Origin of the sequence: Neisseria sp. 27098_8_112, from assembly GCF_041433235.1 — a bacterium.
Classification (GTDB): Bacteria; Pseudomonadota; Gammaproteobacteria; order Burkholderiales; family Neisseriaceae; genus Neisseria.
On record NZ_JAPWBB010000012.1, the window covers coordinates 1 to 57,671 of the forward strand.

General features: G+C 47.7%; 52 protein-coding genes (1 of these 52 running past the window's edge). 23 read left to right on the top strand and 29 right to left on the bottom strand.

Features of this window, described 5'->3' with window-relative positions; all coding sequences use genetic code 11:
* Positions 1–56: 56 nt before the first annotated feature.
* The 8 genes from O3682_RS08520 to O3682_RS08555 form a co-directional block, all read right to left on the bottom strand.
* Positions 57–602 carry a hypothetical protein gene (locus O3682_RS08520; RefSeq protein ID WP_371509585.1) on the bottom strand — a complete coding sequence of 182 codons (546 nt, stop codon included), beginning with the start codon at positions 600–602 and terminating at the stop codon, positions 57–59.
* Positions 603–696: 94 nt separating this feature from the next.
* On the bottom strand, positions 697–1,746 hold the full coding sequence (locus O3682_RS08525; protein WP_371509586.1) for an AcaB family transcriptional regulator: 1,050 nt from the start codon (positions 1,744–1,746) through the stop codon (positions 697–699).
* Positions 1,747–1,883: 137 nt separating this feature from the next.
* Entirely contained in the window at positions 1,884–3,407 is a 1,524-nt protein-coding gene (locus O3682_RS08530; protein ID WP_371509588.1) for a hypothetical protein, read from the bottom strand.
* On the bottom strand, positions 3,407–4,150 hold the full coding sequence (locus tag O3682_RS08535) for a hypothetical protein (RefSeq protein WP_371509590.1): 744 nt from the start codon (positions 4,148–4,150) through the stop codon (positions 3,407–3,409). The genes O3682_RS08530 and O3682_RS08535 overlap by 1 nt, the downstream gene beginning before the upstream one ends.
* Positions 4,151–4,158: 8 nt before the next feature.
* Positions 4,159–4,761: a hypothetical protein gene (locus O3682_RS08540; RefSeq protein WP_371509591.1), complete on the bottom strand. Its 603-nt coding sequence runs from the start codon at positions 4,759–4,761 to the stop codon at positions 4,159–4,161.
* A complete protein-coding gene (locus O3682_RS08545) occupies positions 4,761–6,311 on the bottom strand; it encodes a ParB family protein (protein ID WP_371509593.1) in 1,551 nt (516 codons plus the stop codon). Before O3682_RS08545 ends, O3682_RS08540 begins: the two co-directional genes overlap by 1 nt.
* Positions 6,308–7,195, bottom strand: coding sequence for a ParA family protein (locus tag O3682_RS08550; protein WP_049323310.1), 888 nt, complete (start codon positions 7,193–7,195; stop codon positions 6,308–6,310). Before O3682_RS08550 ends, O3682_RS08545 begins: the two co-directional genes overlap by 4 nt.
* 151 nt (positions 7,196–7,346) lie before the next feature.
* On the bottom strand, positions 7,347–7,721 hold the full coding sequence (locus tag O3682_RS08555; protein WP_063067879.1) for an Mth938-like domain-containing protein: 375 nt from the start codon (positions 7,719–7,721) through the stop codon (positions 7,347–7,349).
* Between the two features lie 206 nt (positions 7,722–7,927).
* Between O3682_RS08555 and O3682_RS08560 the strand changes: the two genes are divergently transcribed.
* The 3 genes from O3682_RS08560 to O3682_RS08570 all read left to right on the top strand — a co-directional run bounded on the left by O3682_RS08560 (position 7,928) and on the right by O3682_RS08570 (position 10,301).
* On the top strand, positions 7,928–9,235 hold the full coding sequence (locus O3682_RS08560; protein WP_371509595.1) for a homoserine dehydrogenase: 1,308 nt from the start codon (positions 7,928–7,930) through the stop codon (positions 9,233–9,235).
* Positions 9,228–9,662, top strand: a complete 435-nt coding sequence (locus tag O3682_RS08565) for a hypothetical protein (protein WP_371509596.1) — start codon at positions 9,228–9,230, stop codon at positions 9,660–9,662. The genes O3682_RS08560 and O3682_RS08565 overlap by 8 nt, the downstream gene beginning before the upstream one ends.
* Before the next feature lie 144 nt (positions 9,663–9,806).
* Positions 9,807–10,301 carry a hypothetical protein gene (locus O3682_RS08570; protein WP_049328665.1) on the top strand — a complete coding sequence of 165 codons (495 nt, stop codon included), beginning with the start codon at positions 9,807–9,809 and terminating at the stop codon, positions 10,299–10,301.
* 46 nt (positions 10,302–10,347) lie between these two features.
* Here the strand turns inward: O3682_RS08570 and O3682_RS08575 are convergent, their stop codons facing one another.
* Together O3682_RS08575 and O3682_RS08580 are read right to left on the bottom strand one after the other, a co-directional pair.
* Positions 10,348–11,064 carry an S-methyl-5'-thioinosine phosphorylase gene (locus tag O3682_RS08575; protein WP_371509597.1) on the bottom strand — a complete coding sequence of 239 codons (717 nt, stop codon included), beginning with the start codon at positions 11,062–11,064 and terminating at the stop codon, positions 10,348–10,350.
* A gap of 66 nt (positions 11,065–11,130) precedes the next feature.
* On the bottom strand, positions 11,131–12,201 hold the full coding sequence (locus O3682_RS08580; RefSeq protein WP_070625529.1) for an AI-2E family transporter: 1,071 nt from the start codon (positions 12,199–12,201) through the stop codon (positions 11,131–11,133).
* 203 nt (positions 12,202–12,404) lie between these two features.
* Here O3682_RS08580 and purM point away from each other — a divergent pair, with 203 nt between their 5' ends.
* Entirely contained in the window at positions 12,405–13,439 is a 1,035-nt protein-coding gene (gene purM / locus O3682_RS08585; protein ID WP_308881224.1) for a phosphoribosylformylglycinamidine cyclo-ligase, read from the top strand.
* A 67-nt stretch (positions 13,440–13,506) separates the two neighbouring features.
* Here purM and O3682_RS08590 read toward each other — a convergent pair whose 3' ends face one another.
* The 10 genes from O3682_RS08590 to recO form a co-directional block, all read right to left on the bottom strand.
* Positions 13,507–14,718: an acetate kinase gene (locus O3682_RS08590; protein WP_371509600.1), complete on the bottom strand. Its 1,212-nt coding sequence runs from the start codon at positions 14,716–14,718 to the stop codon at positions 13,507–13,509.
* A 213-nt stretch (positions 14,719–14,931) separates the two neighbouring features.
* Positions 14,932–16,101 (bottom strand): 2-methylaconitate cis-trans isomerase PrpF, encoded by a 1,170-nt coding sequence (gene prpF, locus O3682_RS08595; RefSeq protein ID WP_371509601.1) that lies wholly within the window; start codon positions 16,099–16,101, stop codon positions 14,932–14,934.
* Between the two features lie 117 nt (positions 16,102–16,218).
* A complete protein-coding gene (acnD, locus tag O3682_RS08600; protein ID WP_371509603.1) occupies positions 16,219–18,825 on the bottom strand; it encodes a Fe/S-dependent 2-methylisocitrate dehydratase AcnD in 2,607 nt (868 codons plus the stop codon).
* Between the two features lie 400 nt (positions 18,826–19,225).
* Positions 19,226–20,380: a bifunctional 2-methylcitrate synthase/citrate synthase gene (gene prpC, locus O3682_RS08605; RefSeq protein ID WP_371509605.1), complete on the bottom strand. Its 1,155-nt coding sequence runs from the start codon at positions 20,378–20,380 to the stop codon at positions 19,226–19,228.
* An 84-nt stretch (positions 20,381–20,464) separates the two neighbouring features.
* Positions 20,465–21,340 carry a methylisocitrate lyase gene (gene prpB / locus O3682_RS08610; protein WP_002233567.1) on the bottom strand — a complete coding sequence of 292 codons (876 nt, stop codon included), beginning with the start codon at positions 21,338–21,340 and terminating at the stop codon, positions 20,465–20,467.
* 764 nt (positions 21,341–22,104) lie between these two features.
* On the bottom strand, positions 22,105–22,527 hold the full coding sequence (locus O3682_RS08615; protein WP_371509607.1) for a hypothetical protein: 423 nt from the start codon (positions 22,525–22,527) through the stop codon (positions 22,105–22,107).
* Positions 22,520–23,329: an NUDIX domain-containing protein gene (locus O3682_RS08620; RefSeq protein ID WP_371509669.1), complete on the bottom strand. Its 810-nt coding sequence runs from the start codon at positions 23,327–23,329 to the stop codon at positions 22,520–22,522. Before O3682_RS08620 ends, O3682_RS08615 begins: the two co-directional genes overlap by 8 nt.
* 153 nt (positions 23,330–23,482) lie before the next feature.
* Positions 23,483–23,860, bottom strand: a complete 378-nt coding sequence (gene acpS / locus O3682_RS08625) for a holo-ACP synthase (protein ID WP_070711955.1) — start codon at positions 23,858–23,860, stop codon at positions 23,483–23,485.
* Positions 23,861–23,948: 88 nt separating this feature from the next.
* Positions 23,949–24,677 (bottom strand): pyridoxine 5'-phosphate synthase, encoded by a 729-nt coding sequence (gene pdxJ, locus O3682_RS08630; protein WP_371509609.1) that lies wholly within the window; start codon positions 24,675–24,677, stop codon positions 23,949–23,951.
* Positions 24,678–24,745: 68 nt separating this feature from the next.
* Positions 24,746–25,489: a DNA repair protein RecO gene (gene recO / locus O3682_RS08635; RefSeq protein WP_371509610.1), complete on the bottom strand. Its 744-nt coding sequence runs from the start codon at positions 25,487–25,489 to the stop codon at positions 24,746–24,748.
* 140 nt (positions 25,490–25,629) lie between these two features.
* Between recO and O3682_RS08640 the strand changes: the two genes are divergently transcribed.
* Both O3682_RS08640 and O3682_RS08645 read left to right on the top strand, forming a co-directional pair.
* The gene (locus O3682_RS08640; protein ID WP_371509613.1) at positions 25,630–27,069 is read left to right on the top strand and encodes a patatin-like phospholipase family protein; all 1,440 of its coding nucleotides are present in this window, start codon (positions 25,630–25,632) and stop codon (positions 27,067–27,069) included.
* A 114-nt stretch (positions 27,070–27,183) separates the two neighbouring features.
* Positions 27,184–27,918: an epoxyqueuosine reductase QueH gene (locus tag O3682_RS08645; RefSeq protein ID WP_101756277.1), complete on the top strand. Its 735-nt coding sequence runs from the start codon at positions 27,184–27,186 to the stop codon at positions 27,916–27,918.
* Positions 27,919–27,969: 51 nt separating this feature from the next.
* Here O3682_RS08645 and O3682_RS08650 read toward each other — a convergent pair whose 3' ends face one another.
* The gene (locus O3682_RS08650; protein ID WP_371509614.1) at positions 27,970–28,302 is read right to left on the bottom strand and encodes a stress response protein; all 333 of its coding nucleotides are present in this window, start codon (positions 28,300–28,302) and stop codon (positions 27,970–27,972) included.
* A gap of 392 nt (positions 28,303–28,694) precedes the next feature.
* Between O3682_RS08650 and nrdA the strand changes: the two genes are divergently transcribed.
* From nrdA to yfaE, 4 genes are all read left to right on the top strand, one after another.
* The gene (nrdA, locus tag O3682_RS08655) at positions 28,695–30,974 is read left to right on the top strand and encodes a class 1a ribonucleoside-diphosphate reductase subunit alpha (RefSeq protein WP_371509616.1); all 2,280 of its coding nucleotides are present in this window, start codon (positions 28,695–28,697) and stop codon (positions 30,972–30,974) included.
* Positions 30,975–31,055: 81 nt separating this feature from the next.
* On the top strand, positions 31,056–31,901 hold the full coding sequence (locus tag O3682_RS08660) for a TIR domain-containing protein (protein ID WP_371509618.1): 846 nt from the start codon (positions 31,056–31,058) through the stop codon (positions 31,899–31,901).
* Between the two features lie 125 nt (positions 31,902–32,026).
* On the top strand, positions 32,027–33,160 hold the full coding sequence (nrdB, locus tag O3682_RS08665) for a class Ia ribonucleoside-diphosphate reductase subunit beta (protein WP_039863698.1): 1,134 nt from the start codon (positions 32,027–32,029) through the stop codon (positions 33,158–33,160).
* Positions 33,161–33,265: 105 nt separating this feature from the next.
* Complete coding sequence (yfaE, locus tag O3682_RS08670) at positions 33,266–33,565, top strand: class I ribonucleotide reductase maintenance protein YfaE (RefSeq protein ID WP_003686421.1); 300 nt, start codon at positions 33,266–33,268, stop codon at positions 33,563–33,565.
* Between the two features lie 77 nt (positions 33,566–33,642).
* On the opposite strand, the gene O3682_RS08675 is transcribed toward yfaE, so the two are convergent.
* The 7 genes from O3682_RS08675 to gshA all read right to left on the bottom strand — a co-directional run bounded on the left by O3682_RS08675 (position 33,643) and on the right by gshA (position 43,056).
* Entirely contained in the window at positions 33,643–34,212 is a 570-nt protein-coding gene (locus O3682_RS08675; protein ID WP_004520357.1) for an acetate uptake transporter, read from the bottom strand.
* A gap of 134 nt (positions 34,213–34,346) precedes the next feature.
* Complete coding sequence (aroD, locus tag O3682_RS08680) at positions 34,347–35,096, bottom strand: type I 3-dehydroquinate dehydratase (protein ID WP_371509620.1); 750 nt, start codon at positions 35,094–35,096, stop codon at positions 34,347–34,349.
* 26 nt (positions 35,097–35,122) lie between these two features.
* Positions 35,123–36,964 (bottom strand): excinuclease ABC subunit UvrC, encoded by a 1,842-nt coding sequence (gene uvrC, locus O3682_RS08685; RefSeq protein WP_314597600.1) that lies wholly within the window; start codon positions 36,962–36,964, stop codon positions 35,123–35,125.
* 64 nt (positions 36,965–37,028) lie between these two features.
* Complete coding sequence (gyrA, locus tag O3682_RS08690; RefSeq protein ID WP_049335215.1) at positions 37,029–39,800, bottom strand: DNA gyrase subunit A; 2,772 nt, start codon at positions 39,798–39,800, stop codon at positions 37,029–37,031.
* A 127-nt stretch (positions 39,801–39,927) separates the two neighbouring features.
* Entirely contained in the window at positions 39,928–40,410 is a 483-nt protein-coding gene (locus O3682_RS08695) for an acyl-CoA thioesterase (RefSeq protein WP_049351048.1), read from the bottom strand.
* 114 nt (positions 40,411–40,524) lie between these two features.
* Positions 40,525–41,595 carry a magnesium/cobalt transporter CorA gene (corA, locus tag O3682_RS08700; RefSeq protein WP_371509622.1) on the bottom strand — a complete coding sequence of 357 codons (1,071 nt, stop codon included), beginning with the start codon at positions 41,593–41,595 and terminating at the stop codon, positions 40,525–40,527.
* 102 nt (positions 41,596–41,697) lie between these two features.
* Positions 41,698–43,056, bottom strand: coding sequence for a glutamate--cysteine ligase (gene gshA / locus O3682_RS08705; protein ID WP_371509623.1), 1,359 nt, complete (start codon positions 43,054–43,056; stop codon positions 41,698–41,700).
* A 264-nt stretch (positions 43,057–43,320) separates the two neighbouring features.
* Here gshA and leuC point away from each other — a divergent pair, with 264 nt between their 5' ends.
* The 8 genes from leuC to leuB all read left to right on the top strand — a co-directional run bounded on the left by leuC (position 43,321) and on the right by leuB (position 49,606).
* Entirely contained in the window at positions 43,321–44,730 is a 1,410-nt protein-coding gene (leuC, locus tag O3682_RS08710) for a 3-isopropylmalate dehydratase large subunit (protein ID WP_049343582.1), read from the top strand.
* 124 nt (positions 44,731–44,854) lie between these two features.
* On the top strand, positions 44,855–45,109 hold the full coding sequence (locus tag O3682_RS08715) for a hypothetical protein (protein WP_049331004.1): 255 nt from the start codon (positions 44,855–44,857) through the stop codon (positions 45,107–45,109).
* Positions 45,110–45,212: 103 nt separating this feature from the next.
* Positions 45,213–45,578 carry a VOC family protein gene (locus tag O3682_RS08720; RefSeq protein ID WP_049331002.1) on the top strand — a complete coding sequence of 122 codons (366 nt, stop codon included), beginning with the start codon at positions 45,213–45,215 and terminating at the stop codon, positions 45,576–45,578.
* Positions 45,579–45,623: 45 nt separating this feature from the next.
* Entirely contained in the window at positions 45,624–46,265 is a 642-nt protein-coding gene (gene leuD, locus O3682_RS08725; protein WP_371509625.1) for a 3-isopropylmalate dehydratase small subunit, read from the top strand.
* A 68-nt stretch (positions 46,266–46,333) separates the two neighbouring features.
* Positions 46,334–47,002: a DUF2625 domain-containing protein gene (locus O3682_RS08730; RefSeq protein ID WP_107723308.1), complete on the top strand. Its 669-nt coding sequence runs from the start codon at positions 46,334–46,336 to the stop codon at positions 47,000–47,002.
* Between the two features lie 103 nt (positions 47,003–47,105).
* Positions 47,106–47,567: a NanQ anomerase/TabA/YiaL family protein gene (locus O3682_RS08735; RefSeq protein WP_371509627.1), complete on the top strand. Its 462-nt coding sequence runs from the start codon at positions 47,106–47,108 to the stop codon at positions 47,565–47,567.
* A 38-nt stretch (positions 47,568–47,605) separates the two neighbouring features.
* The gene (locus tag O3682_RS08740) at positions 47,606–48,469 is read left to right on the top strand and encodes a DUF1444 family protein (protein WP_371509629.1); all 864 of its coding nucleotides are present in this window, start codon (positions 47,606–47,608) and stop codon (positions 48,467–48,469) included.
* Positions 48,470–48,535: 66 nt separating this feature from the next.
* Positions 48,536–49,606, top strand: a complete 1,071-nt coding sequence (leuB, locus tag O3682_RS08745; RefSeq protein WP_004520344.1) for a 3-isopropylmalate dehydrogenase — start codon at positions 48,536–48,538, stop codon at positions 49,604–49,606.
* A 130-nt stretch (positions 49,607–49,736) separates the two neighbouring features.
* On the opposite strand, the gene O3682_RS08750 is transcribed toward leuB, so the two are convergent.
* On the bottom strand, positions 49,737–51,146 hold the full coding sequence (locus O3682_RS08750) for a DEAD/DEAH box helicase (RefSeq protein WP_254322008.1): 1,410 nt from the start codon (positions 51,144–51,146) through the stop codon (positions 49,737–49,739).
* Positions 51,147–51,482: 336 nt separating this feature from the next.
* On the opposite strand from O3682_RS08750, the gene O3682_RS08755 reads away from it, so the two are divergent.
* The 5 genes from O3682_RS08755 to rep all read left to right on the top strand — a co-directional run.
* On the top strand, positions 51,483–52,427 hold the full coding sequence (locus tag O3682_RS08755; protein ID WP_371509632.1) for a class I SAM-dependent methyltransferase: 945 nt from the start codon (positions 51,483–51,485) through the stop codon (positions 52,425–52,427).
* 112 nt (positions 52,428–52,539) lie between these two features.
* On the top strand, positions 52,540–53,721 hold the full coding sequence (locus tag O3682_RS08760; protein WP_371509634.1) for an acetylornithine/succinyldiaminopimelate transaminase: 1,182 nt from the start codon (positions 52,540–52,542) through the stop codon (positions 53,719–53,721).
* A gap of 272 nt (positions 53,722–53,993) precedes the next feature.
* Positions 53,994–54,665: a hypothetical protein gene (locus O3682_RS08765; RefSeq protein ID WP_371509636.1), complete on the top strand. Its 672-nt coding sequence runs from the start codon at positions 53,994–53,996 to the stop codon at positions 54,663–54,665.
* 253 nt (positions 54,666–54,918) lie between these two features.
* On the top strand, positions 54,919–55,854 hold the full coding sequence (locus O3682_RS08770) for a dihydroorotate oxidase (RefSeq protein ID WP_371509638.1): 936 nt from the start codon (positions 54,919–54,921) through the stop codon (positions 55,852–55,854).
* A 90-nt stretch (positions 55,855–55,944) separates the two neighbouring features.
* Positions 55,945–57,671, top strand: partial view of a DNA helicase Rep gene (gene rep / locus O3682_RS08775; protein ID WP_371509640.1) — the 5' portion only. Its footprint extends 274 nt past the window's final position; only the first 1,727 of its 2,001 coding nucleotides appear in the window; the start codon lies at positions 55,945–55,947; its stop codon lies beyond the right edge, outside the window.

Consider the following 57,671-nt stretch of genomic DNA (forward strand, 5'->3'; position numbering starts at 1 on the left):
CCAAAAAAAGCCATCACAAAAGTGATGGCAACCGATTCAAAAAGGTACTCAAATTCTTACTTAACCATGATGTTACTAGGAAGATTTTTTCGTTCCAAATTCTCAACTTTCAAAATTTCTTCAAAAACTTCTTTCATCGAAAACAATTCTGCCAAATCTCCGGCAATCTGCCTACCTCGAGAGTAATACTGTCTGCAATCAAAATATATCTTCATATGAAGCAATCGTTCATCAAGGCTGGCATTTGTATTATCCAAAGCCGTACTAATATCTGCCCATTTAAAAAACTTTTTACGCGATTGACGCCCACTGGAAGAAACCACATTTTTAAAAAAGAGCATGTTGGGAATATAGTATTTTTTCAGATCTAAGCAAACCAGGCATTTATTACTCAATTTCAAATGTTCTCTCACGATTGGATATACAAGATAAAGTTCCTGACATGCTTCGTGGAAAGACTGTGCCTCATCGATCAACTTTTCAAGATCAACTAATTTTAATTCAATTTCTGTTTCTATATCTTCAATTCCCCTTACCCTTAAAAGCCTTTTATATTCCCAAAATTTTAAGTATTTATCCTTACCTGATTTTTGAGTATTCATATTATTCATATCAGCCATACTTCTAAAAACAAATCCAAACAAAAAAGGGGCCAACCGTAACTCTCCTAACACTCGATTGTAACCCCCGCTCCAACTAGCCTGACAACCCATTGTCACGAACAATATCAACCAACTTATTGAGATCCTCCTGATTCATTTTTTTCTGGATATAAACCAAAGAGGGTTGTGACTCATATACCCAAACAGATAGTGGTATTCTAGGAAGAATTTCTTGGTCAACTGCAGACTTCAACTTCGCTAACTGTTCTGGATCAAGCAGACTGTCACGTCGAATGTTCTTGATGGCTCTAGTCTCCATAACCGCTATATACAAATCATTCAGTAACTTCCTCATCATCCGACCGCCATTATACAATGTGTCATTACATTGTTTATTAGCCATCATGCCTTTGATATTGAGAGTCTTAACGGCACATACAAAACTATCGTAATCCCGCAACAATTTAACCAGTTTGAAACCATAAGCCCGTAAAGCATTCAATCTGATATGAACAGGGTTATTGTTCTGAATCAAGGTAATCTTCATGCCGGCAGCGGCCAAACTATCAATCTGAGCATGAACCTGTTTTTTTACAGTCTCAAAAAATTCCTCAATTTCGGACATCTGTTTTTCAATCTGCAATAAACGACTTTGGGCATAAGGATTATCGGACATAGCCATACCGAACAACTCGTTACTGAGTGTCAGACCATATCTGATACCTGGCCAACGTGGGCCGTTTTTCTTGTTGTTATTGCCTTCCCACATACGAATACCTTGCTTGGTATGCATAAAAAAACCATCATCACCGGAAGAGGTCAAGCTGCCAATATTTTTAAACCGGTCGTTCTCAGAAGAAAGAATTTCATACTCCCCCCAAACCAAGTGATGTTTTCGACCTGTCTCCTTTTGAAGATGTTGCTTGAGCAGCAATTCATGGGCTTTAAACTCTTCCCATTGTTGGAACTGTTCGTCATCCTCAGTCAACTTTTGATTGACCTTACCCCCCAAAGCCAAAGCAGCACGAGCCATATCGAAACCGTCGCTGAAAGGTGACTGTTTTGTCGTGACTTTGAGATCAAATTGTTGAGCGACGTGAATCGCACCAGGTTTGACAATATATCTCTGTTTCGCAAATTCCATTTTCAAATCCTATCAAGTTATCAGAAAGTTCTTGTAACGCCCCGTTACAGCTATTTAAAGAAACATCATAAAATTGTCGTAAAACAAAAATAGATGAAATTTTATTTTATTAATTTATATATTATTAAACTTAAATATTACTTTTTAGCGAGAAACTTTTTCAAATTAGCGCGAGCAGCCTCAATATCAAAAGAATCCTGTTTTTGGATAATCTCTGAATTTTTTTGGTTTTCAAGAAATACCCGTAATTTCTGAGCTTGCTCACGATTGAATTTAACCTGCGGTGCAACAATGGCAGTAAAGTTACCTTGCGAAGCAAGTTGGCAGAGTTTAGCTAAAAGGCCGAGTGGGCTAGTAACTTCCTTTTTCTGCCCCTCTATCTCATCCAAGATTTCCTGCTTCAAAGCCCAGGAACTTTTTGAAAGATGTTTTGCAAAAATCAAATCTGCCTGTTGACGCATTTGCACGTTGAAGAGCCTTGGATAAATCAAATCAACATCAGCATCAACCACTACCACATGATCTTGTTTGGGAGAACATAACTTGTTGGGTTCGACAGTCATGTAGTTGTAGTTATAAACCCCTTTGTAATTTATATAATAAATAATCTGCAGATTCGACACTTCTGAACTTTCCCAATCGACGCTTGTGAATTTCCCACTATGACCTTTCTTAAAATTCCTTTTCGACACTTCCGAATATCCCCTTTCGACACTTCTGAATGTCATATCAGAAAATAGTGGATCATCACGTTCAAAATTGCCCTGAAACCCTTTATCCAATCCATTTGGCCCTTTCCGCCAATCACATTTGGCCCTTTCCGCCAAACTGAGAATTTCACGTTTTTTGGTGTTATATGGATTGAAGCCGTCGTTCTGTTTGCCAGCAAGAAGTTTTTTGATGGCTCTAACAATATCGTGACCATTTACCAGTGTAAAAATACGGCGACTGGCCAAGAAATTTTTCTCATAAATGAGATTCAAATTCTTCAACCTATTTCGAGCTGTTAATTGAGATTTATAAGAGAGAGAGGTTCGTTCTTCCCAATCGGCAGCAGTCAAAGTAGCAAAGGCGTGACGTTGTAAATGCGGATGTTGAGATACCAAACCAACAGCATCATTTAAAACACATGACAACAATACAGCCGAATTAATACAGCCTGTAAGAGAAACCAGATCACGGTGATAAGCAATTCTCTTAGAAAAGTGTTTTCTGAAATAGAAGGAACTTGTGTTTTGCAAATCAGACAGCGTAAGTGTAAGTTGATCGTCAGTACCACTAGATTGCGCGATCATCTCAGCCATGGTATCCAAGTTCACTTTGATGGCCAAAGCAGCCCCAACCCCTTTACGGCATGTTTGAATAAGGTTTGTATCAAGAAGCCTATTCTTACAAGTGCGTTGTTCTCTCACTGTCAGGCCCGTTTCGGCTTCCATCTGAGCAATAGATTTGAAAATCCAACCATCTCGTTCGGCAACCTCTTTGCTCACTCTTGTCCAATAAATCAACTGAGAAAGCATGGCAGCAGCTTTTAAAGAGCCTGTGATGTCAATTAAACAGCGATAAATGGCAACTCTCCGACTACCTTGCAAAGCTTGCCAGCATTGTGTCAGTTCAGAGTTGAACACTTTAGGAGGGGGTAATTTGGTGGCGGTAACCATCACACACATCCGTTCAAATATTCTGAGGTAAGATCAGCAAGCATCTTCAAGCTATATCTACAACGTCGCGCTGCCGGCATACCATCAACACAGCTCTCAATCAAACCGAAAGATGTTAATTCGGTAATAGCTCTTTCCTGTTGTCGTCTAGACAACATTGTTGAGTGAAAAACATGCTTCTCAGCTGCATGAGTCCAAGGCGACCAATCACCACGCTTACTCAAATCTTGATATTCAGCTTCGCTTTGTAGAAACGACAAATACAAAACGGATACAAAAGAAAGACCTCTGTCGGCTAATGTCTTCAGATGAAGTTTATTAATCGAAATAGGGGGCGCAACCACATCAAGTACATCTGTTTCACCATGTTTGCGTACTAAATCCTCAAACAGGGCATCATTCAATGTAAATTGGGATTCGGTTGGTGCTACGGTTCTCCGATTAAGTAAAACACCTTTCTCAAGAAGACTATTGCGAATATTACGCCACTGCTTCGCGGTAATGCCTGCTTCATGAAACAACAAATCATTATTCAAGCTTACCCATTCGCCTGGTAGACATTTTTCAACAAACCAACTTAAAAAATATCCCTCGGAAACAGAACCGACCGCTTGAGCAAACTGACGTACATATGTAGCTGGTTCTTCCCACAAAGCAACCAAACCTCGCATGAAGTTATTTGTTGACATGCTTTGAGCGGGTACAAAACCAGTCTCATATTCGTAGGCAGTAGAGAAATCCATATACATACTCATGCTCCGAAAAACTTTTCATCGTTGATGATTGAATGTAACTGCGCAAGGCTATAATCAGGAAATTGATCGATTAATTGCTGATAACGAACAAAAATATCAGACTCCTTCTCCGACTGACTCCATGCCTTCAATACTTTGAGTCTAACCTCAATAGACGGCATAACAATTCGGCCTTTGACGACAGGAGTATTCAACTCCAAACGCACTTTTTTAATTTCTGCCGTAGAAATCAAGGAACATAAGTTCATGATCATTTGATTACTGGCCTTATGTTTCAACATCCATCGGAGCCGCTGCATTTGCTCGGAAAATCTTTGTTCGTGATTTTCCATTTCCGCAATTTTGCTTTGCAAAATTTTCAGATCAATAGAATAGGTCACGACATCGGGGCACATTGATGCCAATTTCTCAATTCGCTTTGGGTTCATCCGTTTGAGAGTATTCAAAACACCTTCATGTTCACGCGCGACCAAAGCATTGTAAGAGGCTTCTCGCGGCGTATTAGGCGCGGATGCCAATCTTGTCAGTGCAAGATTCGTATAAATCGGATCTGTATTGAACAGTCGATATACGGGATTATTTATAAACGGCTTACGCATCACTCCTCACTCCCTCTATTTTTTAAATTGTTGTATTGTGTGCTTAACGATAAAATTTCTACTACATTGGCGTGAAATTCATGCTCAGTATTTGTCTGCCAATTCAACACAGAGGCAATGATGTTCTCTTTGTTGCCAATGCCGCAGTTTGTATATTCGTCGTATTTGTCGGGATCTTCGTATGCAATACGAAGTTTTGAATCATTTTTCAGCGAAAGCAGGGGATTTGAGCTATCGCCAACATCAAACATGAAGTTATCGATACCGCAAAGCTTCCACAGGAATGTAAAAACGTTGCCTGCTTCCGCATGTAAAACATCAATAGCATAAATTGCATTTTCGGCACTTGAACCTGAAATATGCTCAAATGCTGGATACTCGACATACCAGCCGTATGCGAAGTCTTTGTGGGTTTTAAAGCAATCAGACAGGTTCACTTTGGCCAACAACTTGCGAACCGCAGAAAACAGTTTTTTGCTAGTTTGATCCAAAGTAAGCTGATGATTCTGAACATCCAGGGCATCGAACCCTGTCTGTTCAGTTCCTTTCGGCTCACCCCCTGCATCAGTCTCTGGGCTATCTTCTTTAGCTGGCACAGATTTAATAGATGAATCCTCTGACTCAGTGTTTTTTTCAGATGCTTCTTTTTGATGCAAATTGAGATCTTGTTTGACAGCTGTTTCAGATTTGTTCTTATCAGATGAATTTTCTGTTTCAGGAAAGGCTTCAGCACCATATTCAAATTTGAATTTGTCGAGTACAAACTGGCAAAGCTCATGTACGTCTAACTCTGTTGCAGAATATTGGTTATGCCACTGTTCCAGCACATCTGACCATAAATATTGGAAAGAATCGTCCAACTGAATTGATTTTGAAATTGAGAACAGGGTAGAGTGAAGCTTTTTTATTTCTTCTACTTTGGCATGGGAAAGTTTGAATGCGTATTCTTGCAGTTCCTGTAAATTATCAGAAGCAAAAAAGAACAGTCCCAGAGTTTTATGAGAAACCGTAAGGCCCTTATCAGAAAACATCACTTCCAGTTCGCGCAAAGAAAGTTTCCCTGAGTCAGATTCATCTTGGAAAATATCGCGAATTTCGGCGTATTTGCAGGCTTTATCCCAAAAACACATTTCAGCACGCAGTTCGTTTTCAACAAGGTGCGCAACCTGCAATGTAGTTTCGTCAGTGTAGGGTATGTAAATGCACGGCATCATACGGAAGCGGTTATCGCCAGTTTCTTCCAAGAGTTCGCGCAAGATTTTGAGACGGGTATTACCACCATGTGCCAGTACATATTTACTTTCACCAGGTCGCTGGGTAACGTGTACCGGTTGTTGAATACCTGAAGAACGAATGGACTCTTTGATGGCCTCATAGCTGGAAACATCATGTAAACGGCGTGGGTTTTTGTCAAAGAAATCGATCTCGCTGATTGGCAACGACATTAACATGCCCTGAGAAGGAGTATCCTCGGGGCCAAAACTCATATTTGTCTGTGCAGGTGTACCGATGTGTAGGCTCAAAGCTGCTTTGGTTTGGTCCAGATTCATGACTGTACCTCCTCTTGCAGCAGGCTGGTCATGTCGTTGAAACAGCTTCCACGCAATTTTTTATTTTCGATACCAGGGAAAATCTCATAGACAATACGGTGCATGATTTCATAAGCGGGCAGCATCTTTCCAAGCTGTTTACGCTCATGGCAATGAACAGGAACTCGTAAAGTTGTGGCTTCCTTATATGCTTTGGCAGCAGGAACTGCTACGCTCAACAATTTACGTCTGTCATCTAAGGTATTACTAAAGAAGTCTTTGATAGAGGATGCGATGAATTTCGCATCATTGGTACGATCTTGTGCGTAGATGATGGCTCGTAATTGAGGCATGGGGATGCGCATTGCTTCGCCTTTTTGCAGTCGCTTCAGAAGTTCTTGGGTACCAGTGAGAAACTCACGGGCACTCAAAACTTCAGGCATGATCGGGCAAAGCAAGCATGTAGCAGCGAAGGCAGCTGTATCCAAGAGAGGGCCGACTGCACCCTGAGTATCGATCAAAACCACATCATAGTTATTCTGTATGTATTGTGAATGCAGTTTGCTTCTCAGCAAAAAGGCACGATCGGGACGAGAAGTTACTTCAGTCTCGACAAAAGCAGAAATGTTATTGGAAATAACGATGTCTAAATTTGGGAAAACGGTATTGGATATTGTTGAGCGGATGACTTCTTCGGTATTTTCACCGAGAAGCAATTCGACAATACCATTTGGAGCGCGGTGGCTTATTGGGTAGTATTTAGACAGTGATGGCTGAACGTCGCAGTCGATCATTAGGACGCGGAGTCCAATATCAGCGAGAACGCCGGAGACATTAGCAATGAGTGTTGTTTTGCCTACGCCGCCTTTAGTAGCGGCCGCAGACAATATTACGGGTGCGGACATAATATTTCCTTGTATAATCAAGGAACAACGTCAGCGAGAAGAGGTAATTCAAGACGCGAAGAACATGCTTAAATCATCTTAAATAGGAAATTTAACATAATATAAATTATGCGAACTTAGGCTAGCATGATTCAATAGTCTTTTCTACAAATTATGGCCACAACCAAGCCCATGTGCTTCGGCCTTCGCCTTGCAGTAAAACTAAAGTTCGGCAAGCGGAGGCTGTGTTCATGCATTCGAAGCCGATTCCGTAGGCTGATAAGGCTGCTGCAATTTTGGGATGCAGAAATTTTTGTTTTTCTCCTGTACCTATAATAATGACTTCAGGACGGTTTTCTGCTATTTCAATTGCTGATATAAAAATTTGTTCGTTTAATTCTTCGATGGTTGTTTGAGGAATGATGCTCACTTTGCCATCTTGCCAGCAAATGGGTTCTGAATACGTTTGTTCGCCGATTTGCAATATGCCTTGTGAGGATGAAAAAAATAATGTGGCTTCATCGATATGGTTTTCTGTGATTTTCATGGCAATTCCTGTTTTTATGGTAGAACGATTTTTCAGACGGCCTTGGGAAACTTGCAAAAAAAGGTGCAAAATCAAGCAATATCAGGTAGGATTCAACGTTTGACCTTGTGCATTGATGCTTTGCTCTGAATTTACGATTGCAAGCGATTATAACAAGCCTTGGTTTTTCGTGATTATTTTAAAGTATCGGCTCAAAAGGAGACACAATGAAGCCAGTAAATATCGGTCTTTTAGGTTTGGGTACAGTCGGTGGCGGTACGGCCACTGTATTGCAGGACAACGCTGCGGAAATCAGCCGCCGCTTGGGACGTGAAGTCCGTATTTCTGCTGTTTGTGATTTGAGCGAAGAAAAAGCCAAACAAATTTGCCCGAATGCTGCTTTTATCAAAGATCCGTTTGAGCTGGTTCAACATCAAGATGTTGATGTTGTTGTTGAATTGTTTGGCGGCACCGGTATTGCCAAAGATGCGGTATTAAAAGCGATTGAAAACGGCAAACACATTGTTACTGCCAATAAAAAACTGCTGGCTGAATACGGCAATGAAATTTTCCCTTTGGCGGAAGAAAAAAATGTCATGGTACAGTTTGAAGCTGCTGTTGCCGGCGGTATCCCTATTATCAAGGCTTTGCGTGAAGGCTTGGCTGCAAACCAAATCCGCAGTATCGCCGGTATTATTAATGGTACCAGCAACTTCATTCTTACTGAAATGCGTGAAAAAGGCAGCGCGTTTGCAGACGTATTGAAAGAAGCTCAGGCTTTGGGCTATGCAGAAGCTGACCCTACTTTTGATATCGAAGGTCATGATGCCGGCCATAAAATTACGATTATGAGCGCATTGGCATTTGGTACGCCGATGAACTTTTCTGCCTGCTATCTGGAGGGTATCAGCAAACTCGACAGCCGCGACATCAAATATGCTGAAGAGCTTGGCTACCGTATCAAATTGTTGGGGATTACCCGTAAAACCGACAAAGGCATCGAGTTGCGCGTACACCCTACTCTGATTCCTGAAAGCCGTCTGTTGGCTAATGTGAACGGCGTGATGAATGCTGTCCGCGTTAATGCCGATATGGTTGGTGAAACCTTGTATTACGGTGCGGGAGCCGGCGCATTACCGACTGCTTCTGCCGTGGTTGCCGACATTATTGATATTGCCCGCCTGATTGAAGCAGAAACTGACCATCGTGTCCCCCACTTGGCATTCCAACCTTCGCAAGTTCAAGCGCAAAATATTCTGCCTATGGACGAAATCACCAGCAGCTACTATCTGCGCGTTCAAGCAACTGACGAACCGGGCACTTTGGGTCAAATTGCCGCACTCTTGGCCAAAGAAAATGTTTCTATCGAAGCTTTGATTCAAAAAGGCGTGATTAATCAAAGCACTGCTGAAATCGTGATTCTGACCCACACCACGGCGGAACACAATGTCAAACGTGCTATCGCAGCGATTGAAGCACTGAGCTGCGTGGATGCTCCGATCACCATGATCCGCATGGAAAGCCTGCATGACTGAGCAGCAAACGGAAAGGCCGTCTGAAGAGCAACTGGCGGCCAGAAAAAAAGCCAAGGCAAAAATCCGTACCATACGCATTTGGGCATGGATTATTTTGTCTTTGCTGGCTCTGACCGCCCTGCTCTCACAATGCGCCATGAACAAGCCGCAGATGAAACAAAATGTGGTGGAATCTTGCGTGAAAAACATTCCTTTTGCTGAAAAATGGCAAGCTGATTTAAAGGCAAAAGGTTTGGATGCGCAAAACGAGAAATTGGCTCAAGACTATTGTGTCTGCATGTGGGATCAGCCTTTAAGCAAACTCTCTGACGAGCAAATCCGAGACTTCGGCAAAATCAGCCCTGAGGAGCAACTCAAGCTCTTGGGTGGTGCGGAAGCTTTTGAGGCACGCGATAAGCAATGTGTGGCTGATTTAAAGGCTGAGTAAACCAATATCGGTTTAAACCAAAGATACAAGGCCGTCTGAACAACAGACGGCCTTTATTATATTGATTAAATAGTAATAAGAATTGATTTCATTATATTTTAAGTTTAAGATAGCTTAGTTAATTGCTTTTCTATGGTTGTTGCCATGCGTTACCACTTTCCTATTGCCGTTGATATTTATGATTTTTTGTATACCGGCCGGTTTGACTATCTGGAAATCGGACAATCGGCAGAGTCTATTTTGCAGATGTTTCCTGCGCCTGATTGCGTACCTAAAGGCTTGTTGGTGCAAAAAGGCTGGAATATTTGGCTTTATGGCGATATCGAACTGCATTTCTCCGACAATCGTTTGACACAGATTCGTGCTGATTTTCAGCCTGATGCTGCATTAAGCGGCGGCCGTTGGGTAAAGTTGAATCCGTGGTTTTTTGCAAATGGCTGCCTTGATGTATATGCCGTCATTCAACGCTTGGTGCAACGCAATATTGACTTTATTAAAACGGAAACGCATACCAACTTAATTTTGCAGCTACAAAGCGGAGTTGAATTGATTTTTGAAAAATGTCGGGGCATGCAACTTGCCTCATTCCGCAAACAAAAAGCTTCCCTGCCCCATTGGGCGCGTGAAACGGCTTCTTAACTAAAACAATGCCGTCTGAAAACATCATTTCAGACGGCATGATCAGTTACAAACCATTCAATAACTGTCGGATTTTCGTCATCGCCATAGAAGTCTGTTCATTACAGCCATCAGTCCCTACTCCGCTATCAAAGCAATCAATGCTGCTGACGCTACAAAAGTGGGCATAGGCCATTTTTAACTCCCTGGCCAAAACGGCTTCGGGCATACCGGTCATACCGAGTACATCTACGCCGTCACGTCGATAACGGGCGATTTCTGCGCGGGTCGGACGGCGCGGGCCTTGCAGGCAACCATAAATGGCGGAGTCGTAAATCGGCACATTGTGCGCTTTCGTGATATTTAACAACTTTTGTCGCAATTCATTGCAATAAGGGTTGAAAAAATCGGTATGGACAACCGGGCATTCTTGGCCTTCAAAAAAAGTATCTTTACGGCCATAGGTATAGTCGATCAAATCGTCCGGCAACACCAAGCTGCCGTTTTCAAAATCGGGATTGATACCGACGACTGAAGAAATGGCAATGATGTTTTCAACGCCTAAAGAATGTAACGCCCAAATATTGGCGCGGTAGTTGATTTCATGTGGCGCGATGGTATGACTGAAGCCGTGTCGGGCAAGAAAAACAATATCCAAACGCCCCAACCTGCCGAACAAAATAGGGCTGCTGGTTAAGCCGTATGGAGTGCGTACGATTTTTCGTTCAGTAATTTCGAGTTCCGGCAGTTTGGTCAAACCGCTGCCGCCGATAATGGCTAACATATAAACTTCCTTTGTTATCAATGGCCGTCTGAAACTTGGATTTCAGACGGCCTTAATATTATCGATTTATTTATGTTTGTAGAAATGGCTGCCGAAATAGGCAGATGCGCCTTCACGCAATAAAACCAATGTTACGGCGGCAAGCGGCAGACCGGCAAGCATACCGACAAAACCCATCAGTTGTCCGAAAGCCATCAACGAGAAAATCACCCAGAACGGAGACAAACCGATGCGGTCGCCGACGATTTTAGGCGTAATGAAAAAGCTTTCCAAGAATTGTCCGACACCGAATACAGCCCAGACCATCAACAAGCCCTGCCATGAGCCATATTGCAAAAGCGCGGCAACTGTTGCCAGCAAAAGGCCGGTAAATGCACCCAAATACGGAATAAATACCAAAATACCGGCAATCATACCGATGGCAAAGCCGGAATCCAAACCGACCAGCATCAAGCCCAAGCCATAGACCAAGCCCATGATCATCATAACCATCAGCTGGCCGCGCAGAAACTCGCCCAAAACTTCATCCATATTGCCGCTGATACGCGTGTAGGTCTCGATAAAACGGCGTGGAACCAGTTTGCTGATTCCGGAAGACCAGCGTTTCCAATCCAACAAGAAGTAATACAGCAACAAAGGCAACAACACCAAATTGCTGACGCCGCTGATCACGTTGCCGCTTTGACGCATCAAGGTTGGAATCCATTCTTTGAGCGTATTGCTCAACTCATCAGTATGCGACTGCAACCATGCGATGATTGATTCTTGATCGATTTGAATATAATCCCCACTGACGCTGTTGAGCCACGGCAGCAGTTTGTTTTGAACAAAGCCCACGATTTGCGGCAGGCGTTCGGCCAGATTGTTAAACTGGTTCAACAACATAGGTACGATAATCAGCACCAACGACAGCAATATCAGCAAAGCCAGTGCCATAATAATCATAGAGGCCGGCGCGCGGCGGATACGCTTCAATTGAAGCCACTCGACCAAGGGATTCAAAACATAGGCCAAAACGGCGGCTACAATAAACGGCGTCAAAACATCGCCCAAGGCATATAAAAGCCAAATAAAGGCTGCGATAACGCAAGCCATAATAATCCACGGTTTTGCGCCGCGCGCTTTCTTTTGATACATAAAAAGGTGTTCCCCAGTTGATGCTTAAGGTTTTCAAAATAAATAAGCAGTATAACAGATTCACAAAGGCCGTCTGAAAGCGTGACGGCTATTAAGATAAAATAAAAATTGTTGACAATAATGCCAAAAAATTCAGCCTGAATCCTCCAATTTAAGATAAAATACGCTCCGACAATCTACCCATACCCGAATAAGGAAATCCAATGAGCACTTCTTTGAGCTATCGTGACGCAGGCGTGGATATCGACGCAGGCGATCAACTGGTCGAAAACATCAAACCTTTTGCCAAGCGTACTATGCGCCCTGAAGTGTTGGGTGATTTGGGCGGTTTCGGCGCTTTGGTTGAAATCGGCAAAAAATACAAAAATCCGGTATTGGTTTCCGGTACGGATGGCGTCGGCACCAAGCTGAAACTGGCATTCGACTGGGATAAACACGATACTGTCGGCATCGATTTGGTTGCCATGAGCGTCAACGACATTTTGGTTCAAGGTGCGGAACCTTTGTTCTTCTTGGACTATTTCGCTTGCGGTAAGCTGGATGTTGCCCGCGCGACTGATGTGATTAAAGGTATTGCCCAAGGTTGCGAAGAATCCGGTTGCGCTTTGATTGGCGGTGAAACTGCCGAAATGCCGGGCATGTATCCCGAAGGCGAATACGACTTGGCCGGTTTTGCCGTCGGCGTGGTTGAAAAAGAACGCGTCATTAACGGCCGCAGCATTCAGGCCGGAGACGTTGTTTTGGGCTTGGCTTCCAATGGCGCACACTCCAACGGCTATTCCTTGGTACGCAAAATCATCGAGCGCGACAATCCTAATTTGGACGCGGAATTCGACAACGGCAAAACCCTGCGCGAAGCCATCATCGCCCCTACCCGCCTGTATGTGAAACCTATCCTTGCCGCTTTGGAAAAATTCACCATTAAAGGCATGGCCCACATCACCGGCGGCGGCATTACTGAAAACGTACCTCGCGTTTTGCCTGAAAATACCGTTGCGCAAATCGATGCCAAAGCGTGGGAACTGCCTAAACTGTTCCAATGGCTGCAAAAAGCGGGCAATGTGGAAACCCAAGAAATGTACCGTACTTTCAACTGCGGTATCGGCATGGTCGTTATCATTGCTAAAGAAGATGCCGATGCGGTACAGGCATTCTTGAGCGAACAAGGCGAAACCGTTTACCGTTTGGGTGCAGTTCGTGAGCGCAACGGCGACGAACATCAAACCCAAGTGGCTTGATTGAGATGTAATTAAAAAAGTGCGGATGATGAATCCGCACTTTTTATTGTCTAGGAAAATCTTCGCCCTAGCCTGCTTCTTCCATAAATCCGGCCAACTGAGCCGTATCGTGGGCAATCATCAGCTCTTCATTGGTTGGTACCACCAAAACCGCCGGCATAGAACCTGTCGGGCTGATGATACCGGAGTTGCCGTAGCGTTTGTCCATATTGGCTTTGGTGTCGATGTGCAGACCTAAGAAATCCAAGTAAGAAACAGTTTTAGCGCGGATATTACGCGAGTTTTCGCCGATACCGCCGGTAAACACGAGTGCGTCAACGCCACCGCAAGCCACAGCCATCGAAGCAATATATTTGGCAAGGCGGTAAGTCATTACTTCCAGAGCCAAACGTGCGCCTTCATGGCCTTCATCCGCAGCGATTTCCAAAGAACGACAGTCGTTGGAGAGTTCGGAAATACCGAGCAAGCCTGATTTTTTGTTCAGCATTTCATCAACTTGGGCAACATCCAAACCGGCTTGGGAAGTCAGATAGCTGTATACGCCCGGGTCGATGTCGCCGCAACGGGTACCCATCACCAAGCCTTCAATCGGCGTGAAGCCCATACTGGTGTCAACGGATTTCCCGTTTTTAATGGCGGTAATGGATGCGCCGTTGCCTAAGTGGGCAATAATCATGCGGATGTCTTCCAGAGGTTTGCCCAAGATGCGTGCGGCTTCAGGGGCAACGTAACGCATACTGGTACCGTGGAAACCGTAGCGGCGGAAAGCGTATTTTTTACGCAATTCGCGCGGAACGGCATAAGTGTAGGCACGCTCCGGCATGGTTTGGTGGAACGAAGTATCCATCACGCCGACATTGGGCAGGCCCGGGAAATGCTCTTGCGCAGCCAAAATGCCGTTGATATTGGCAGGATTGTGCAGCGGAGCGAGCGGAATGCAGGCATTGAGTTCGTCCATTACTGCTTGGTCGATCAAAACAGATTCGCTGTATTTTTCGCCGCCGTGTGCGATGCGGTGGCCGATGGCTTTAATGCGGTCGTGCAGGCCGTGTTTTTCAAGCTCTTTCAACAGTATACCTACTGCACCGGCATGATCGTTACGGCTGGTCAAAGCTGTTTGGCATTTTTTGCCGTCTTTGCTGAACGTAATGACTGCTTCGGGCGTACCCAAACGTTCGCCGAGACAGCTTAAGAGAACTTTGCCGTTTTTACGGTCGATAACGGCACCTTTGAGTGAAGAGCTGCCGCAGTTCAGAACAAGAATGAGTTGGTTGGACATGGTGTTTCTCCTTTGAATTTTTGATTGTTTTTTTGGCTTCAGGCCGTCTGAAAAGAGCAAGAACATTTGAGAGCTTTCCAGATTGCCTTTGGTTTGGTGTTTAGTCAGGCTTTATGCCCAACCATAATCTCCATTGCAGGTATCGCTACCCGACTAAAATCTGCTTATTTAGTTTTCAGACGGCCTTGTTTAATGGCGTGGCCGTCTGAAAACTTAAAAGCAATCTTCCGGCACTCGGACTTGTCCTTCCATAATCACGCGTGCGCTACGGCTCATGACCGCTTTGGTGGCCGTCCATTGTCCGTCCTGACATTCGGCGGCGGCACCGACACGTAGTGTTCCTGACGGATGACCGAAACGGACTTCTTTACGCGCTCCGCCTCCGGTTGCAAGGTTGACCAGCGTACCGGGCACGGCGGCAGCGGTAGCGATGGCGACTGAAGCGGTACCCATCATGGCGTGGTGCAATTTGCCCATGCTCAGCGCGCGTACCAATAAGTCGATGTCGGCAGCTTTGACGGTTTTGCCGCTTGAAGCGGTGTAATCGGCCGCAGGGGCGACAAAAGCGACTTTCGGAGTATGGGCGCGAGTGGCAGCTTCGGATACGTCGCTGATTAAACCCATTTTCAGCGCACCATACGCGCGGATGGTTTCAAATTTTTCCAGAGCCGCGACATCGTTGTTGATATCGTCTTGCAACTCTTTGCCTGTATAGCCCAAATCTGCGGCATTCAGGAAAATGGTTGGAATGCCGGCATTGATAAGCGTGGCTTTCAGACGGCCTATATTCGGCACATCAATTTCATCGACCAAATTGCCGGTTGGGAACATACTGCCTTCGCCGTCGGCCGGATCAAGAAATTCGATTTGTACTTCGGCTGCCGGAAACGTTACGCCGTCAAGCTCAAAATCACCTGTTTCCAACACTGCGCCGTTTTGCATCGGCACATGGGCAATAATGGTTTTGCCGATGTTTTTCTGCCAGATTTTGACGGTACACAGGCCGTCTGAAGGGATTTTGGATTTATCGACCAAGCCTTGCTCGATGGCAAATGCGCCCACGGCGGCGGTCAAATTACCGCAGTTGCCGCTCCAATCGACAAAAGGTTTGTCGATGGAAACTTGTCCGAACAAATAATCGACATCGTGATCGGCGCGTTCGGATTTGTCCAAAATCACGGCTTTGCTGGTGGACGAACTGGCATTGCCCAAGCCGTCAATCTGTTTGCCATAAGGGTCGGGGCTGCCGAGTACGCGCAAGAGGATTTTGTCGCGTGCCTCGCCTGCTTCCTGCGCAGCGGGCGGCAGATCAGTGCGTTTGAAGAAAATGCCTTTAGATGTACCGCCGCGGTAGTAAACGGCTGGAATTTTAATTTGCGGCATTTCGGGTTCTCCTTTGTATTTCTAGTATGGTTTTTTCAGACGGCCTCTCAAACATTCGAGGCCGTCTGAAAACCTTTTTGAGCGTAGTCCGGGCATTTTGACGATACCCGATTTACCTTACGCTGCATTTCCTTCTAAAAAGTCTTGTGCGAAACGTTGCAATACGCCACCGGCTTCATATACCAACACTTCTTCTGCTGTATCGAGGCGGCAGGTAACCGGAACTTCGACGGTTTCGCCGTTTTTACGATGAATCACGAGGGTCAGGTCGCAGCGTGGTGTGCGTTCGCCGACAACGTCGTAGGTTTCCGTACCGTCCAGTTGCAGGGTGTGGCGGTTGGTACCCAGTTTGAACTGCAGCGGCAACACGCCCATACCGATCAAGTTGGTGCGGTGGATACGCTCGAAGCCTTCGGCAACAATTGCTTCCACGCCGGCGAGGCGTACGCCTTTTGCAGCCCAGTCGCGGCTTGAGCCTTGACCGTAGTCCGCACCGGCGATGATGATGAGCGGCTGTTTGCGGTTCATATAGGTTTCGATGGCTTCCCACATACGCATGGTTTGGCCTTCTGGTTCAACACGAGCAAGCGAACCTTGGCGTACGCTGCCGTCTTCATTTCTCACCATTTCGTTAAACAGTTTCGGATTGGCGAAGGTTGCGCGTTGGGCGGTCAAGTGGTCGCCGCGGTGGGTTGCGTAAGAGTTGAAGTCTTCTTCAGGCAAACCCATTTTCGCCAAATATTCGCCTGCGGCACTGCTGGCCAAAATCGCATTGGACGGCGAGAGGTGGTCGGTGGTGATGTTGTCGGGCAAAATCGCCAGCGGACGCATACCGCTCAATGTGCGCTCCCCTGCCAGTGCGCCTTCCCAGTAAGGCGGGCGGCGGATATAGGTGGACATTGGACGCCAGTCGTACAGCGGGCTTGGTGCTTTTTGCGCTGTGCCGGTGTCGAACATCGGGATATAAACGTCGCGGAATTGTTGCGGTTTCACATATTCGGCAACGATGGCATCGATTTCTTCATCGGTAGGCCAGATGTCTTTCAGGCGGATTTCTTTGTCGTCTGCAACGCCGAGTACGTCGTTTTCAATATCGAAACGGATGCTGCCTGCCAGCGCGTAGGCAACGACCAACGGAGGCGAAGCAAGGAAAGCCTGTTTCGCATACGGATGGATACGGCCGTCGAAGTTGCGGTTGCCTGACAATACGGCGGTGGCGTACAAATCGCGGTCGATGATTTCTTTTTGGATTTTCGGATCCAGCGCGCCGCTCATGCCGTTACAGGTGGTACATGCGAAGGCAACGATACCGAAGCCGAGTTTTTCCATTTCAGGCAGCAGGCCTGCTTCTTTCAAATAGATTTCGGCTACTTTTGAACCCGGTGCAAACGAAGATTTCACCCAAGGTTTGCGCTGCAAGCCGAGGCGGTTGGCATTGCGTGCCAACAGCGCGGCGGCGACAACGTTGCGTGGATTGGAAGTATTGGTACATGAAGTAATCGCAGCAATAATCACTGCACCGTCAGGCATTTGGCCGTCTGAAGGCTCTTCATAAGGTTTAGCCAAGCCTTTGCTGGCCAAATCGGCGGTCGCAAAACGGGCATGCGGGTTACTTGGGCCTGCCATATTGCGTGTTACGCTGCTCAAATCAAATTTCAATACGCGAGGATAAACAGCGGTTTTCAAGGCATCTGCCCACAAGCCTGCGGTTTTGGCGTAGGTTTCCACCAATTTCACTTGCGCGTCATCGCGGCCGGTCAGTTTCAAATAATCAATGGTTTGCTCATCAATAGCGAACATCGCGGCAGTCGCGCCGAACTCAGGGGTCATGTTAGAAATGGTGGCACGGTCGCCGATAGACAGGCTTCTTGCGCCTTCGCCGAAGAATTCGACAAATGCGCCAACCACGCGCTCTTTACGCAAGAATTCGGTCAGTGCCAACACGATGTCGGTGGCAGTAATGCCCGGTTGACGTTTGCCGGTCAGCTCAACGCCGACAATATCAGGCAGACGCATCATGGATGCACGGCCCAACATTACGGTTTCGGCTTCCAAACCGCCCACGCCTACGGAAATCACGCCCAATGAATCGACGTGCGGCGTATGTGAGTCTGTACCGACACAGGTATCAGGGAATGCCACGCCGTTTTTGACTTGGACAACCGGCGACATTTTTTCCAAGTTGATTTGGTGCATAATGCCGTTGCCCGCAGGAATCACGTCCACATTTTCAAATGCGGTTTTTGTCCAGTTGATGAAGTGGAAACGGTCTTCGTTACGTCTGTCTTCAATTTCGCGGTTTTTGCGGAAGGCATCAGGATCGTAACCGCCGCATTCAACGGCCAAAGAGTGGTCGACGATGAGCTGGGTTTGCACCACCGGATTCACTTTGGAAGGATCGCCGCCTTTTTCGGCAATCGCATCGCGCAGGCCTGCCAAATCCACCAACGCTGTCTGACCCAGAATATCGTGACACACCACGCGCGCCGGATACCAAGGGAAGTCGATTTCCTGTTTTCCCTCAATCAGCTGACCCAGCCAGCTTTGCAGCGTAGGCAGGTCGACTTTGTCTGCGCGGTTGACCAAGTTCTCAGCCAAGATGCGGCTTGTATAAGGCAGCTTGTCGTAAGAGCCTGGTTTGATGTCTTCACACGCCTGACGCGTGTCGTAATATTCCAAATCCGTACCGGGCAAAGCTTTGCGGTAGCGTTGGTTGGCAGTCATGTCGGTTCTCCTAAATCTATTCTTTTTTTGGTTTTGGGGTTTCAGACGGCCTGTTGATTCGGACCTTCAGGCCGTCTGAAACCATAAATTCTGTTTTATTGCTTGTTGTCTGAAATCTATTCGCGGTATGAAAAAAAATTGCTGCTCCGCTACCATCATTCCCGTATAGACGGAAATCCAAACTCAAATTTTTCAGCACTCTTTACAGCAGAACATTTCAATTTTTGAATTTCTGCCTGTATGGGAATGACGACAGCGGAGCAGCATGTTTTCCAAACGGCCGGCTCTCTCTCTCGCATACTGCACTAGGCCGTCGAAAAACGAAAACTTAATTATTCATTGTTTTCAAACGGCATTTCGAGATGGGGCGGGCTGGCGGCCCACCCTGCTGTTACGCGTATTAGCGGTTTTCAATCTCCACAAATGCCAAATCTTCAGGGCCTGTGTAGTTTGCGCTCGGACGGATGATTTTGCCGTCTTTGCGTTGCTCGAGAACGTGTGCGCTCCAACCGGTTGTACGGGAAATGACGAACAGCGGTGTGAACATAGCAGTCGGTACGCCCAATTTTTGGTAGGAAACAGCAGAGAACCAGTCCAGATTCGGGAACATTTTTTTCTCTTCCCACATCACGCTCTCCAAACGTTCGGCAATGTCAAAGAGGCGCATATCGCCGGTTTCTTTGCTCAAACCGCGTGCCACTTCTTTAATGACAACGTTGCGAGGGTCGGAAATGGTGTACACCGGATGACCGAAACCGATCACGATTTCTTTGCGGCCGATGCGTTCGCGGATGTCGGCTTCGGCTTCGTCGGCATTGCGGTAGCGTTTTTGAATATCGTAAGCCACTTCGTTCGCGCCACCGTGTTTCGGACCTTTCAACGCGCCGATTGCACCGGTAATGCAGGAGTACATATCAGAGCCTGTACCGGCAATCACGCGGGCGGTAAAGGTAGAAGCGTTGAACTCGTGTTCTGCATACAGAATCAGTGAAACGTGCATGGCTTTGATGTGTGATTCGCTTGGGCGTTTGCCGTGCAACAGGTGCAGGAAATGACCGCCGATGGTCTCTTCGTCGCTTTCAACTTCAATGCGTTTGCCGTTGTGCGAATATTGATACCAGTACAAGAGGATGCTGCCGAGGCTGGCGATCAGTTTGTCGGCGATGTCGCGCGCTTCACTTTCCGGATGGCTTTCACGTTCAGGATGAACGCAGCCCAGCATGGATACGCCGGTACGCATCACGTCCATCGGATGGGTATGTGCAGGCAGGCTTTCCAAAACTTTAATCACACGGATAGGCAGGCCGCGCATGGATTTGAGCTTGGCTTTATAAGCGGCCAGCTCGAATTTGTTGGGCAAATGACCGTGAATCAGCAGGTGGGCGACTTCTTCAAACTCGCATTTTTGTGCCAAGTCCAAAATGTCGTAACCGCGATAGCTCAAATCGTTGCCGGTACGGCCAACGGTACACAATGCGGTATTACCGGCCGCAACGCCAGAAAGCGCAACGGATTTTTTAGGTTTAAACGTTGGGGTTTGAGTAGTTGCAGTCATGGTATTTCTCCTTTGTATTTTTATGGGTTTTATTTTTCAGACGGCCGATGCGGATTTGTTGAAAGGCCGTCTGAAAGCGGTTACTTATTTTTGAAACAATTTATCCAGTTTTTGCTCGAAGGCATGATAGTTCAGATGCTCATACAATTCGGCACGAGTTTGCATAGTGTCAACCACTGCGGCCTGAGTGCCATCGCGCATAATCGCTTCATAAACATTCAGAGCGGCTTTACTTGCTGCACGGAACGATGACAGCGGATACAGAACCAGCGACACGCCGTTTTCAGCCAGCTCACTTTGGGTATAAAGTGGTGTAGAGCCGAACTCAGTAATGTTGGCCAATACAGGCACTTTTACGGCATCTGCAAATTGGCGGTACATTTTCAAATCGGTCATAGCTTCAGGGAAAATCATGTCCGCACCGGCTTCGACACAAGCCTGGGCGCGTTCGATAGCGGCATCCAAACCTTCTACCGCCAGCGCATCGGTACGTGCCATAATCACAAAGTTCTCATCAACGCGAGCATCTACGGCAGCTTTGATACGGTCGACCATTTCATCTTTAGAAACGATGGCTTTGTTCGGACGGTGGCCGCAGCGTTTTTGCGCTACCTGATCTTCGATGTGAACCGCTGCAACACCAGCGCGTTCAAAGTTACGAATGGTACGGGCAATATTGAATGCACCGCCCCAACCCACATCGATGTCCACCAGCAAAGGGGTATCCACGTTATCCGTAATGCGTCGCGCGTCGATCAGCACATCTTCCATTGTGGTAATGCCCAAATCAGGGATACCGCAAGAGCAGGCTGCCACGCCGCCGCCAGACAGATAGATTGCTTTGAAACCGCTTTGGGTGGCCAATCGTGCAAAGTAAGCATTGACACAACCGACTACGGCAAGAGGGTTTGATTCTTTCACGGCTTGACGGAAACGTGCTCCGGCAGAGTGTTGGCTCATCATATTTCTCCTTTATAGACTTTTTTCAGTATTAATCGGACGGCTCGGTTTTTCACAACTTAAAACGAACCGTTTAAAAAGAAACAATCGTTCTAAAAACTGTTTTCAGACGGCCTATAAAATTTCCATTATCAACCATCTGAAAATTTAAAATCAATAAATACAAATAGTTATCAAAACCAATAAATACAATAAGGCTGAAGCGGAGGTGTACGTTTTTTAATTTTTATTAATCAAAATATGAATTCGATTGGAGATACAGATATTTTAAAACCCGAAACGTTTGTAGGAATGCGGAAACTGGATTCGGGTTGAGAGCCTTCAGACCGTCGGGACTGCCAATAAGCTAGCGGCGACAGGAGTGGCAGAGATGGGAGAAAATCTATAACAAGAGAGAGTGGTTTGATACAGATTCATGATGATGTTCCTTTGTAGTGCGATGTAGTTTTTATTTATGGAAACAAATTTAAAAAATAAAACAGGTCTTGTCAAACACTTTTTTCAAAAAAATTATAAAAAATTCAGTTATTAATAAACGATTTTTTTGCAACAAATGCAAAAAACGGACAGGCTGTACCACATTAAACCCTTGTGTGGTCTAGCTTCTGTCCGTTTTGTACTTTTGACTAATAGTCAGAATGATTGTAAACAATCCATCTAAAAATAATTTATAATTAATTCATTTATAAGGAACTTTTAAATATACCTTCTGAAAAATTTTAAAATTTTAGCCTGTAAATTTTCAGACGGCCTTTGCATGATGACTACTCTGCACTAAATGCCGTCTGAAAAGTCTGTTTGCCAATGGTAATGTCGGCAGTGTAATCATGGCGGCCTTCGATGCAAAACGGCAAGCGGATTTGCACAGCCTGCCAACTTTGCGGCGATTGTTGCGTCAGGTTGTAACGATTAAAGCCCATGTCCATGTTTTCCATACTGAAACTGATACTGACCGCGTCCGTATTCTTCGGCACATTTTCCACTACAATATCAAAAGGCTCGTGTGTATTGATGGATGTCGCACGCACTTTTGAACCGTCAGGCAGGACGCAGCCTTGTGTTAGACTACATTCAACTACATTCGCTTTTGTCTGTTGTCGCTGCCACCAATCCAAGAGCAGCAGTTTGGCCGCCGCAAACACAATCAGTAAAACAGCGGCAATCAGTAGTTTTTGATTTTTACTCATTCCAGACGGCCTCAATGTCATTATCGGTCACAACGGCGTGCGCACCCATGCTCTGCCACTGTTCGCGATAAATGGAAACCATACTTTCCGGAGCTGCCGCAATCAGCGGCATAGCCACGCCTTGCGCCAAAATATCGACAACTTGCTTGGCTGCCGCTTCATTCTCCACTTTCCATACGACAGCATCCGCATTTTGCACCTGCCGCCATTGTTCGGCATTTTCAATGATTGGCCACGCGCTGGACGCTTCTTGCGGCTTGCCTTGTTGCCAATCGACAAACTCCAGTAATACCGCCGATGCAGTTTGATGAGCCAATCCATATGGCGCAACATGATATTCGCCCATACTGTTTTGACCGCTGAAGCCGCTTTTCAGACGGCCTTGAAACTGGCGCGGGACGGAAAGGGAGCGTAACAATGCGCTATTGGCAGGCAACATCGGCTCAACGGTAAAATCCCCTGCCTTTTGCCATGCCCATTTCTGCCCTTCCCTCGATTGGATTTCACCTGTCCATTGGTCGGCTTCCACCCATAAAAAATGCAGGCGTACATGTGCGTGTTCGTAGGAATGGACTTTGGTCAGCCACGGCGTAGCGGCGAGGATACGGATGCCGAGTTCTTCTTCAAACTCGCGTTGCAAGGCTTGAAAATCGCTTTCGCCTGCCTCAACCTTGCCGCCAGCAAATTCCCAATAACCGGCATACGGCTTACCCTCCGGGCGGGAACTGAGCAGGTAGCGGCCGTTTTTGTCGAGCAAAATTCCGGCAACCACTTGTACCAATGGACGTGTGTCTTCAGTCATCATGAGATTATTCTTATATGCGGCAGGCGGCGACACCTGCCGATTTATGCGTAAAAAAACGATGTCGGGCCCATACGCCCGACTTTTAACAAATATCTAATCCTTCAGGCCGTCTGAAAAGGATTTTATCTTTCAGAATACTTAAATCCGGCCTTATTTTTCCGCAATGACAAAAGCCATAACGGTATCCTCTTCATCGCTCATACTGAGATGGCAGCCGCTGATACCCTGCTCCTCCAGCCATTTGGTCAAAGCCGGTGCAAAAAACAATTCAGGTTTGCCCAGTGCGTCATGTCCAACACCGATATTGCGGAAAGACACCACGCCGCGTATGCCCGTACCGACGGCTTTGGCAAAAGCTTCTTTGGCGGCAAAGCGTTTGGCAAGATAGTTGACCGGCTTGCCTGCCTGTGGAAACTCCAACAGCTCTTCCGGGCTGAGAATGCGTTGCGCAAATGCCAGTCCGAATTTTTTGTTCAGGCGGATAATGCGTTTGAGGGAAACAATGTCTGTACCAATTCCGTAAATCATGGGTCTGCTCCTTGTTTAAATAGTCAGGCCGTCTGAAAGTGTGAATACCGGCCAAAGCCAATTGTCTTAGTCGGTATGACTGATGCCGTTAAGGCAGCATTCTGGCTCTGAACATGACTTCCTTCATTTGGCGGACAGCTTCTGGCAAGCCGAGGAAGAGTGCTTGGGAAATCAGCGAATGCCCGATGTTCAACTCGCGGATGGCAAGAATTTGAGCAATCGGCGTTACGTTGTGAATGGTCAGGCCGTGTCCGGCGTTGACGACCAAACCCAAATCGCTGGCGTAATGCGCGCCGTTTTGAATGCGCTCGAATTGTTTCATTTGCTTGGCGTGGCTGTGCGCATCGGCATATGCACCGGTATGCAACTCGATAACAGGCGCGCCGACATCATAAGCGGCTTGGATTTGCGCGTTGTCGGCATCGATAAACAAGGACACGCGGATGCCTGCATCGGTCAGGATTTTAGTGAACTCGGCCACTTTATCCTGTTGCGCCAATACGTCCAAACCGCCTTCGGTGGTTACTTCTTGACGTTTTTCAGGCACGAGGCACACATCTTCCGGCATGACGTTGAGCGCGTTTTCCAGCATTTCTTCCGTCAGCGCCATTTCCAAATTCAGGCGCGTGCGGATGGCGTTTTTAACAGCAAACACGTCCGCATCTTTAATATGGCGACGGTCTTCACGCAAGTGCATGGTAATCAAATCTGCGCCGTGGGTTTCCGCAATCAGCGCCGCTTCGACAGGGCTGGGATAAATCGTACCGCGCGCATTGCGGACGGTGGCAATATGGTCGATATTTACGCCTAACAACATAATAATGTCCTTTCTTTAAGGTTTCAGACGGCCTGAGTCATTACCTATCAAAGGCCGTCTGAAAAAGTTCAACTGCCTAAGCCAAACTGCTGCAACTGCTGCAAAACCTGCCGAGACTTGATGCCCTCGGGTAGAAGGTTGTCAATCAAAAGCCGCGTTACTTTCAAAGCCTGCCCCAGACTTTCCTGATGAACGAAACTGCCTTCCCTCAAATTGATTAAGGTCGCACCCAATACGGCAACGCCCTTATTAAGCGCATGGAAACGGTCAGCCTCGGCCAGGGGAACCACAGCTTCTTCAGGCGTGAGCCAATATGTTTCTTCTCCATTGATTTCATTACCGTTGCCGTCATGGAACAAATCGGGGGCAAAGCCCAATCGTGTCAGCAGCGTCCATTCAAAACGGCGCAAAGCGGCTATGTGGTTGGCCTCGCAACAAATGGTTTTCATGGTTTCCGCCAAAACATCGTAAAGCTCGGGCAACGGGTCTTCGCGGACGGTCAACTTCAGCATCAACTCGTTCACATACAATCCGCTGAACAAAGCCCTGCCCTGCGGCTGCGGCCAACCGCCTATCCATTCGGCGCGATGCAGAGTCTTCAACTCTTGCGAGCCATACCAAGACGCGCTCACCGGCACAAACGGCACCAATACGCCGCGCAATTCACTCTGTCGTTTACGCGCGCTTCTGGCCAACAAAGCCACCCGTCCATAACGGCGACTGAAAGCCTCCACCCACAAGCTGCTCTCGCGCCAAGGGGCGGAAGCAAGCAGAAAGACAGGTTCGTGGTTGATGCGGTTTGGTTGCGCCATAAGGGTTTGGAAAGATAAAGATTGTGTTGATTATAACGGAAAATCGATGCAAAAAGGCCGTCTGAAAGTCTACCTTCTATAAAGGCCGTCTGAAAACCTTTATAATCCGTTTTGAATGAACAACCGACTTTCCTGTGTTTATGCCGAAATTCCCTTTTAAATCCGCCCTTTCCCTACTCTCCGCAGCCCTATTATCCGCCTGCTCGCTGGTGAAATATCAGCCTCTTGCCGGTATTGATACGGTCGACCTGCAACGCGGCTACCGCTTTGAAACCAGCCAACTTCAGCGCAACAACGAAGACGATACGCTTATTGTATTGATGTTCTCCGGCGGCGGTACGCGCGCGGCAGCCTTAGGCTATGGCGTGTTGGAGCAGCTTCATAAGCAACAGATTACCATCGGCGGCAAAAAACAGTCTTTGATGTCGAATGTCGATGTGGTGGTCGGCGTATCTGGCGGCTCGGTTTTGGCGGCTTATTTTGCACTCAAGGGCGAAGAAACCATTCCCTTGTTTTATAAACGTTTCCTACACCAAAACTTCCAACGCCAAGTCGTCAAACAGGCATTCTCCATGTCCAATCTGCCCCGACTGGCCTCGCCTGAATACGGACGCGGCGATCTGTTGCAGGAGCAGTTTGAAAACTACCTTTTCGGCAAAACCACTTTCCGCGATTTGGAAAAAAATGCCAAGGGCCCGTTTGCCATCATTTCCGCCACCGATATGGGCATAGGCGAGCGTTTCAATTTCACGCAGGAATATTTCGACCCGATGTGTATCGACTTGGGCGACTTGCGACTTGCCCGCGCCGTCGCAGCTTCAAGCTCCGTGCCTATGGTATTTGCACCGATTACCCTAAACAACAACGGCGGACGCTGCAGCTACACGCCGCCGATCAAAATCGAAGATGCAGACGACAGCGAAACAGGCAGACAACAAAGCCGCACCATAAAAGAATTTTACGAGCGCTTCCAAAAATACGCAGACGGGAAAAACCGACCCTACATCCACCTGATAGACGGCGGCCTGACCGACAATCTGGGTATGCGCAGCCTTTTGGATATGACGGAAATGTACCCGGAAAAAATCCTGACAAACAAAATCCTGCAAAACAACATCCGCCATATCGTCGTCATCAACGTCAATGCGCAAAACCAAGTCAGCAGCAATTTGGACAAAACCGCGGCCGTTCCCGGTTTCCGCGACGTCGTCTCCTCCATCGTCAATATCCCCATTGACCAAAACTCGCAAGAATCCCTACGCCGTTTCCGTGCCTTTGTCGATCAGTGGAATAAAGACAAACAGACCGACGGCATCAGCTTCTCCTTCGTCAGCCTCAACCTCAAAGACCTCCCTCCTTCCGAGTTGAGGGAAAAAGTATTGAATATCCCGACCAGTTTCTATCTGCCACCGGAAGATGTGGACAACCTGCGCACCGCCGCCGAACTGATGAAGCAGTCGCTGGACTATCGCAATCTGCTGGCAGAGTTTGCGGCGCACCCAAATCCAGACATCATCTTCGCAGCCCCACCTCCTGATGCGCAAGAATTCAAGCCATTGAACGAAAAAGAAAAGCAGTAGCAATCTGTTCCATAAAGTATTGCTCTGTTAAAATAGACAAATAGATTTCAACCCCTTCAGACGGCCTCAGAGATAAAGGCCGTCTGAAAAAAATATCAAAAACAGAATACAACCATGACCGAAAAAACCACGCCTATCGTTACCGATATTGACCGCCCTATTCTCGTTCCGCCCGGCGGCCATAAAAAAGTCCTGCTGCATTCCTGCTGCGCCCCATGTTCCGGCGAAGTGATGGAAGCCATGCTTGCCAGCGGCATCGACTACACCATTTATTTTTACAACCCCAATATCCATCCGCACAAAGAATATATGTTGCGCAAAGAAGAAAACATGCGCTTTGCGGACAAATTCGGTATCCCCTTTGTCGATAAAGACGACGACTACGAAAACGACCGTAAAGAATGGTTCGCCAAAGCCAAAGGCATGGAATTTGAACCCGAACGCGGTATCCGCTGCACCATGTGTTTCGATATGCGTTTTGAAAAAGCGGCCCAATACGCCCATGAAAACGGCTTCCATGTTTTCACCAGCTCACTGGGCATTTCACGCTGGAAAGACATGAAACAGATCAACGGCTGCGGCCATCGTGCTGCCGAGCCGTACGATGACTTGGTTTATTGGGATTTCAACTGGCGCAAAGGTGGCGGCAGCGCACGCATGATTGAAATCAGCAAGCGCGAGCATTTCTACCAACAAGAATATTGCGGTTGCGCCTACTCCCTGCGCGACTCCAATGCCCACCGCAAATCGCAAGGCCGCATCCCCATCAAGCTGGGCGTATTGTATTACGGTGATGAATCCACCCAATACGAGCCTCAAGCCGAAAACAAAATCATTGTTGAGAAATAAATATCAAAGGCCGTCTGAAACATTCAGACGACCTTTGTTCAAATCAGACGATTAACGGCTGCGGAATTTACCGTGATCAAAATCATCAAATGCCTGATAAGCAGCTTGGCATTGAATTTTTTGCTCGGCATAAGGTAAACCGCGGAACGCTTTTGCCGCTTTTCGGTTTTCCCTCAACTCGGCCTTGTTGCCTTTGTAGCGATACCAAGCGGCACGGCGCTCAAGGTATCTCTTACAAGCAGGATGCAATTTGTTTTTCTTCGCCTGCTGGTGTTTGCTCACATGATGGCCATGCGGTTTAGCCGCTGCTTCGGCAGAATAAGTACCCAAGCTCAATACGGCAACCGCCGCCAGTGCGGAACCTAGATTTTTCAACATTAACATGATTCGCCTCCTAAATAGTTTTTCCATTATATGTTTCGCCAGGGCACCGGCAAAACGCCCATTTTTTACATGACAAAAAATGTGGTTAATTACTACATCATACTACTTGCTTTGCAAAATTTAACACACCTTCCATTTAGACGAAACCTGAATATAAATTTCTTTATTTCATAAGCCTCTAGCCAATGTCTGGCCAAATGTGATGTAAACGCAAAATAATGCCAAATCGCCACAAAGCCACATAAAATCTAGTTTAAGCCTCCCATCCCCTAATCCACACCCCGAAAAAAGCGCATTGTCAAGTCTAGTTAAACAAAGAAAAATACATTATATTGTGCCGTTCAAAGCAATCACATACCGTATCTTGTGTTTTTTAATGGGAAGACTGAACAATGAATGCAGCAACGAATATTAAAGTAACCAAACGCGACGGACGCTTGGAAGATATCAATTTAGACAAAATCCACCGTGTTGTTACTTGGGCGGCAGAAGGCTTACAAAACGTCTCCGTATCGCAAGTCGAGCTCAAATCTCATATTCAGTTTTACAACGGTATCCGTACCGACGATATTCATGAAACCATCATCAAGGCCGCGGCCGACCTGATCTCACAAGATACGCCTGATTATCAATATCTGGCTGCCCGCCTCGCCATTTTCCATCTGCGCAAAATCGCTTATGGCGAATTCGAGCCGCCTCACCTCTACGATCACGTTAAAAAACTGACCGAAGCAGGCAAATACGACCGCCACATCATCGCAGATTACAGCCGCGAAGAATTCGACGAGCTGAATGCCTATATCGACCACAGCCGCGATATGACCTTCTCTTATGCTGCCGTAAAACAGCTGGAAGGCAAATATCTGGTTCAAAACCGCGTTACCCGCCAAATTTATGAAACGCCTCAGTTCTTATACATTTTGGTGGCCATGTGTCTCTTCAGCAAATATCCGAAAGAGACCCGTTTGGATTACGTCAAACGCTTTTACGATGCCGTTTCCACATTTAAAGTATCGCTGCCGACCCCGATTATGAGCGGCGTGCGCACGCCTACGCGCCAATTCTCAAGCTGCGTATTGATTGAATGCGACGATAGCCTTGACTCCATCAACGCCACCACCAGCGCGATTGTGAAATACGTTTCCCAACGAGCAGGCATCGGCATCAATGCCGGCCGTATCCGCGGCTTGGGCAGTGAAATCCGCGGCGGAGAAGCGCAACACACCGGCTGTATCCCATTCTTCAAAATGTTCCAAGCGGCCGTTAAATCCTGCTCGCAAGGCGGCGTACGCGGCGGTGCTGCAACCTTGTTCTACCCATTGTGGCACATCGAAGCCGAAAGCCTGTTGGTATTGAAAAACAACCGCGGCGTAGAAGACAACCGTATCCGCCAACTGGACTACGGCGTACAAATCAACCGCCTGCTGTACACCCGTTTGATTAAAGGCGGCAACATTACCCTGTTCTCGCCGAATGAAGTTCCGGGTTTGTATGATGCCTTCTTCGCCGACCAAGACGAATTCGAGCGCCTCTACACTCAATACGAACAAGATCCAAACATCCGCAAACGTACTTTGCCGGCAACAGAATTGTTCTCTACCCTGATGCAGGAGCGCGCCGGCACCGGTCGTATCTACATCCAAAACGTTGACCACTGCAACACACACAGTCCGTTTGATCCTCGCGTTGCACCTGTTCATCAGTCCAACTTGTGTATGGAAATCGCCCTGCCGACCAAACCGCTGGACAACATCAACGACGCAGAAGGCGAAATTGCCTTGTGTACCTTGTCCGCCTTCAACTTGGGCGCATTGAACAACTTGGACGAACTGGAAGAGCTTGCCGATTTGACCGTACGCGCACTTGATGCCCTGCTGGATTATCAAGACTATCCGGTTGCTGCAGCACGCACCGCGACCATGAACCGCCGCACACTCGGCATCGGCGTCATCAACTACGCTTACTATCTGGCGAAAAACAGCGTACGTTACAGCGACGACTCTGCCCTCGGCCTGACCCACCGCACCTTTGAAGCCATGCAGTATTACCTGCTCAAAGCATCGGTAAACCTTGCCAAAGAATACGGCGCATGCCCGCTGTTCAACCAAACCGTTTATTCGCAAGGCAAACTGCCTATCGACACCTACAAAAAAGACTTGGACGCCGTGTGCAACGAGCCTTTGCACTACGACTGGGAAAGCTTGCGCGCCGACATCGTCAAATACGGTCTGCGCAACTCCACCCTGACCGCACTCATGCCGTCTGAAACCAGCTCGCAAATTGCCAACGCCACCAACGGCATCGAGCCTCCACGCGGCCTGGTCAGCGTTAAAGCATCAAAAGACGGTATTTTGAAACAAGTCGTACCGGAATTTGAAACCCTGAAAGATGCCTACGAAACCCTGTGGCAGCTTCCAGGCAACGAAGGCTACCTGAAACTCGTCGGCGTAATGCAAAAATTCGTCGATCAATCGATTTCCGCCAATACCGCCTACGACCCGAACAAATTTGAAGGCAGCAAAGTTTCCATGAAACAAATGCTGAAAGACCTGCTGACCGCCTACAAATACGGCGTCAAAACCCTGTACTACCACAACACCCGAGACGGTGCGGACGATACGCAGGCCGATATTCAGGATGACGGTTGCGCTGGGGGGGCTTGTAAGATTTGATAAGGGGGATTTTCAGACAACTTTTAGCGTTTAAAAGGTCGTCTGAAAAATATTAAGAAAGTAATACTGAAGGGAAAAATAATGTTTTATCATGTATTGGTAGAAACTAATGAAAAAGATAAAAAAGGCAGAAATAGACAATATCATGAACTTGATATACAAGATAAAGCTAAGGTATTAGAAAAGTTTGTAATACCGTATCTAAAAGAACAGCCGTTGAGAATAGATGGTTATATCATAAAAGATATTTGCCGATTTGTTGTAACACAATCTGACTTAGAGACTACATCAATTAAAAAAATCCTACAGGATAAATGGGATGATAGGCAACGAAACTCTAATGTAGTAGCTATATGGATATATTCAAAAGAAGAAGTATCAAGAGACGAGAGATATACAAAAAATATAACTGATGAACTTTTAGAGGAAGGCCAGAACTTATTAGCAACTACTGTTCCAAAACATAAAAAAGAGATACCTACTTATTCTAATGAAGTTTTTATCGTTCATGGTCGGGATACTCTTCTCCGCACTCAAGTAGAGAATGTACTGAGAGCATTAGGACTAGAACCAATTATTTTGCAAGAACAAGCCAATATCGGAAAAACAATTATTGAAAAAATTGAAGAATGTACAGATGTAGGTTTTGGTATTGTTCTTTATACGCCATGCGATGAAGGTCGTCTGAAATCAGAAGATAGAGAGCTTAAACCCCGCGCAAGACAAAATGTAGTGCTTGAACATGGTTATTTGATGGCGAAGTTAGGGAGAGAAAGAGTTTGCTGCTTAGTTAGTAAAAATGTTGAATTTCCATCAGATATTCAAGGTATAGGTTATATACCAGCAAATGATTTTGACCAATGGAAATACAAAATTGCGAAAGAGTTAAAAGCAGCAGGATTCGATATTGATATGAATAGACTTTAAGATATAGTCCCAAATCTGTACTAATTTTTTCAGACGACCTTCACTTAAATCCAAAAGGTTGTTTGTAATCAAAATTGCTAAATTTAAATAATCCGAGAAAAACTATGTCCTGCGAACACCTAACCATGTCATACAGCACCTTTTCCAAAACCAAAAACGACGCGCTGAAAGAGCCGATGTTTTTTGGTCAGCCGGTAAATGTCGCCCGTTATGACCAGCAGAAATACGAAGTATTTGAAAAACTGATCGAAAAACAATTGTCTTTCTTCTGGCGTCCGGAAGAAATCGACGTATCGCGCGACCGTATCGACTACGCCAATCTGCCCGAACACGAAAAACATATTTTCATCAGCAATCTGAAATACCAAACCCTGCTCGATTCGATCCAAGGCCGCAGTCCGAACGTTGCGTTCTTGCCTTTGGTGTCTATTCCCGAGCTGGAAACTTGGATTGAAACGTGGAGCTTCAGCGAAACCATCCACTCGCGCAGCTATACCCACATCATCCGCAATATCGTGAATGATCCTTCAGTCGTGTTCGATGATATTGTGCAAAACAAATACATCATCGCCCGTGCTGAAGACATTGCCTGCTATTACGATGATTTGATTGAATACACTCAGTATTACAATCTGTTGGGCGAAGGTTCGCACAATATCGGCGGCAAGCTTGTTACCGTATCTTTGCGTGAGTTAAAGAAAAAGCTCTATCTCTGCCTGATGTGCGTCAACGTATTGGAAGCCATCCGCTTCTACGTTTCATTCGCCTGCTCGTTCGCCTTTGCCGAGCGCGAATTGATGGAAGGCAACGCCAAAATCATCAAGCTGATTGCCCGCGATGAAGCACTGCATTTAACCAGCACCCAGCATATGCTGAACCTGATGCGTGCCGGTGCCGATGATCCTGAAATGGCTGAAATTGCAAATGAATTACAGGACGAGTGTTTCAATCTCTTCAAAAAAGCAGCCGAGCAGGAAAAAGAATGGGCGGCATATCTGTTTAAAGACGGTTCCATGATTGGCCTGAATAAAGAAATTTTGGCTCAATACGTTGAATATATTACCAATCTGCGCATGCAGGCGGTTGGCCTTCCTGCTGGATTTGAAGGTGCGACTCAAAATCCGATTCCTTGGATTAACGCATGGCTGTCTTCTGACAATGTACAGGTTGCGCCGCAGGAAGTAGAAATTTCCTCTTACCTGATTGGTCAGATTGATTCGGAAGTCAATGCCGACGATTTGGGCGATTTCGAGCTGTAATCGAACATTCGGTTTTATGATCAAGGCCGTCTGAACGGTGTGGCAGAAATCTTTGATTTCGTCTTTACACCGTTTCAGACGGCCTTTCCAATCCAAACAAATCATATGGCACTCATCAGCACACACGACAAAACCTTCCAACTCCAACAAGGCGAAACCTTATTGGAGGGCTTGGAGCGCACCGGTCACGAGGTTGAATACCAATGTCGCAGCGGTTATTGCGGTTCATGCCGGGTCAAAATCTTGGATGGAAAAGTCTCTTATGATAATTTTCCGCTCGCTTTTGTCGCGCCCGGAGAAATTTTGCCGTGTTGCTGTCGGGTTACTGAAGACATCAAGCTCGATTGTCGGGAGCGCATCAAAGAGCCGGACTTATTTGATGTCGATTTATTTGAAGATAAATAAAAAATGCCGTCTGAACATTGTGGCCGAAATCTTTGATTTCATTTCCACCGTTCAGACGGCATTTTGTATGGTCAAGCTTACTTACGTTCGCCAACCGGCAAAACCGTCTTGCCGAAAGATTCGTTGATGACTTCTGCCGCTGCCAAGTAGAACGCACCAAGTGCAGTTACCAAGCCTAAGCAACCGCCGATATGGACGATGCTATGATTTTCCATGCCATCGCCAATACCCAATGCAAAGAAAGTCAGTGTCAAGCAAAAGAAAATACCGCTCAATACTTTAGGCTTGGTCAAGGTGGCCACAAACATCATTAGCGAAAACATACCCCATGCGCAGAGATACCAACCGATAAATGCCGGGGCTGTTTCACCTTTAAAAAAGATGGTAAACAAAGCCCATGTCCACCAGAAGGCGCCATAGCTGATAAAAGCGGTAAAGCCAAACGTATTACCTTTCTTGAACTCAAACATGCCGGCAATAACTTGGGCGATACCACCAAAGGCGAGAGCCATGCCCAAAACTAAGCCGACACCCTCTTGAGCAGTAAAAAAGCCGCCGTTAATCAGGCTGAGCAACCAAGTTGTCAATGCAAAGCCACACAGGCCTACTGGACCTGGATTCGCCAGGTTTTCTTTAGTAGTAGTCATTTTATTTCTCCTCTGGTTATTAAAATAGGAAACCCATTGTTACCTATTTTATTTAAAATTAAAAGAAATAAATTTAAAAAAATCAGGCCATCTGAAAAATATTTTTCAGACGGCCTTGAATATTAATAATTAAACTATCCCAAAATTGCCAAGATTTTCCTTAATTCGTTGGCATCAATTTGGCCGGGGGCCGACGTTTTTTGTGCCGCACCAAAGGTAACGGCCGAGCCGAAAGTCGAGCCGGCCAAGCGGCTGACGGCTCCGATTTTACCCATAGACATAGTAATAATCGGGCGGTCAATAATTTGTGAAACATCATATGTAGCCTGTAATAAGGTCAATACATCTTGCGGCGATTGCGGCATAACAGCAATTTTGCAGATATCCGCGCCCCACTCGGCCATTGTTTTCAGACGGCCTGTAATGTCTGCCAAAGACGGAGTGGCTTGAAAATCGTGATTACAAAGCAAGGCGGCAGTTTGATACTCATGCGCCAAAGCAATGGTTTGTTTTACGCCGCTTTCCCCGGCAAAAAGCTCGATATCGATAATATCGGCTTGTTTGGAACGGATGATTTTTTCCAATAATTCAAAATAATAGTCATCCGAACAAGGCGTATTACCGCCCTCTTGCGCCCTTCTAAACGTAAACAGCAAAGGCTTGTCAGGAAAAGCCTGTCGAGCTATGCCTAATTGCTCGGCAATAAAATAGGCATCAAGCGCAGCTTGGAAAAAATCCGCACGAAATTCAATAATGTCAAAAGCCGTCTCTTTCAATACGCGCAAAGCCTGCTCCAATTCCTGCGTATTGGCGGCTACCAGCGGCACGGCAATTTTAGGCAGGCCTTTGCCAATCTCGATATTTTTGATGATAACAGGTTTCATATTGTTCCTTTTGCTGTTCAAGCCAATCAGTGCAGATGCTCGTAAATGGTTTCCGCCAATGCTTTGCTGATGCCTTCCACTTTTTCCAAGTCCTCGCGGCTGGCGGCAATCACGCCGCGCAGACCGCCGAATCGAGTGAGCAATGCTTGGCGGCGTTTGCTGCCGATACCGGGGATTTCGCTGAGTGAGGAAGTAACGCGTGCTTTGTCGCGTTTTTTGCGGTGGCCTGTAATCGCAAAGCGGTGCGACTCATCGCGTACGGTTTGCAATAAATGCAAAGCCGGGCTGTTGGGCGGCAGGCGGAAGACTTCGCCGGTAAAAGGCAGTATGAGTTCTTCCATACCGGCTTTGCGCTCAGGGCCTTTGGCGATACCGACTAAAGGAATATGCAGCCCGAGTTCTTCCCATACCGATACGGCTACGCCGATTTGCCCTTTGCCGCCGTCAATCAACACGACATCCGGCCATTTGACACTTTCGCCGTTGGCTTCGGCTTCCTGCATTTTGCCGTAACGACGCGTCAACACTTCGCGCATAGCGGCGTAGTCGTCGCCGGGCTTGGCGGTTGTGATGTTGTAGCGGCGGTATTGCGAAGGCTGGATGTTTTGCTCATCGTACACAACGCAGGACGCAATAGTGGCCTCGCCTTGCGTGTGGCTGATATCGAAACATTCAAGGCGGTTGAGGCCGTCTGAATCCATGCCGAGGATTTTGGCCAGTTCATCAATACGGTGTTGCTGGCTGCTTTGTTGCAGGCGGCGTTGTGCAATCGCCATTTGTGCGTTTTGTTCCGCCATTTTCAACCAGACTCTGCGTTCGCCTATGGTTTTGGTGACAAACTGCATCTGTTTGCCGTGTTCGCCCTCCAAAGCCTCTTTCAGCGCATCGGGAACGGGAAAGTTGCTGATAATGATGTCGGGTTTGCTTTTGCCCAAATAATGTTGGGCGACGAAGGCTTCGGCGTAATCTTGTCCGTTTGGCTCGGGATCGTTTTTGGTGTCTGGGAAAAAGCTTTTGTCGCCGACGTGCCGTCCGCCGCGGATGCTGACCCAGTGTACGCAGACCAGGCCGTCTGAAACCACCAGCGCGAGCAAATCGATATCGTTGGGATTGTTCGGATTTTTACTGTCGATAAACTGATTACTCTGCATGATGCCGAGCGCTTGGATTTGATCGCGGTAACGCGCGGCTTCCTCAAATTGTAGATTCGCGGCGGCAGTTTGCATTTTGTGTTGCAAGGTGCGAGTCAATTCATCAGTTTTGCCATTGAGGAAAGTCGCGGCTTCACGCACGCTGTCGCGATAATCTTCTTCGCTGATATGGCCGACACAAGGCGCGGTACAGCGTTTGATTTGGTAAAGTAGACAAGGACGGTCGCGATGCTCGAATACGCTGTCTTCACAGGTACGCAGCATAAAGACTTTTTGCAACACCTGAATGCTGTCGCGCACGGCGTTGCTGTTGGGATACGGACCGAAATATTGATTAGGCTTTTTCAGCGTGCCGCGGTAATACGCCATTTGCGGATATTGATGACCGCTGAGCATCAAATAAGGATAGCTTTTGTCATCGCGGAAAAGAATATTGTATTTCGGCGACAGGGCTTTGATGAAGTTATTTTCGAGAATCAGCGCTTCGGCTTCGGAACGCGTGATGGTGGTTTCGATATGGTGAACCTGTTTTACCATCAATGCGATGCGCGGCGAATGGTCGTTTTTTTGGAAATAGCTAGAAACGCGCCGCTTGAGATTGACCGCTTTGCCGACATACAAAACATTATTGTCTTCGTCAAAAAAACGGTACACGCCCGGCAGATTGGGCAGATTTTTCAGGAAAAGAGGTAAATCGAACGGTTCGGTTGCGCTCACGGGATTTTCTTTTGGAATAAGCAGGCCGTCTGAAAACTTTTCAGACGGCCTTTTTCATTGACGTTTAAGATTCTTGAGACGGAGTATCTTCAGCTTCTACCACTTGGTTTTCAGCTGCATCGCTTTCCAAAGCGGCTTCATCTTCAGCCTCTTCGGCCACGCGTTCCAAGCTGACCAAGGTTTCGCCTTCATCCAGATTAATCAGGCGGACACCTGCGGCAGCACGGCCGGTCTCGCGGATTTGCTCAACTTTGGTACGAATCAGGACGCCGCCGCTGGTAATCAGCATCAGGTCGTCGGTTTCGCTGACCAAAGTGGCGGCAACCAAATCGCCGTTGCGCTCGCCGGTATTAATGGCGATATTGCCTTGGCCGCCTTTGTTTTTACGGCTGTAATCGGCAATCGGGGTACGTTTGCCATAGCCGTTGGCCGTAGCGGTCAATACTTGCAAATCGCTTTGCTCGGCTTCAGGGGCGAAGGTAATCAGGCTGACAATCTTGCCATCGGCCGGCAGGCGCATACCGCGCAGGCCGCCGCTGCCACGACCGGACGGACGGACACCGTGTTTGCCGCTTGGCAATGCGTTTTCGGCATTTTCATCATCCAGGCCGTCTGAATCTTCGTTTTCGGTTTCAATATCGGCATCTTCTGCTTCATCGTTACCGGATTTTTCCCAATATTCGTTAAAGCGGATGGCTTTGCCCAAGTTGGAGAACAACATAATGTCGTCCGCACCGCCGGTTTGCGCTGCGCCGACCAAGTAATCGCCTTCTTTAAGCGCGATGGCTTTGATGCCTTGGCTGCGGACGTTTTTAAACGCAGACAGCTGGACTTTCTTCACCATACCTTGTGCAGTGGCGAAGAAGACGTATTGGTCTTCGGGAAACTCGCGAACAGCCAAAATCGCGCTGACTTTTTCGCCCTCTTCCAATTGGATAACGTTATTAATCGGACGTCCGCGGCTGTTGCGGCCGCCTTCCGGCAGTTTGTACACTTTAATCCAATGGCACTTGCCCAAATTGGTGAAGCACATCAAATAATCATGCGTGTTGGCAACAAACAGGGTTTCGATAAAGTCTTCATCTTTGGTTGCCGCTGCTTGTTTGCCGCGGCCGCCGCGACGTTGCGCCTGATAATCGGTTGTCGGCTGGGTTTTGATGTAGCCGCCATGAGTCAGGGTAACGACCATTTCGCGTTGCGGAATCAGGTCTTCATCTGCAATATCGCCACCAAACGGATTGATTTCGCTGCGACGCTCATCGCCGAAGTTGGCTTTGATGTCTGCCAATTCTTCGCGGATGATTTGGGTAACGCGTTCAGGTTTGGAAAGAATATCCACGAAATCAATGATTTTGCTCATTAGGTTTTTATATTCGCCGACAATTTCTTCCTGATCGAGACCGGTCAGGTTGCGCAGGCTCATGCGCAGGATGGCATCGGCTTGCAATTCGCTCAGATAATAGCCTTGACTGTGCAGGCCCAAATTTTCAGGCAAGCCTTCAGGGCGCATCATGTGCAGGTCTAAATCGGTACGGCTGAGCATGTCTTCAACCAAGCTGCTGCGCCATGGGCGGGACAGCAGTTTTTCTTTGGCTTCCGGCGCATTGGCAGATTCTTTGATCAGACGGATGATTTCGTCGATATTGGACAAAGCAACTGCTTTACCTTCGGCAATATGGCCTTCATGACGCGCTTTTTTCAGGCGGAATAAGGTACGGCGGGTAACGACTTCGCGACGATGGCGCAGGAATTCGGACAGGATTTGTTTCAGGTTCAGCAAGCGCGGCTGGCCATCAACCAAGGCCACCATATTAATACCGAAACTGTCTTGCAGCTGGGTCAGTTTGTAGAGTTGGTTCAAAACGACTTCGGCATTTTCATTGCGTTTCAATTCGATCACGACACGCATACCGGATTTATCGGACTCGTCGCGCAGGTCGGATACGCCTTCCAGCGTTTTTTCGCGTACCAACTCGCCGATTTTCTCAACCAGCTTGGCTTTGTTTACTTGATATGGGATTTCATCGATAACGATGGCTTCGCGTTCACCGTTTTTACCGATAGGCTCGATATGGGTTTTACCGCGCATCACTACACGGCCGCGGCCGGTTTTATAGCCTTCGCGCACGCCGCTCAAGCCGTAAATAGTTGCGCCTGTTGGGAAATCGGGCGCTTGGATGATATTGATCAGCTCGTCGATTTCAGTTTCAGGCTCGTCCAACAAACGTAGGCAGGCATTGATGGTATCGCCCAAATTGTGCGGCGGGATATTGGTTGCCATACCGACGGCAATACCGGACGAACCATTGACTAACAGCGCAGGGAAACGGGTCGGCAATACCAGCGGCTCATGTTCGCTACCGTCATAGTTGGGGCCGAAATTAACGGTTTCTTCCTCGATATCCGCCAGCATTTCATGGGAAATTTTTTCCATGCGGATTTCGGTATAACGCATGGCTGCTGCAGCCAAGCCGTCGACAGAACCGAAGTTGCCCTGACCGTCGATCAGCACATAACGCATGGAGAAGTCTTGTGCCATGCGGACGATGGTGTCGTAAACGGCTGTATCACCGTGAGGGTGATATTTACCGATAACGTCGCCGACGATACGCGCCGATTTTTTATAGGCGGAATTCCAGTTGTTTTTCAACTCGTGCATCGCGTACAACACGCGGCGGTGTACCGGCTTGAGACCGTCGCGGACATCCGGCAGGGCTCGGCCCACAATCACGCTCATGGCGTAATCGAGGTAGCTCTTGCGCATTTCGTCTTCAAGGCTGACAGGCAGGGTTTCGAGTGCAAATTTATGGTCGTTGCGGATGGTTGCGTCGGTCATGATTATCTGTAATTTCGTATGGCAAAAATCTTGTTGATTCTACCACAAAACAAGCGGTTTATGGCTTTTGCGTGAAGGCCGTCTGAAACAGGGTTTCAGACGGCCTTCATTATTTAATAAATTTAATTTAGTTACAGCCAGAATCTTTGTCCGCAGCCTGCAGACTCAACTCTTTACGCTTTTTAGCCCTTTCATAACGGCAGCGTTGGCGCGGTGTATTGATTTCCAAAGGTGGGACAGGAACCGGCTTACCGTCTTCAACAGCAACCATGGTGAAGTAGCAGCTGTTGGTATGACGCACTTCGCCAGTGTGGATGTTTTGCGCCTCCACACGGATACCGACTTCCATAGAGGTACGGCCGGTGTAGTTGATACTGGCGTAAAAGGTTACCAGTTCGCCGACATGAATGGGCTCTTTAAACAATACTTTATCAACAGACAGAGTAACGCAATAGGTACCGCTGTAACGGCAGGCGCAGGAATATGCCACTTGATCAAGCAGGCGCAGAAGATCGCCACCGTGAACATTGCCGCTGAAGTTTGCCGTATAAGGCATCATCAGCTCGGACATGATCAGTTCATGGGAAGGTAGTTGGCGTTCCGGTTTCATAGTTTCTTCTCCTTTTGATATTTATTTTTAAATTGTCTGAAAACTTCAGACTGCACGTGTGCCAAATCATTCTACCGTTTTTAAACGTTGGATTTCAATCCCTTGCCTACCCGTTTACAGCCATTTTCTACGCGAAAAGAAAATCAGCAGTCCGATGATGATGCACAGCATCACACCCAAAACCATGAAATAGCCGTAATGCCAATGCAGCTCGGGCATATTGTCGAAGTTCATGCCGTAAATGCCGGTGATGACGGTCAGCGGCATAAAGATGATGGTAATAACCGTCAACACGCGCATTTGCTGGTTCATGCGGTTAGATTGGAAGGAAAGATAAATGTCCATCATGCTCAACACCATATCACGCGAGGCATCAAGCGATTCGATAAGCTGCATATTGTGGTCGTATACGTCGCGCAGATAGACGGTCGATTCGCCTTTGAAAATAGCAAAATCGCCGCGCACGGCCAGTTGGTAGAACACATCGCGCAATGGCAAAAGCGTGCGCCGCAGACGGACGGCATCGCGCTTGAGGCGGTGAATCTTACTGAGAATATCGCTGTTTTCATTTTTAAACAGGGACTTGTCTATTACTTCGACACGGTTATTGTACGACTCCAAAACGATGAAATAGTCATCTACAATACGGTCAAGCAGGCAATAAGCAAGAAACGCCGTATTTTTGTTCAAAATATTGTGCGGATTTTCGTGCATCTGACGGCGGAGATGGCTGAACAAGCCCAACGGTTTTTGTTGGAAAGACAACACAAAATCTTTGCCGATAATCACATACACCTGATCGGAATGGAGCTTGCCCGTAGAGGTATAGTGGTATACCTGTGCGGCAGTAAATACATAGTTGCCGTAGTCTTCGATTTTAGGACGCTGCTTGCGGCTGAGAATATCTTCAATAACCAGCTCATGGATACCATAAGGCTCAAGCGCGTGTTTGAGCAAGGCAACATCATTGATGCCGACAAAATGCAGCCAGTTGATTTGACCTTCTTGCGGGCGGGCAATATCGGGCAAGTTTTTTCCGGCAAGATAATCATGCTGAGCAAAGGTATCGGCGGAATACAAGGTTTGATGGATAGCAGAACGCGGCGCATTGTCGGTATTGCTGCGCTTCATGGTTTGGTCTTGCAGATTGTCGGTTATTTCAACTGGATTGGCTGGTTTGCTCATAAAAATAAATCATGTTTTTTTAGTTAGAATGAATTGTACAGACAGAAAAGGCCGTCTGAAAACTAATTTTCAGACGGCCTGACAATATCGATCAACGCTTTATTAGGCTTGGGGCGCGGTTTTCTCCAACTCCAATGCAGCGGCAAGCAAGGACAGGCGCGCCATTACGCCGTAAACGTAGAGGCGGTTGTGTTCGTTGTCCACATCACAGTCTTTTTCAGAGCGTGGCATGCCGAGCGAGTCCCATTGTTCAAATACGCGCTTGCAGGCTTCGGGCGCTTCTTGGGAATTGTCGCCACTGCCGGTGGGAATGCTGTTGGACAGTGGCACAAATACCATACCGCCGGCGTTGAGGTTTTCGTCCGCGCCACGGCCTTCGTGTACACGGAAGAAACCGCCGATGACGAAACGGTCCATCATATACACAACGGGTTCGCACACGGCGCCGTTCATGGTTTCGTAGGTATAAATACCTTCTTGGACAATGACTTCGCTGACTTCCAAGCCTTCTTTGACTTTCGCCATTTTATTGCGGTTTTTACGGTTCAAGCCGCGCACTTCATCCGCAGATTTAACGCTCATTACACCCATGCCGTAAGTACCTGCGTCGGCTTTCACAATAACGAAAGGTTGGTCGGTAATACCCAATTCATCGTATTTGGCTTGAATTTTCGCCAATACGCGTTCTACTGCTTCCGCCAACGCATCCTCGCCTTCACGCTCTTGGAAATCCAAACCGCTGATTTTTTCAAAATAAGGATTAATTTGCCATTCGTCGATGTCAATCAACTTGGCAAAGTCGGCAGCAACTTGGTTGTACGCACCGAAGTGTTCGGTTTTACGGCGAGTCGTCCAGCCGCCGTGTAATGGAGGCAAAACGGTTTGGTTGATACCTTTAAGGATTTCAGGAACACCCGCAGACAAGTCATTGTTCAACAAAACAACGCAAGGCGAGAAACCGTCGGCAAGATGTACACGCTCACGGGTACGCAATAAAGGTTCAAGCAAAATTTTGTCGCCTAATGCGGTTTCAAACTCGGTTGGTTCAGTCACTTCCGGATTCAGGCTGCCCAAGCGCACTTCGTATCCTGCCGAACGCAAAATCTCGCTGAGGGCGTAAACGTTTTGCAGATAGAATGTGTTGCGCGTGTGGTTTTCAGGAATAATCAATACGGATTTGGCCGTCTCACAGGCACGCTGTACCGCATCTTGCACGGCAACCGCAGCCAGCGGGATAAAGTTAGGATTCAAATTATTGAAGCCGCCCGGAAACAGGTTCATATCGATAGATGAAATTTTGTAACCGGCATTACGGATGTCAACCGAACCATAAAACGGAGGACGGTGTTCGTTCCAATGCGAACGGAACCATGCTTCGATTTTGGCATGATTAGCAAGGACTTTTTTCTCAAATTCCCGTAATTGAGTCAGATGCTCAGGAGCCATTACCGGTAATTTCATTCTCTATACCTCTTGGTAAGTGTGGATGTTGAGTGAGAATGATAGAACTTTTTAGTGCATTTCGACAAGCATTCTTTCAGATAAGATACATCTTTTTGTCAACAATTCTACAATTTGTCTAATTTTTGACAAGTGTTTTTGAAACTTTGCAACAAATTTTAAAAATTGGACAAATTTCTATTGCGCAGCCCCTATAAAAAGCCTAAAATCCGCCCATAAACGCAAACCATCATTCATATCTACCAATAGCAAAGAATACTCATCATGAGCGCACAAACCCTTTACGATAAACTTTGGAACAGCCACGTCGTCCGCGAAGAAGAAGACGGCACTGTCCTGCTTTACATCGACCGCCACCTGGTTCACGAAGTAACCAGCCCGCAAGCATTTGAAGGCTTGAAAATGGCCGGCCGCAAACTCTGGCGTATCGACAGCGTAGTCTCCACAGCCGACCACAACACCCCAACCGGCGACTGGGACAAAGGCATCCAAGACCCGATTTCCAAACTGCAAGTCGATACTTTGGACAAAAACATTAAAGAGTTTGGCGCACTCGCCTACTTTCCGTTTATGGATAAAGGCCAAGGCATTGTACACGTTATGGGTCCGGAACAAGGCGCTACCCTGCCCGGCATGACCGTTGTCTGCGGCGACTCGCACACTTCTACCCACGGCGCATTCGGCGCATTGGCGCACGGTATCGGCACTTCCGAAGTCGAACACACCATGGCAACCCAGTGTATTACCGCGAAAAAATCCAAATCCATGCTGATTTCCGTTGAGGGCCGTCTGAAACCCGGTGTTACCGCAAAAGACGTAGCGCTTTATATCATCGGCCAAATCGGTACGGCAGGCGGTACAGGCTATGCCATCGAGTTTGGCGGCGAAGCCATCCGCAGCCTTTCTATGGAAGGCCGCATGACCTTGTGCAATATGGCGATCGAAGCCGGTGCGCGCTCAGGCATGGTTGCCGTCGACCAAACCACCATCGACTATGTAAAAGGCAAACCTTTCGCACCTAAAGGCGAAGCATGGGATAAAGCCGTCGAATACTGGCGCACGCTGGTGTCTGACGAAGGCGCAGTATTCGATAAAGAATACCACTTCAAAGCCGAAGACATCGAGCCTCAAGTAACTTGGGGCACATCGCCTGAAATGGTTTTGGACATCAGCGGCAAAGTGCCTAATCCTGCCGAAGAAGCCGATCCGGTCAAACGCAGCGGCATGGAACGCGCCCTCGAATACATGGGCTTGGAAGCCGGTACGCCATTAAACGAAATCCCTGTCGATATCGTCTTTATCGGTTCTTGCACCAACAGCCGTATCGAAGACTTGCGCGAAGCCGCCGCCATCGCCAAAGGCCGTAAAAAAGCGGACAATGTACAACGCGTATTGATTGTTCCAGGCTCCGGTTTGGTGAAAGAACAGGCCGAAAAAGAAGGCTTGCACGAAGTATTTATCGAAGCCGGTTTCGAATGGCGCGAGCCGGGTTGCTCTATGTGCCTCGCCATGAATGCCGACCGCCTGACCCCGGGACAACGTTGCGCCTCCACTTCCAACCGTAACTTTGAAGGCCGTCAAGGCAACGGCGGACGTACCCACCTCGTCAGCCCTGCCATGGCAGCTGCAGCCGCGGTTACCGGCCACTTTACCGACATCCGCACTATGGCTTAAAGTATTTTCAGACGGCCTTTATTGATCAGGCCGTCTGAAACAATACCTTGCTCAAGTAAGTTTTCCTATTGCGCAAAACGTCCGAAAACCTTCTTAATCATTGATAACTTGAAAGGAATCTAGTATGAAAAAACTGTTTGCATTAGCTGCCGCAGCCCTCATCCTGTCAGCTTGTTCCAGCACTTGGTCCGGCGCAAAAGACGATACCAACCGCAATTGGGACAAAACCAAAGAAACTGCAGAACGTGTAGCCGACAAAACCAAAGAAACCGCTGAACGCGTAGCCGATAAAACTGAAGAAGCCGTTAAAAAAGGCGGCAATGCAGTAGGCCGCGGCATGAGCCATGTTGGAGAAAAAATCGAAGCCGCTACCGAATAATTCGGTAAATCAGGCCGTCTGAAGCTCCTGACTCCGCTTTAGACGGCCTGATACCTTATTACTTGTTCAGACATTTTTACAATTCCAAGCAAAGGAAGAAACAATGAGTAATCCGTCAAGCTGGTTTGGTATTCACGCTCATGATTTAGATCGCGCCAAAGCCTTTTACGAATCCGTATTCGGCAAGCCCCTACAAGACGTTGGCGGCAACGGATTCCGTTTCATCATTTTTCCAGCCGATTACACGCAACACGGTACGGCAGGCATGATTTGGCACGACAGCAATGCCCAGCCCGGCCACGGCGGTACAACCATTTTCTTTAATTGCCCGGATTGCGCCGAAACAGCAGAAAAAGCCGTTGCAGCAGGCGGCAAACTGTTACAAGAGAAATTCCGCATTGCCAACGGCTTTGCAGCATTTATCGAAGACACAGAAGGCAACCGAATCGGTTTGCACAGCACACGCTAACCCGAATAGCCATAAAATTTCCCATTATTACTATAAGAATCTGACATGAAAGCCTTTACCAAAATTACCGCCATCGTTGCCCCGCTCGACCGCAGCAACGTCGATACCGATGCCATCATTCCCAAACAATTTTTGAAATCCATCAAACGCAGCGGCTTCGGCCCCAATGCCTTTGATGAATGGCGCTACCTCGACCACGGCGAACCTGGCATGGACAACAGCAAACGCCCGTTGAATCCGGATTTCTCCCTGAACCAGCCACGCTATCAAGGCGCACAAATCCTGTTGACACGTAAAAACTTCGGTTGCGGCTCTTCACGCGAACACGCCCCTTGGGCATTGGACGACTACGGCTTCCGCGCCGTCATTGCCCCTAGCTTTGCCGACATCTTCTTCAACAACTGCTACAAAAACGGCCTTTTGCCTATCGTTTTGACAGAAGAACAGGTGGACCAGCTTTTCAAAGAAGTTGAAGCCAACGAAGGCTATCAGCTCTCCATCGACCTTGCCGAGCAAACCCTGACCACCCCTAGCGGCGAAACATTCACATTCGACATTACCGAACACCGCAAACACTGCCTCTTAAACGGCTTGGACGAAATCGGCCTGACCCTGCAACACTCTGACGAAATTCACGCCTTTGAAGAAAAACGCCGCCAAAGCCAGCCTTGGCTGTTTAACGGTTGATATACAAAAGGCCGTCTGAAAAATTTAAGTGTTTCAGACGGCCTTTACTGAATGTTTTGGGATAGACCATGAGATCATTCGACGAATTAATCCAAACCCAAGACCCTGCGTGGCCATTGATTCAAGAGTGGCTTACAGAAGCGGTAAACAGCGTTGAAGTTCTGCCACGTACGCTTGAAAAGGCAAAGGAAGAACTTGTCAAAACCCAAGTAACGATACGTTCGTTTATGGGTGCTGTCGTTTATGAAACCGGCGGTATTCTTATCGATGACGGCTGGTTACGGATACTTGGTTCTGGCAGCGCGAAGCTACCTCGTGGTTTGGGAAGTTGGAATCTAAGCCGTACACAATCCGAGCCAGCAGGCCCTGCTCCCTATTATCTGTTTGCCGATGATGTTGCTGGAGGCTATTTTGCGATTAATGGCGGAGGATTGAATGGCAAAGTAGGTAATGTTTTCTACCTACCACCGGATACACTGGAATGGGAAGATTGCGGTAAAGGTTATGGCGACTTCTTAAATTGGGCATTGAACGGCGATTTACAGTTGTTTTACGAAAACCTGCGTTGGAAAAATTGGCACGAAGAAATCCGTGATTTGAATGGCGACAGCGTTTACACGTTCTTTCCGTTTTTATGGACTGAAGAAGGCAGCGATATAAACCAAGTCAGCCGCAAGCGTATTCCTATCGCTGAACATTATGCTTCCACTTTGGATCTGCAAAACATAACTCTATAAAAAGCCTTTTCAGACAGCCTTATTGTCAGAATCCAAATAAGGCATCCTGAAAACCGTATTGGCTTCTCTACATCCTGAAGTTTAATTTCTACCTAACCACACCATGATTACCGACACCATAAGCAATGCCACCCGCTACGCTGCCTTGCATCCCGACTTTGCTGAGGCCTTCCATCTGTTGCAAACCCTAGATTTTACCAAGCTGCCGGACGGCCAAGTGCCGTGCGAGAACCCCAATATCCGTATTTTTATCGGCAGCGAGCCGATAAGGACTAAAGGCGAAGCTCAGCCTGAAGCGCACTTAAAACACATTGATATTCAAACGCCGATTGATGGCAGCGAAACATATGGCTGGATAGACAGAGGCCGTCTGAAAAACGGTTTAGGCTACAACGAAAAGCGCGATATCGAGTTTTTCGACTGCGAGCCGGAAACTTGGCTGACCTTGGAGCCCGGCGAATTTGCGCTATTCTTCCCGAATGATGCGCATGCCCCTTTGGTCGGCGACAGGGCAAACATACGCAAAGTTGTTTTTAAAATCCGTGTTGAAACCGAACGTCTATAATTTTTCAGACGGCCTTATCCCCTTATTCAGGACACAATATGTCTTTTTTCAGCAGGTTGTTCCGCTCCAAACCTAAATTAATGACTTGGCAGGAATTTGTCGAATACTTTGCCCGCCGCATCCAAGAAGAATTGGATCTTGAGGCAAAAATCGACTGGGGCGAAAATATTGCGTCTTCGCCGATTATTGTCCATTTTTCCGAAGACGATGAAGCATCATTCAGCACATATTTGAGCAACCATTACACAAGTTATCTGCAAAATCCCGAGGCCTTGGAGGCGATTGTTGCAGCCAATTTAGCGGTTATCTATAAGATTCAAGACACTGATGCCAGTGTTTCAGCACAACAAATTCTTCCGACAATTAAAAATACGATTTATCTGGAAAACGCCAGACTGATTACAAATACGGACGAAGCCGAACCTGCCGATTACCTGGTATACAAACCGATTGCCGGCGATATCATGTTGCTTTATATGGTGGATACGGAAGAATCCATGCATACGCTCAATCGTGAGCATATGAAAGAGGCCGGTATTGAAGATGAGGACGCCTTGTATCGTACCGCCATGGATAATTTGCGCCAACGGATGAATGGACATGTCCAAATTCATCATGCCGAAGGTTGGTCATTGACCCAAATCCATTTGGACAACGACTATGATACTTCCCTGATTTTGCTTTTGGACGAAGTACTTAAAGACGATCTTATGCTGCCGGCCAATCCTGTTTTTGCAGTCCCGGCACGCAACGCTCTGCTCGTTTGCAGCCCGTCCGATGAAGAGGCTTTGCAGGCAATGGCAAATATCGCCCTGCAGGCATTTGAAGACTCTGCCTACGCGATTTCTACCCAGCTTTACCAGTACCATAATGGTACAATCAGCGTTTTCAGAGCAAATTGATTTAAGGCCGTCTGAAAAACAGACGACCTGCCCTTTACCTAAAACCTTCCCATAAGGAAACCCGAAATGACCAAACATATCGCTATCTTGCGCGGCGACGGCATCGGCCCTGAAATCGTTGCAGAAACCGTCCGTGTACTCGACAAACTTATCGAACAAGGTTTGGATGTCAGCTACGAATACGCACCTTTGGGCGGCGAAGCCTATGACGAATACGGCCATCCTTATCCAGAATTCACGCAAAACCTTTGCCGTAAAGCTGATGCGGTTCTGCTTGGTGCAGTCGGTTCTCCTCAATACGACAATCTCGACCGTCCGCTGCGCCCTGAACGCGGCTTGTTGGCCATCCGTAAAGACTTGAATCTGTTTGCCAACCTGCGCCCTGCCATTTTGTATAAAGAGCTGGCCAATGCTTCCACTCTAAAACCGGAAATCGTAGCCGGCCTCGACATCCTTATCGTACGCGAACTGACCGGCGATATTTACTTCGGCGAACCGCGCGGCATCCGTGTGTTAGAAAACGGCGAACGCGAAGGCTACAACACCATGAAATACAGTGAAAGCGAAATCCGCCGTATTGCCCACGTTGCCTTCCAATCCGCCCAAAAACGCAGCAAAAAAGTCTGCTCCGTAGGCAAAGCCAACGTTTTGGAAACCACCGAACTGTGGCGCGAAATCTTTGAAGAAATCGGCAAAGAATATCCTGACGTCGAGCTTTCCCATATGTACGTGGACAATGCCGCCATGCAGTTGGTACGCGCGCCCAAACAATTTGACGTGATTGCCACCGGCAACATCTTCGGCGATATTCTCTCTGACGAAGCCTCCATGCTGACCGGTTCCATCGGTATGCTGCCTTCTGCTTCTTTGGACGAAAACGGCAAAGGCCTGTACGAACCGTCTCACGGCTCCGCTCCCGACATTGCCGGTCAAAACAAAGCCAATCCGCTGGCAACCGTATTGTCTCTTGCCATGCTGCTGCGTTATAGCCTGAATGACGAAGCACGCGCGCAACAAGTTGAAAACGCCGTACAAAAAGTACTGCAACAAGGCTTGCGTACCGGCGACATTTATGAAGAAGGTACCAAACTGGTTTCCTGCTCCGAAATGGGCGATGCCGTATTGGCCGCTTTGTAAGAGGCCGTCTGAAAAAAAAGCGTGGGACCAATCCCACGCTTTTTTTATATGCGAAAACTTTTAACCATCAAAAAAGGGCGTGTCTTCACACGCCCTTATGTCTTTTCAGACGGCCTTAAGATTGAAGCAATCAACCTCTTTTGTGTTTGCCGCCAAAACTGTCGTTAGACTTGCGCTTGCCTTTAAAGCCTTCGCCGCCTTTTTTGAAACCGTCAGCTTTTTTGAAACCGTCTTTTTTAAAGCCATCTTTCTTGAAACCGTCTTTTTTATGGCCTTCGCCGCGAGCTTTACCGCCGAAACCTTCTTTAGCCGGTTTCTTATCGCCGCGCCAGCCGCCGGATTTACGATCGCCCCAGCCGCCTTTGCCTTTCGGTTTGCCGCCGGCAGATTTGCGTTTGCGTGTCGGTTCCATGCCTTCGATGGTCAGCTCAGGCAATTTGCGGCCGATGTATTTTTCAATTTTGTGTACTTTGACGTATTCGTTCACTTCGGCAAAAGTAATCGCAATACCGGTACGGCCTGCGCGGCCGGTACGGCCGATGCGGTGAACGTAGTCTTCTGCCTGTTTCGGCAAGTCGTAGTTGATAACGTGGGTAATGGTTGGTACGTCGATACCGCGTGCGGCAACGTCGGTGGCAACCAAAATTTTGCAGCGGCCTTTGCGCAAGTCCATCAGCGTGCGGTTACGCCAGCCTTGAGGCATATCGCCGTGCAGGCAGTTGGCGGCAAAACCTTTTTCGTACAATTCATCCGCGATGACTTCGGTCATGGCTTTGGTGGACGTGAAAATCACGCATTGGTCGATGTTGGCATCGCGCAAGATGTGGTCGAGCAGGCGGTTTTTATGGCGCATATCGTCGCAGTACAACAGCTGCTCTTCAATTTTGCCTTGATCATCCACACGTTCAACTTCGATGGTTTCAGGGTCTTTGGTCAGTTTGCGCGCCAGTTTGCCCACTGCGCCGTCCCAAGTGGCGGAGAACAACAAAGTCTGACGGTCGCTCGGCGTTGCTTCCACGATGGTTTCGATGTCGTCGATAAAACCCATGTCCAACATACGGTCGGCTTCGTCCAGAATCAGCACTTCCAAACGTTCAAAATCAACTTTGCCGCTCTGCATCAAGTCCATCAGACGACCCGGAGTGGCGACAATCAGGTCAACCGGTTTGCTCAAAGCACGGGTTTGGTAGCCGAAAGATGCGCCACCGACAATGCTGACAGTACGGAACCAACGCATATTTTTAGCATACGCCAGCGCGTTTTTTTCCACCTGAGCCGCCAGTTCGCGGGTCGGGGTCAATACCAAAGCGCGCGGGCCTTTGCCTGGTTTTTCGCTGCGCTTGGTCAGTTTTTGCAAAGTGGGCAGCAGGAAGGCTGCAGTTTTGCCTGAACCGGTTTGTGCCGAAGCCATAATGTCACGGCCGTCCAAAGCAAACGGAATCGCTTGCGCCTGAATCGGGGTCGGGCTTTCATAACCCTCGCTGCGTACGGCAGACAAAATGTTTTTATCAAGGTTCAAATCGGCAAATTTAATAGACATATCTATCCTAAGAGACAACAACGCGCACGCCTGAACAATTTCAGACGACCTGAAGCAAAGGAAAGTAACGATACGGGGAATGTGAAGTTACAGGGTTGTCGCAAGCATCTTGCTTGTGGTTAACATCGACGACAACCTGCACAGAAAAGGCTTTGCAAATATGCAAGCAATAAAAGAAACACGCCCGAAACGGCGGTTTAGGTTGGATGACGATGGCTTCGTATCAAAAGGCGAACGGCGGATAATATAGATTTTATGGATAACAGTCAAGCAAAAAGGCATCAAGTGCGTTAAAATCCAACCCCTTCCCAATACTTATTCAGGCCGTCTGAAACCATGACCGACATTACCCCCTTTGCCAACCGCTTAGGTAAAAACATCAAACATCTTATGAAATGGGCCAAACGCAACAATATCGAAGCCTGGCGCATTTACGACCGCGATATTCCCCAATTTCCCTTTGCCGTCGATGTTTACGGCGACCAAATCCATCTTCAGGAATACGATACCGGCTGGCTGATGCAGCCCGAAGAATACGAAGCATGGCTTGCCGATGTATTGGAAGCCATCGGTTTTGTGACCGGTTTTGCGCCCGAACAAATCCACCTCAAACGCCGAGAACGTCAAAAAGGTTTACAACAATACGAGAAAACCGGCAAAACCGGCGACGATTTCGTCATCACTGAAAACGGCCGCAAGTTTTGGGTCAACCTCGACAAATACCTCGATACCGGCCTTTTCCTCGACCACCGCAACACGCGCAAAAAAGTCGGCGAAACCGCAGCGGGCAAACGCTTCCTCAACCTGTTTTCCTACACAGGCAGCTTTACCGTCTATGCCGCAACCGGCGGCGCGGTATCCAGCGAAACCGTCGATTTATCCAACACTTATCTCGAGTGGGCAAAACGCAATTTTGAACTCAACGGCATTGACACCGAACAACATAAAATCGTCCGCTCCGATGTGTTCCAATATCTGCAAAACGCCGCAGACGATGGCAAAAAGTTCGACCTGATTGTCATGGACCCGCCCAGCTTTTCCAACAGCAAAAAGATGCTCGACATCCTCGACATCCAGCGCGACCATAAAAAGCTGATTGACGGCGCAATGGGCCTGCTCGCTTCAGACGGCATTCTGTATTTCTCCAACAATCTGCGCAGCTTTGTGCTAGACGACTCGGTATCGGAACAATACGCCGTCAAAGATATTTCCAAACAGTCCGTTCCCGACGATTTCCGCAACAAAAAAATCCATCAATGCTGGGAAATCAAGCATAAATAAGCATCAGGCCGTCTGAAAGTCAGTTTTCAGACGGCCTGATTGCCATATTGAATCTCGCAACCAATAGGCGCATAATTGAAGAGATTGTTGACAATATCAAAAGGAAAAGAACATGCAAAACTACCTGACGCCCAATTTCTCATTCGCCCCCATGATTCCGGAACGCGCGCTCGGCAGCTGGGTTTGGGATACCGAAGGACGAGAATACATTGACCTGTCAGGCGGTATTGCTGTGAACGCGTTGGGGCATTGTCATCCCGATTTGGTCGCAACCTTGGCCGAACAATCGCAAAAACTCTGGCACATTTCTAATATCTACACTACCCAACCGGCGCAAGAATTGGCCAAAAAATTGGTCGAAAACACCTTTGCCGACAAAGTATTTTTCTGCAATTCCGGCGCGGAAGCCAATGAAGCCGCGTTGAAACTGGCGCGCAAATACGGCCGCGATCATTTTGGCGAACACAAAACCGAAATCATCTCCTGCCTCAACAGCTTCCACGGCCGTACCCTGTTTACCGTATCCGTCGGCGGCCAATCCAAATACAGCAAAGACTACACGCCGCTGCCGGCCGGCATTACCCATGTACCCTTCAATGATGTTGCCTCATTGGAAGCGGCCGTCGGCGACAAAACCTGCGCCGTGATTATCGAGCCGATTCAAGGCGAAAGCGGCATCCTGCCTGCCACCCAAGAATACCTGCAAGCCGCACGCCGTTTGTGTGACAAACACGGCGCCTTGCTCATTTTGGACGAAGTGCAAACCGGCATGGGTCATACGGGCAAACTGTTTGCCTACGAGCATTACGGCGTAACACCCGATATCCTCAGCTCCGCCAAAGCCTTGGGTTGCGGTTTCCCAATTGGCGCGATTCTGACCACCGATAAAATCGCCCCAACCTTCGGCCCCGGAACACATGGCTCGACCTTCGGCGGCAACCCAATGGCGTGCGCAGTCGGCAGCCGTGCGTTTGACATCATCAATGCGCCCGAAACATTGGCACACGTTCAGCAACAAGGCCAAAAACTTCAGACGGCCTTGCGTGAATTGGGCGTAAAAACCGGCGTATTTAAAGAAGTCCGCGGCATGGGCCTGCTGCTCGGCTGCGTATTGGCAGACGAATACGCAGGCAAGGCATCTGAAATCACCGCCGCCGCTTTAAAACACGGCCTGATGGTACTGGTTGCCGGAGCAAATGTGGTGCGCTTTGCCCCCAGCCTGCTGCTGAACGATGAAGATATGGTCGAAGGTTTGAAACGTTTTGAAGCGGCGTTAAAAGGGTGGACAGCCTAACCTAGCAAGATAATGAGCTAAGGTTATTGCACTTCAAATCCCAATCCGCTGACCTTTGACCTTTCTTATTCATAAAAGTGTTCAAACCCTTGGATTCCTGCCTGAGACCAGTATGAAAACAGGCATATAAAAGATTCAAAATAAAACTTATTATTAACTTCGAAAATATCAGCCATAATACAAAACTTATTAATTTTTCACACATTTTTGCTTTGTTTGTTATAATGTGAAATATATGTAATGTCGCATATTTTCAAAGTTAGGATTGATAAATGAAAATGAAATGGCTTGCCCTCGTAACCGCTGCTGCATTGAGTTTGACTGCTTGTGGTGATAAAAACAAACAGGCTTCCGATGAGCCTGTAAAAGCTGCTGCAGGTAATACGGCAGAAGCCCCTAAAGATGCTGAAAAACCTGCTGAAGAAGCAAAACCTGAGGTAAAACCTGTGGTTTCTTCAGGCAATTTCTTGGCGGATGCAACCGCTCTGCAAGCTGCTGAAGATGCGCTGAAAGCACTGCCGCAATTCGGTGGCAAACCACTCAATATTTTCCAAAACATCCATTTCTACGGTGGCAAACGTCCGCGCATTACCGTGGAAATTCAAGACCCTAACAAACCCGAAAATATCGACCACTACGAATTTGAAGACGGTAAATGGAGCGAGCCTCAACCTGTCCGCATTTCCGGCAACGGAAATATGAAAGACAACGTTTTCCCGTTGGATGAAATCAAATTTGCCGATATCGCGAAAATCGCTCAAGCCTACGGCGAAAAAGCCAAAGAAGTGGAAGCCAAAGAAACAGACTTGACTCATGTGTATTACTCCTTGTTCGTATCGACCGGTAAGAAAGAGTGGATCACCGGTTTCCTCAAAACCGATCGTGCGGAATACGAATTTGAATTTAACAATGACGGTACTCTGAAAAGCTTCAAAAAACGTTGATAGCTTGGTCAGTTGGGACTGACTTTATTTGATTGAGACAGCCATGTTTGTCTTGATAGAGGTCGTCTGAAAAACATTCAGGTTTTAACTTTGTTGAAACCTTGCTTTCAGACGACCTTTTTACGTCTTTACTTTATTCTATAAAACAACATATTCCTACATTCCCTGTCATTTGATGTTTGTTAAAAATCGTACCGCTTCTTCGTGTTACGCTTATCAAACATTTTGATTTTACGAAGAAAAGGAGCAGGAGATGGTATCGTTGAAAACCCAAATCGCCGGTTTTTCTTTTGACAACTGCCTGATGAACGCGGCAGGTGTGTCATGTATGACTGTTGAGGAATTGGAAGCGGTCAGACAGTCTTCGGCAGGCACTTTCATTACCAAGACTGCAACGCTTACCCCTCGTCAAGGCAACCCCGAGCCGCGTTATCGGGACGTGCCTCTCGGCAGCATCAATTCGATGGGCTTGCCGAATCAAGGTATTGATTACTATCTGGATTACCTGCTTACCCTTCAAGAGTCTCAGCAGGAACGGACATTTTTCCTATCACTGGTCGGCCTGTCGCCCGGCGAAACACATATCCTGTTGGAAAAGGTGCAAAACAGCGGGTTTAACGGCATTACCGAACTCAACTTATCCTGCCCAAACGTCGCCGGCAAACCGCAAATCGCCTACGACTTTGAAACAACCGAGATGATTTTGGATAATGCCTTTACCTACTTCGACAAGCCATTGGGCATCAAACTGCCGCCGTATTTCGATATTGCCCATTTCGATCAAGCGGCAAAAGTGTTCAACCGCTATCCCCTAAAATTCGTCAACTGTGTCAACTCCATCGGCAATGGCATGTATATCGAAGACGAATCTGTCGTGATCCGCCCGAAAAACGGCTTCGGTGGCATAGGCGGCCAATACATCAAACCGACTGCGCTCGCCAATGTCAACGCGTTCTATCAAAGACTGGATCCGTCTATCCAAGTCATTGGAACAGGCGGTGTTTACAGCGGCCGTGATGCGTTTGAACACATCTTGTGCGGCGCCAGCATGGTGCAGATCGGCACGGCGCTACACCAGCAAGGCGTAGACATTTTTGAACGTGTTTCCCTTGAATTAAAAGCCATCATGGCGCAAAAAGGCTACGAAAAACTGGAAGACTTCAAAGGCAAATTGAAATATTTTGCATAGGGTTTACTCTAAAAAACGCCCAAGGCCGTCTGAAAATTTCAGACGGCCTTGTTGTATAATTGCTCCCCACATTACCCGTCTTCCCCTTCAATGAAACTCAACCCTCAACAGCAAGCCGCAGTCAAATATCTAGGCGGCCCCCTGCTCGTCCTTGCCGGTGCAGGCAGCGGCAAAACCGGCGTGATTACGCAAAAAATCAAGCATTTGATTGTCAATGTAGGCTATCTGCCGCATACCGTTGCCGCGATTACCTTTACCAATAAAGCCGCCACGGAAATGCAGGAACGCGTCTCCAAAATGCTGCCCAAGTCGCAAACGCGCGGGCTGACGATTTGCACCTTCCACTCTTTGGGCATGAAGATTCTGCGCGAAGAAGCCAATCAAATCGGTTACAAAAAAAACTTTTCCATTCTCGACTCTACCGACAGCGCCAAAATCATCGGAGAACTCTTGGGCGGTACGGGCAAAGAAGCTATATTCAAAGCGCAGCATCAAATTTCCCTTTGGAAAAACGATCTAAAAACGCCTGAAGATGTCGTTCAGACGGCCTCCAATGTGTGGGAACAGCAAACGGCGCGCGTCTATGCGAGTTATCAGGAAACCCTGCAAAGCTATCAGGCGGTTGACTTCGACGACTTAATCCGCCTGCCTGCCGTACTGTTGCAACAAAACAGCGAAGTGCGCAACAAATGGCAGCGGCGGCTGCGTTATCTGTTGGTTGACGAATGTCAGGACACCAATACCTGCCAATTCACCCTGATGAAGCTTCTGACTGGCGCGGAAGGCATGTTTACCGCCGTCGGCGACGACGACCAGTCCATCTACGCATGGCGCGGCGCAAACATGGAAAACCTGCGAAAAATGCAGGAAGACTATCCGCAGATGAAAGTCATCAAGCTGGAGCAAAACTACCGCTCAACCGCGCGGATTCTAAAAATCGCCAACAAAGTCATCGAAAACAACCCTAAACTCTTTACCAAAAAACTTTGGTCTCAGTTCGGCGAAGGCGAAATCGTCAAGGTCGTTGCCTGTCAGAGCGAGCAGCATGAAGCCGACTGGGTTGTCAGCCAAATCGTCAAGCAGAAGCTGGTCGGCGGCGATAAAACCCAATACGCCGATTTCGCCGTGTTATACCGCGGCAACCATCAGGCGCGGATTTTTGAAGAAGCCTTGCGCAGCGCGCGCGTTCCTTACCAACTCTCCGGCGGGCAGAGTTTTTTCGACAAAGCCGAAATCAAAGACGTTTTGTCCTATTTGCGCCTGCTTGCCAACCCCAACGACGATCCCGCCTTCCTGCGCGCCGTAACCACGCCCAAACGCGGTATCGGCGATGTAACGCTGGGCAAGCTCAACACCTACGCGCATGAACACGAATGCAGCCTGTATGAAGCCGCTCAAACCGAAGAAGCGCTTGCCCTATTGAACCATACCAACTGCCAACACCTGCAAGCCTTCATGGATATGATTGAAAGCTATCGAGCCAAAGCCGAAACCAGCGAAGCAGGCGAGCTTATTCATAACCTGCTGAAAGAAATCGACTACGAAAACCACCTGTTGGCCAACGAAGAAGGCAAAGCAGGCGAAATCAAATGGCGCAACGTTACCGACCTGACCGGCTGGCTGGAACGCAAAGGCGAGCAAGACGGTAAAAACATCATCGAGCTTGCCCAAACCATCGCACTGATGACACTTTTGGAGGGCAAAAGCGAAGAAGAAGTCGATGCCGTCAAACTCTCCACCCTGCACGCCTCCAAAGGTTTGGAATACCCCTACGTTTTCCTTGTCGGTTGCGAAGAAGGTATCTTGCCGCACAACGA

Coding starts and splice junctions, on each gene's coding strand:
- O3682_RS08520 (WP_371509585.1), bottom strand. CDS start 602: ATGAATACTCAAAAATCAGGTAAGGATAAATACTTAAAATTTTGGGAA.
- O3682_RS08525 (WP_371509586.1), bottom strand. CDS start 1,746: ATGGAATTTGCGAAACAGAGATATATTGTCAAACCTGGTGCGATTCAC.
- O3682_RS08530 (WP_371509588.1), bottom strand. CDS start 3,407: ATGGTTACCGCCACCAAATTACCCCCTCCTAAAGTGTTCAACTCTGAA.
- O3682_RS08535 (WP_371509590.1), bottom strand. CDS start 4,150: ATGGATTTCTCTACTGCCTACGAATATGAGACTGGTTTTGTACCCGCT.
- O3682_RS08540 (WP_371509591.1), bottom strand. CDS start 4,761: ATGCGTAAGCCGTTTATAAATAATCCCGTATATCGACTGTTCAATACA.
- O3682_RS08545 (WP_371509593.1), bottom strand. CDS start 6,311: ATGAATCTGGACCAAACCAAAGCAGCTTTGAGCCTACACATCGGTACA.
- O3682_RS08550 (WP_049323310.1), bottom strand. CDS start 7,195: ATGTCCGCACCCGTAATATTGTCTGCGGCCGCTACTAAAGGCGGCGTA.
- O3682_RS08555 (WP_063067879.1), bottom strand. CDS start 7,721: ATGAAAATCACAGAAAACCATATCGATGAAGCCACATTATTTTTTTCA.
- O3682_RS08560 (WP_371509595.1), top strand. CDS start 7,928: ATGAAGCCAGTAAATATCGGTCTTTTAGGTTTGGGTACAGTCGGTGGC.
- O3682_RS08565 (WP_371509596.1), top strand. CDS start 9,228: ATGACTGAGCAGCAAACGGAAAGGCCGTCTGAAGAGCAACTGGCGGCC.
- O3682_RS08570 (WP_049328665.1), top strand. CDS start 9,807: ATGCGTTACCACTTTCCTATTGCCGTTGATATTTATGATTTTTTGTAT.
- O3682_RS08575 (WP_371509597.1), bottom strand. CDS start 11,064: ATGTTAGCCATTATCGGCGGCAGCGGTTTGACCAAACTGCCGGAACTC.
- O3682_RS08580 (WP_070625529.1), bottom strand. CDS start 12,201: ATGTATCAAAAGAAAGCGCGCGGCGCAAAACCGTGGATTATTATGGCT.
- purM (WP_308881224.1), top strand. CDS start 12,405: ATGAGCACTTCTTTGAGCTATCGTGACGCAGGCGTGGATATCGACGCA.
- O3682_RS08590 (WP_371509600.1), bottom strand. CDS start 14,718: ATGTCCAACCAACTCATTCTTGTTCTGAACTGCGGCAGCTCTTCACTC.
- prpF (WP_371509601.1), bottom strand. CDS start 16,101: ATGCCGCAAATTAAAATTCCAGCCGTTTACTACCGCGGCGGTACATCT.
- acnD (WP_371509603.1), bottom strand. CDS start 18,825: ATGACTGCCAACCAACGCTACCGCAAAGCTTTGCCCGGTACGGATTTG.
- prpC (WP_371509605.1), bottom strand. CDS start 20,380: ATGACTGCAACTACTCAAACCCCAACGTTTAAACCTAAAAAATCCGTT.
- prpB (WP_002233567.1), bottom strand. CDS start 21,340: ATGAGCCAACACTCTGCCGGAGCACGTTTCCGTCAAGCCGTGAAAGAA.
- O3682_RS08615 (WP_371509607.1), bottom strand. CDS start 22,527: ATGAGTAAAAATCAAAAACTACTGATTGCCGCTGTTTTACTGATTGTG.
- O3682_RS08620 (WP_371509669.1), bottom strand. CDS start 23,329: ATGACTGAAGACACACGTCCATTGGTACAAGTGGTTGCCGGAATTTTG.
- acpS (WP_070711955.1), bottom strand. CDS start 23,860: ATGATTTACGGAATTGGTACAGACATTGTTTCCCTCAAACGCATTATC.
- pdxJ (WP_371509609.1), bottom strand. CDS start 24,677: ATGTTGTTAGGCGTAAATATCGACCATATTGCCACCGTCCGCAATGCG.
- recO (WP_371509610.1), bottom strand. CDS start 25,489: ATGGCGCAACCAAACCGCATCAACCACGAACCTGTCTTTCTGCTTGCT.
- O3682_RS08640 (WP_371509613.1), top strand. CDS start 25,630: ATGCCGAAATTCCCTTTTAAATCCGCCCTTTCCCTACTCTCCGCAGCC.
- O3682_RS08645 (WP_101756277.1), top strand. CDS start 27,184: ATGACCGAAAAAACCACGCCTATCGTTACCGATATTGACCGCCCTATT.
- O3682_RS08650 (WP_371509614.1), bottom strand. CDS start 28,302: ATGTTAATGTTGAAAAATCTAGGTTCCGCACTGGCGGCGGTTGCCGTA.
- nrdA (WP_371509616.1), top strand. CDS start 28,695: ATGAATGCAGCAACGAATATTAAAGTAACCAAACGCGACGGACGCTTG.
- O3682_RS08660 (WP_371509618.1), top strand. CDS start 31,056: ATGTTTTATCATGTATTGGTAGAAACTAATGAAAAAGATAAAAAAGGC.
- nrdB (WP_039863698.1), top strand. CDS start 32,027: ATGTCATACAGCACCTTTTCCAAAACCAAAAACGACGCGCTGAAAGAG.
- yfaE (WP_003686421.1), top strand. CDS start 33,266: ATGGCACTCATCAGCACACACGACAAAACCTTCCAACTCCAACAAGGC.
- O3682_RS08675 (WP_004520357.1), bottom strand. CDS start 34,212: ATGACTACTACTAAAGAAAACCTGGCGAATCCAGGTCCAGTAGGCCTG.
- aroD (WP_371509620.1), bottom strand. CDS start 35,096: ATGAAACCTGTTATCATCAAAAATATCGAGATTGGCAAAGGCCTGCCT.
- gyrA (WP_049335215.1), bottom strand. CDS start 39,800: ATGACCGACGCAACCATCCGCAACGACCATAAATTTGCACTCGAAACC.
- O3682_RS08695 (WP_049351048.1), bottom strand. CDS start 40,410: ATGAAACCGGAACGCCAACTACCTTCCCATGAACTGATCATGTCCGAG.
- corA (WP_371509622.1), bottom strand. CDS start 41,595: ATGAGCAAACCAGCCAATCCAGTTGAAATAACCGACAATCTGCAAGAC.
- gshA (WP_371509623.1), bottom strand. CDS start 43,056: ATGAAATTACCGGTAATGGCTCCTGAGCATCTGACTCAATTACGGGAA.
- leuC (WP_049343582.1), top strand. CDS start 43,321: ATGAGCGCACAAACCCTTTACGATAAACTTTGGAACAGCCACGTCGTC.
- O3682_RS08715 (WP_049331004.1), top strand. CDS start 44,855: ATGAAAAAACTGTTTGCATTAGCTGCCGCAGCCCTCATCCTGTCAGCT.
- O3682_RS08720 (WP_049331002.1), top strand. CDS start 45,213: ATGAGTAATCCGTCAAGCTGGTTTGGTATTCACGCTCATGATTTAGAT.
- leuD (WP_371509625.1), top strand. CDS start 45,624: ATGAAAGCCTTTACCAAAATTACCGCCATCGTTGCCCCGCTCGACCGC.
- O3682_RS08730 (WP_107723308.1), top strand. CDS start 46,334: ATGAGATCATTCGACGAATTAATCCAAACCCAAGACCCTGCGTGGCCA.
- O3682_RS08735 (WP_371509627.1), top strand. CDS start 47,106: ATGATTACCGACACCATAAGCAATGCCACCCGCTACGCTGCCTTGCAT.
- O3682_RS08740 (WP_371509629.1), top strand. CDS start 47,606: ATGTCTTTTTTCAGCAGGTTGTTCCGCTCCAAACCTAAATTAATGACT.
- leuB (WP_004520344.1), top strand. CDS start 48,536: ATGACCAAACATATCGCTATCTTGCGCGGCGACGGCATCGGCCCTGAA.
- O3682_RS08750 (WP_254322008.1), bottom strand. CDS start 51,146: ATGTCTATTAAATTTGCCGATTTGAACCTTGATAAAAACATTTTGTCT.
- O3682_RS08755 (WP_371509632.1), top strand. CDS start 51,483: ATGACCGACATTACCCCCTTTGCCAACCGCTTAGGTAAAAACATCAAA.
- O3682_RS08760 (WP_371509634.1), top strand. CDS start 52,540: ATGCAAAACTACCTGACGCCCAATTTCTCATTCGCCCCCATGATTCCG.
- O3682_RS08765 (WP_371509636.1), top strand. CDS start 53,994: ATGAAAATGAAATGGCTTGCCCTCGTAACCGCTGCTGCATTGAGTTTG.
- O3682_RS08770 (WP_371509638.1), top strand. CDS start 54,919: ATGGTATCGTTGAAAACCCAAATCGCCGGTTTTTCTTTTGACAACTGC.